The sequence below is a fragment of the Paenibacillus sp. P4_E11 genome (assembly GCF_056401635.1).
The window spans coordinates 1-51,458 of record NZ_JBFUIX010000049.1 but is presented as its reverse complement, the minus strand read 5'-3'; the positions used below and the strand labels follow the sequence as shown (position 1 = coordinate 51,458).

Genomic DNA, 51,458 nt, shown 5'->3' with positions numbered 1-51,458 from the left:
TGTTGTTTTTTGCTGCATTTCTATGGTTGTTTTTGGCACGCCTTTACCAGTATTATCAGATTGACCTGTTGTCTCCTTATTGTAGAAACCATTGCTTACATTAGAACCATAACTAATCAATCCACCTTTAAAAAGGTTGCCAGTTACTTTGCCTGTCGCATAATTATTATTAAACATTGTGTTTAGATTGAATCCGATCAAACCACCTACATACCTGTCACCAGTAACATTTCCTAGTGCGAAACTGTTTGAAACAACTTCATCACTACTATATCCAATTAATCCTCCTATCTGATATTCCCCAGTCACGTTGCCTGTAGCATAGTTTTTATCTAATGAAGTATTATTCCCAGAGTAACCGATCAGGCCGCCTATATACCCTTCCCCGGACACATTGCCGACAGCGTAATTATTATTTATTGAATTAGAAGTACCTACTCCGATCAGACCACCTACATACATTATCCCAGTTACATTACCGACAGCGTAGTTATTATCAACTGTCCCTTGATTATTAGCAATCCCAATCAAACCGCCTATAGAATTTCCAGTGCCGCTTACACTGACATTAGCGTTACTATGTATAATCTTACCAATGTAGCTTACACCAACCAATCCTCCGGTACTTGAAGAACCATAAACTACACCAGAAACGGAAACTTTGTTCACAGTACCTTGATTGTAACCGACTAGACTAGCTGTATAGGATCCTCCTGTAACATTTACATTAGTAAGACTTACGTCACTTATCGATGCTGTTGTCTCTGTATATCCAAATAATCCCTGATTTTCTGCAGCAGGTCTATTAATATACAAGTTACTAATCGTCTTTCCATTCCCATTAAAGGTTCCCTTAAAGGAATTGTTGGCGTCTCCTCCGATCGGAGTCCAACCTCCCCCTCCGTCGTTCGGTTTATAGCTGCTTAAATCGATATCATTAGTCAATTTAAAGTAGATACCAGCACCTAAATAATATCGAACAGCGTTCAATTGATCAGCGTTGGAAATTTGATATGGATCAGATTGAGAAGTTCCAGACCCACCAGCAAATAGTGGAGCAGCTGATGCCTTGTAAACTCCGAATATAGACATTTGCTGCGTAGTACTTAACAACATCATCATCGCCAACAGAACTACCGTTACTTTTCTTCCTAATTTCCTCATCTTATTCTCCTTTAATGCTCACTATTTTTTCCATTATATTACACCATTTAATATTATATTGCTTTTACTAGAGTTACGTCTACCCAATGGGTAGGTTTTTACGAATGGATATTCTTTTTTTGAATTTAGAACGTGATCCGCGGTTGCGTTCAGATAAGGATCATTTGAAATACCCGTTCCTCCAGCGAACCCTGATGTCGCATACGCTTTTCCTGCGCTTGAAATCTGATACGCATACTATATCCTCCTTGGAATACTGTTTATATCCTACTAAAAGATACTATATAGAACCCCAATGACGGCAGAATGACAAACTTAGACAAAAAGAGAGCCTCCATGTGAAGGGCTCTCCATTTTCCTGACTAGGTAGAAGACTCTTGAACGCCGGTTGAGACCTTTACTCCGGCAGTATTCTTCCAATTCCCCCCCTTATACTACTGTATAATCGAAACCCGAAGAATTATTGCTACCAGTATGGCATTACATAATAGACGCTTTTGGGAAAAAAAAAGTTGGCTCTTCGCCTTATGCTATGAAACTACAGAGATAGAGCGTTATTCATAGATTTCTAGATTCACATTAGTTTTCAAAGGTTTGCCTTTAGGCAAACTCGGAGCAACTTTAAATGTGAACAAGGGAATCGAGTCGGCGAGATGAGCGGGTTGTGGCTCCACGCAGATTGGGTTCTTTTTCTTTATTAATGGGGCTTAACTTCGATGATTAGCTTATTTACGGTAACATAAGCCATGCATATAAAGTTAGTTGTAGACCTGAATCCTCTAGCTTTTCGTTTGGTCGCTTGAATCAGACTGTACAATCCCTCTATCAATAAAACTATTAAATCAGATCCTCACGATATATTACTCCCACGCACTCCACATGACTTGAGTGTTGTTCACTGTTCTGCTAGGCTAGTATTGACTGTGATACTGGAGGAGTTCTGCAGATGAACACACATTTCTTACGAGATTTCCCATTCTTCGAGCATCTTGATGATGAACATATCRCTGAGATTTCTAAGTTATGTAGTACGCGCGTTTATAAAAAGGGTGAATCCATCTTCTTTGAAGGCGATGAAGGGGATGAACTCTTTTTGGTTATATCAGGGGTTATTCAAATCTATCAAAATAACAACTCTAGGGACGTGATCTTTTCTATTTTTAGAGAAGGCGATTTCTTTGGAGAGATGGCTTTGTTGCAAAATGAAAGAGTTCGGTCTGCTTCTGCAAGAACGATCGAGAAATCCACCTTATGCATATTAAAAAAACGCGATTTCATTCCCTTATTAAAAAGCAAGCCTGAAATCATGATCGGCATATTGGAAACAACCTTGGATCGTCTACGTGATGCCAATAAATTGATAACGGAATTGACCATACTCGATGTACGAACGCGCATTGCCCACATGTTGATACGATTATCTGAACAATATGGTCTGCCATCTTCTGAAGGTATTTTAATCAATGTGAAACTAACGCATCAGCAGATGGCAGATATGACGGGAACTGCGCGGGAGACAGTGACCAAATCATTGCTTGAATTACAACAAGAGCAATTCATTCGTATTGATCAGAAGAAAATACTCGTGTGTAACATTGATGCACTTAGAAATATGTTCGACGCAGTTTGATTATCATCTTCCCACGGCTCGAATACGCAAAGCTTGTCCACATCGTGTGCAATATCTGCTATTCGGTGGAGAATACGTGCCACACCCATTACAAACCAAATCTGCGCGACTCGATGAGCCTCCGACTCGCGTATCTTCTGGATTCAAAGCACGTAATGTGCCAAATTCAAGCTGTCGTCCACGTCGAATAAGCCCCAGTAATAAACCAATACCAATAGCCCCAATAGCTCCCATTGCAAGTAGTCTAAGACTTCCTGATGCGTACGAATAATTCCACAACGTGTGTAGGCCTATGGAGACAGCGAATAAACCGAGAAACATCCCTAATTTTGCCCATTGATTACGTTGCTGAATATGTAGTGTCGTATGTTTTGCTAAACCCATCCAAAGTCCAACCGCAGTAATCGCAGTCCACGTACCGTGTCCAAATGGAGAAAATAACGTACGTACCCACAAGACTACGAGCATTGATAATGAAGAATCAGTTTGTAAATTTGTCCAGCCATACAATATGCTCTCGATCGCTGCAAACCCCATGCCTGCCGCAGCGCCAAACACAATCGCATCCATCAGAAATCGAACCTGATGACTACGCAAAAGAATGAAGAAAACGAGTAGCTTACAGCATTCCTCTACAATCGCTACGATTATCGGGTTATAGAAAGAACCTAGAAAGGGCGGAGCAACAGATGGAACAACCATCCATAATCGTTCCAAAGCAAAAGCAGCCGGAATCGCCACAAGTCCAGTCAATACAAAGATCATCGCTAAGCGATAACCGCGAAACCCGAGGATTTGTTGATTTCGTACATAAGCCACGAACGTAACAGGTCCAAACAAGCCCCCCATAAGCAAAACAGCGATTCGTATCCCAAGATTCGAAACAAAAAAGGCTAGGATTGATAATCCAACAAATCCACAACCTAACCACAGTAAGTATGTAATCCACTTGTCTTTGGCTTGTGGCAGTTGATCTTGCTTTTCTTGTTCTGAATGTTGCAATTCTCCTGGATTATAGGGTACAACAACGGACTTCAATAACGCTGGATTCCGAATACTTAACATAGTCAATAATTGATGCTTCACAGGCGTATAGTAAGCTAATATCGATTGAAAGAACGACTGGTCCAGTATTAATAGTTCACAATCTTCAAGCACTTTTGCTTGATAAAATGCCGGCAAATCGGTCAGCAATTCCGTTTCCCCGAAAAAATCACCTTCCCGAAGGACCGCATGTTTCCCTTTACTGCGTATTTCTACACTTCCACTACTAATCATATACAGGGAGGTTATTGCTTCACCTTTACGCACGATCGTGTGTCCTTGCTTGACCGTTTCTAATTGTGTGATCTCAGCAATCCCTCTTAACTCCGAATCAGGAATCGTCGACCAAATCGTCGCTTTCCTTAATAAGCTATGGATATAGCGTAATCGCACATTAACTAGCATACTTTGATAGAACAATGGACTTTGATCAGCTAATCGTTCAAACAAGCTATAATCAAGCCGAAGTGCTACCACCTGCTCCATAGCTACAACCGAAGCCGAGCGAGGTACTCGTCGAATGAGTCCCATTTCACCAATGACTTCACCCGCTCCCAGCTCTGCTAGTGTTAGAATCTGTCCAACAAGATTCCGACTGGTTACGCTCACACGTCCTTGCACAAGAATATAGCAATCTGAAGAGAGGTCTTTCTCTACAAATAAATACGATTCTGGCTCGAAGGTGTGGACTTCAATTGTACGTGCAACCATTTCGATTTCATGGTCCGGAATCCCTTGTAACAATGGATGTTGCCGTAGCCATTTCTCAACAGCGTATAAGTCCACTCATTCCCTCTCCCTACCCTACTTATACGCCTATTTTACTATGTATCGCTGTTAGAGTGTATATCAACATAAATAGGATTGCAGGACTTGTATACACGATACAAGCCCTGCAATCCTATTCACTAACTCATGCAAACTAGATTAGCGCATATTCCCAATAATTGAACTACGAGATTCCTGCATCTTTTTAACGAAATTAGTCATGACATCAAAAGCTTCGTTACGTTTGTTCGTCATCGACTGTAACCTTAGCATGTCCATTTGTTGACTATTACCAAGCGAGTCTATGGATTGCTTTACCGTATTAATCTGCGCGTCTACTTCGCCCTTCGTCTTCGGTGTCCCCGTTATTCCAGCGGCCGAATACAATTGACTTAAATTGCTTTGTTCTTGGCTAGTGACTGCCGCATTAGCTGCCGCACCCGTACCCAACCTGCCTTGCACTTGAGATAATCCCGCCAGCACAGAATTCAAACGGGCCACCTGTTCATTTCTCGCTTGTACAGCAGCAATTTGCGTTTTCAGTTGTTCATCTAGCAGCTGCGTGCGTTGCGCTTGTACCGCCGCTAGGGCTTCTTCAATCCCCATTCCTTGTAAATCCACTGGCGAAATTCCCGCTACCGTGTTTTGTAAGTCCTTTCCCGTGATCGTTTCCTTCACAGCACTGTACACATCGTCGTTATACAACAGTGCTCCCCCTGCCAATACGCCTACAACAAAAGTGCCTAACGAGGATAAAATAATTTTTTTGTTCATGATGTACTCCTCTTTTTTAATTGTTTATTCGCTCTTCATATCTTATTACATTTTGCTATTTCATTCTGTAACCGTGGTTACAGAATGAAGATGCGTACCTCTAGGCACGCATCTAAAAAAAAGAGAGACTTTACCCGCTCCGTTGCTGTATGCGCCAATACACCTCTACTATTTGTTTTTGCTAACCAACAGTGAGCAGCACTCCACATGTGTCGTATGCGGGAACATGTAGGCTTGGGATTTGATCTGTTGTAATCCGCAGAAACCTTGATTTAACGGGCTATTTGCAATTTGAGATTCCGTTCTTAAATGCTTCATTCCGAACGCTTCTGTTAATGTTTTACATCAATTTTACATCAACATATCTCAAACCACGGAAAGGTTGAGCCCATTATTCATTTCAATGGAGTCATGCTTGTGCATTTTTGCATGGGGTATCAATTATACGGACTCGATATATGTGGGCCAACCTCCGTGTGCAATAAGTCTGATGATCTGCAACAGTTTGAACCAACAGTTAATCAGATAACCAATCATCACTATACGAGATAAAGATCCAGTTCTTCGCAAATATCGTGCGTAATTTTTGCCAAGACTTTCTTGTCCAGATTTTCAATTCCAATATAGTTAGATATAATCATTTGAATCACATCCTCCCGGCTCGAAAAAAGCAGTCCACTATACTTGTTATATAATTCGTCAATTTGCGAGTCCGAGTACACAATTCGTTTTTTAATCAAATCGAGCACATGGTCTTTATGATGATTATATAATTCCTTGATTTTGAAAACCTGCAGATTATTTTAGATGCCCATCATCCGCCGGAGACCCAGTATGAAACGGCAAAGCCGCTCCTCCTCCCCGTCTAGGGAAGAGAAGCGGCTCTGCGCTGGCAACGCCAGTGGTACAATTGAACCGGCTTACCACTTATAAGACTTGCAGCCCTTGGCCTTCAAGGCCAGCTCGGTGGTACTCGGCTTGAAGAGATCGAGGATATTCTTGCCAAGGTTCTCCTCTTTTCCTTTCACCGACGCCTTCTCCAGCGGGCTGAACAGATCTGTCTTGAACGGCCCCATCTCCAATTTACCGATCGGGTCAACGTCCAGGCAACCGCCTTCCCATTGATCCTTCAGCTTGACTCCGAGCGTCAGGGCCAGCGCTCCTTTTGTAATTTTGGCGGTTGCTTCGACCGACAAACCATCCGCGGTCAAGCCCTCGAACGGTGCGATATCCAGGCCGCCCCCTACACCAAAGCCCGCCTCCAGGCAGGAGGAAAAGCCTTCTTTGTTAATGCAGACGCGCCCGCCTCCGCCTATTCCGTCATAAGCGGTTGCCCCGATACACATCGTCCCGCACGGATCGCGGTACTGCACCGGATTATTGTTGACATAGGCATACAGATTCGCCTGACCGCTCTCGAACAGAATCGGATCGCGCGCCGTCCACCTGCCCGACAGTGTATCCAGATCCCGCGCGCCGAACCTCACCAGTCCCGTTCCCCGGTCCTCCAGTCCGCCCGCATATCCGATCGGCAGCGCGAATCCCGGATTCGAATCCGACAGCACGCCTCCGTAGCTGTCATACTTCAGCTGCTTGATTACCTTCCCCTGACCGTCCAGCACCTGCTGCGGCGTCCCTACGCCGTCCGTGATCACATAATAACGGACGTTGTTTCGCTCCAGCCCGATCAGCAGGCCGTCATGATCGTACAGGTAATTCGTCAGCTCCCCGTTTTCGTTCACCGTGCTCGTCACCAACTGCAGCGATGTCGGGTCTCCGTACAAATACTGGATAAAACGCCCGGCTCCGTCCTCGCGGTACGTTTGTCTTCCCAGCGCGTCGTACGCATACTTGTAAGTGGCTCCGGACACGGTAGCCGTCAGCAGCTCCCCTCGCACTCCATACTTGAACGTATCTGCGCCGCGCTGACGAAGATAGCCGTCTTCATCGAAGCTGTACGCCGTTCCGCCCACAGCCGTCAGTACATCATGTGGTCCGTAGCTGCTCGTCATCCGCTCCGACCCCGTTACCTCCCGGGCAATCCGGTTTTTGTTCGCATCGTATTCATACGCTTCCACCGTCACGCCTCCCGGACCGCTGCGCTGCGCATTCGTCAGCTGCCCGTCAAGATCGAAGGTATAAACGGTCGTCTCCGTTCCTTCCGGCGTCGTCACCGTCAAGCTCGCGACGCTGCCGCTCAGGTCGTATTCAGGCCGGGTGCGGTATACTTCCCGCCCGCCCAGCGTATAGACCCGCTCCTTCTGACGGCCCAGCTCGTCGTATGTCTGAGTCACCTGCAGCTTGCCGTCCTTTATCCCCGCTACGCTTCCGTTCGGGCCGCTGCGGTCGAACGTGAACGGTCCGTACTTGACTAGCCGGTTGGCGGCATCCCTGCCCAGATCGGTCGTCACGTGAGCGGTCTGCGACACGCCATAGACCATTCTTGTGACAGAAGTCTGGATTCTTGTCAGATTGGCCAATACGTCGTACGAATAATCATAACCACCTTTGGCCTTACCCGTGATCGTCTGCTTGCTCACCTGATCGCCGACATACAAGTACTCGTTGATTTGCGGCAGCGATCCGGGGGTCAGACCGACGCTTTCCAGCTTCTTCGCCCGGTCCGTATTATCGGCATATTCGAACGTGCGGCGGGTATCCGCATCGTTCATGCCGATGATCCGCTTGCCGCCTGCCGCATCGTAGACATAGTCGATCTGACGGCCGCTGCGCAGCGTCGACCGCTCCAATATGCCTCCGGCTCCATGCTCCAGACTGATCCAGTCGGGCACTTCTGCGGACGCAAATCCCGCAAACTGGCCCAGCTCATTGTAGCTTTGCCGGTAAGAATTTCCGTCCGGCATAGTCAGACCGGTCAGTTGCCCCAGCTCGTCATACGAACTGCCGTATACTTTGCCGCCTGGCGTTGTGGAGGAGATCAACCGGTCGGCTTCGTCATAAGCGAACGACCTTGCCCGGCCGGCTGCATCCGTCAAAGCCGTGAGCCGGTTCCGCTCGTCATACGTGTACTTGGCCAGCTGTTCCCCGCGCGTTGCTTGGGAGAGCCGTCCCTTCCCGTCGTACGTATATACAATTGGAGCAAGCTGCTGTCCCGGCCATTCCACCTGTACAACCCGGCCGTCTTCGTTGTAAGAGAAAACCTGCTTCAACCCGTCAGGCCCCGTCTCGGTCAATCGCCGTGTCGCCGCTTCGTACTTCACCTCGGTTACGGACGTCCCCGTTTTGTTAGTATGAGTCAACGATTTCAAGCTGCCGTCCTCATGCATCTCCACAGCGCGCGTTTCGTTGAAGGTTGCCTTCTTTCCGTCAGGCTGCGTCAGCGTCGCCTCCTTCATGACCGGCACATCCATATCCCAGCGCGGATCGCCCGTCATCGTCTTCGTCATGACACTTCCGTCCGGAAGCTCGATCCGCTCGCTGCCCGGCCGCACCGTGGCCACCAGACGCACGCCGTCCGGGTCGGTGGTCGTGCGCTGCACACCGCCTTCGATTCGTTTCGTCTCATACACGGTCGAGCGGCCCGCCGCATCGGTGAAGGTGACTGTCGTCCCATCGGCCGTATCCGTGCGGCTCAGCGTCTGCACGCCTCCGGCCCCGTTCTCGGCACGGATCAGCAATCCGTCTTCGTCGTAAGCGTAGCGGCTGGTCTGCTCCAACGGATTGACGAAGGTTTGCAGCAATCCTCCGGCATCGTACGTCATCCGGTACGTTTCACCGGCCGGACTTGTGACCGCAACCAGACGGCCCTGCTCATCCGTCGTCAGCCCCGTCCGCTGGCCGCCGGCTCCGACAATCGCCACCGGCTTGCCGGCGTCATCCCGCTCGATCAACATGTCGTTGGCGCTCCGGTCGGTAATCCGTACCAGACGGCCTTCCTCGTCATAATCCAGCTTGGTCAATACAGCCTCTGTCAAGGCGTCCGTCGTTTGAGCATGCGATCTGTCCCCAGCATTGAACCAATAGACAACCTGGCCGCCTTCGTCGGGAGTCGCAATCAGGCTCTGAGATTCGCTCACTAGAAAATAGCGGACCTGATATTGATTGTTCATGGTTACAACAATATGTCCGCCGTCAGCGGTAACGGCCGTCAGGTCAAACTTCTGCGTCGCTTGTTCCAAGACCCACGACGGACTCTCCAGCTTCTCCAGAAGTCCTTCTTGTGCAACACGGTAAACATTCCCGCCTCCGGTTCTGAAATAGACCCGGTCCCGCGCGTCCAGGAAAAACCTGCTAAATGTGCTTGACATCGTATTGGAAACGAAGAAAAACTCGGCTTCCGTCGCTTTCATACCGTGAGCGGCCGGCTTGCTCCCAGGCTCATCGAGCAGCACGCCCGCCACCCGTGACAAGGTGCCGTCGGGGCTTAGCTTGCGCACCCGTGTGAAGGTGCGGTTGTCGTACCACAGCGTACCCCCAGTCGTATCGGACATATACAGAGAGCCGTCGCTTCCCATCCGGATCTGCTCCACCGCGCCGACTCCTGCCTTGTCGCCGGGACCGCTATCCTTGCCTTTGGCCATATGATCCCCAAGCGTTTGGAGGATGCCGTCCGGACCGATTTTGTACAGGGTGCTCCGATACGGAACCAGATTGCGGTCGCCCGGACGAGACGGGTAAGACGTGAAGTAGACAGAGCCGTCCGTACTTGCAGCCAGCTCGCTGATGCCTGCCAGCGCTACGTTCTTGGCCTCCGCTCCATCCGGCAGCGGGGTTGTAGGGCCTCCTCTGCCCGTGCCTGCAATAACCTCCCAGTTGGTCTGCCCCTTCGTTTTGCGAAGCAGCTGGTATTTGCCGGAATCGTAGCTATAGATCGTCCCTTGTGCGTCAACCGCGATGACGCTCCCGTTGGATACCGGAACATCCGCCACCTTGAATACTCTTCCTCTCGGATCGAGTCCTGCAATCACTCTGCTCTGCTTGGTGAAGTTGACCGCGGAATAATAGATCCACCCGTCCATGCCGGTTGTCATCGTACCGTAGTCGATGGTATACCCTTCGAGCGAGAAGCCGCCCCCGCCCGTCTTGCCGGTGAAGTCCACTTCGCCCCGCAGTGACATTGTTTTGGTCTGCGTCGTGCCGTCTCCCAGCAGCAGTCTCCTCGTGCCGTCATCGTAGATATGATGCGGATCAAGGCTCCAACCTGCAACACCGGCGGCTGCGTATGGGTTGCGCGGGCTCTCCAGAGCTCCGTTCCATACTTGGCCCACACTGATCTCAGAGGTGTCCCTCATCGCCGAGAGTACGGAGGATGGGGCAGCCGAAATACGGCCGAAGCTGCGCTCGAATTCGCCGGCTGACGGATAGTACTGGGCCTTATACACATAATCGACGCGGACTGTGTACGAATGGGAGCCTGTCAGCTCGCGGCCGTAAGCGTCCTTGCCGTCCCACTCGAACGTATACGTCTTGTTCGGAGCTGGGGCAAAGCTCGCCCGGTGCAGCTTGCCTCCGATCTGGATGCTCACGTTCATCCTCCGCAGCGAAGCTGGCAGCGGCCTGCCGTCGCTCACTGGAATCTCCAGCGTCGACTTCGCCTTGTAGCCTTCCTCCCGCTCGCTCATGTAATTCAGCATATACGGCGTTCCTGCGATCGGGATCTGCTGCCCCAGCGTCTGGTTCTGGCAGCCGATGATCGAGCCCTTCTTCTTGCACGGATCGTCTTCCTTCTTCCGTCTCTCCCATGGCTCCCGATCCGGCGGCGACTCGGCGTCTCCCGGAGGTCCGAACGGCCAGTTGTGGTCATACGGCGTGAAGTGCGTGATCGGCACCCGCCACAGCGTCTTCCCCAGTTCATACAGCTCCGCCAGCTTCCGCTGCTCCTCCTCCGTAACGCCCAGCTTCGCCAGCTGCTCCGCGCTGTCCGCCGCTCCGTCTCCGTCCGCATCGATCCCGGCCAGGCCGTTCGTCTCCGAGACGATCCCGACCACCTTGCCGTTCGGCGACGCGATCCATCGCCCTTTCTCCCGGTCATAGTACGCATTCGGCACCGTTTCCCCGACCGGGAAGCCGATGAAGTTATCCAGGTAATGGTACACCTCCCGGTCGAAGATTACCTCCGTCGCTCCCGCCTGCACCGCTTCGTCCGCCGACAGCTCCACCGCATACGTATACGCCACATACTGCGGCAGCTCGCCCGGCATCGCCTTCGGTCCCTCCGGCCCTGCCGTATACTCCGTCGAGCGGAAGCTGATGCTCGGCAGCGGCTGCTCCGTCCCGTCCGGCAGCTTCATCGTCGCCGTCGTCCCCGCCGGGAACAACACCGTCGACTGGCGGCTTCCGTCCTCATCCGTTACCGGCGTACCCTGCGCTGCCTGGATTTCCGTGCTGTTCTCCAGCTGCACCTGCGTCACCTTGCTGTCGTACGCCGTCAGCACCACATCCTCCAGATGCTCGTAATCCCCCGGCGTCGCCTGCTTTTTCCGCTGCACGGTCATATACCCGTCCTTCTCATATTGCAGCGTCCAAATCCCGTCTCCGTTCACCGACAGGTCGAACATCCCGTCCGCCCGGCTCAGCGTCTGACCCCACTCCGGATGATCCAGCACCGTGATACGCGCGCCGCCTATCGGCGCCTGGGCAGAGTCCAGCACGCGCCCTCTCAGCACGCCTGCACGCTCCGCTTCGATCGCGCCCGGCTGCACGCCCGTCTGGATCGGATTCGCTCCCGTGTACAGGAAGTCCGTCATCGCCTGGAAGCTCGCTTGGCCCGAGGCCGGCAGCTCCGTCGCTACGCTGCCCGGATCGGGCGGCAGATTGCCTCCGCCACCGCCGGTCGGCGTCGCTTGCACCGCGCCGGACTTCGCCGACTCGTTGCCGCTCTCGTCATAGGCCGCTACGGCCAGCTCATAGGCTATGCCGCCCGTCAAACCGGTCGCCGTGTAAGAGGCGAATTTTCCGGCCTCCTGCGCCGCTCCCCACGAGCTTACCCCTGCCACCCGGACATAGACCCGGTAGCCGGCCAGATCGGCCTCTGCGTTCGCCGTCCAGTTCAGTGCGACCCGGCCGTCTCCCGCGACGGAAGCCAGCCCGGCGGGCACGGCCGGCGGCGTCGTGTCCGGCTGCTCTTCGCTCAGCGGCGTCGCACTGACGGTCGCCGACTTCGCGGAGATATTGCCGCTCGTGTCGTACGCCGCAATGGCAAACTCATACGTCCGGTCATGCCAGACGTCGAGTACCGTATACGTCGTCTCACGGCCAACGTCAACGCCTCCGCTCCAGGTCGGACTTCCCTCCACGCGGCTGTAGATCCGATAACTGTCCAGATCCTCTTCCGTGTTCGCCGTCCAGCTCAGCTGAATTTTCCGAACGCCCGGCTCTGCCTTCAGGCCGCTTGGCACGGCCGGTGTCTCCCGGTCAGGAGTCTGGCCGTTCCGCGGCGTCTCACGCCTCATCTCGGATTTGGCCGACTCGTTGCCGCTCGCATCGTAGGCGCTCACGGCAAATTCATACGTGGTTCCGTTCGTCAGTCCGGTAATCGTATACCCGCTCTCGCGTCCGGGCTTGTCGGATTCGCTCCAGGCCGCTCCTTCAGACACGCGCCAGTAGATCCGGTAGCCGGCCTGATCGTCCTCTGTGCTCGGATCCCAGGTCAGGATTACCTTCCCGTCCCCGGACTCTGTTCTCAGTCCGCCCGGTACCGCGGGCGGCATCACATCCGGCGGCGGACCGCCCGCTTTCGGCGTCGCCCGAACGATCTCCGACTTCGCGGACTCATTGCCGCTCTTGTCGTAGGCCGCTACCGCGAATTCGTAGGCCCGGCCGTTCGTCAGCTCGCTCGCCGTATGCGATACGGACAAGCCCGCATCGGCTTGGATGCTCCACTCCTGAGCGCCTTCCTCGCGCCCATAGATCCGGTAGCCGGCCAAGTCGCTCTCGGCGTTCGCCGTCCAGACCAGCGCGATCAGCCCGTCTCCGGGCTCCGCTCTCAGTCCGCCCGGCACAGCCGGCGGCGTCCGGTCCGGCGTATGCGAGCCGCCGCCCTCCGAGCCGACTCCGCCTCCGCCTCCGCCGCCGGAGCTTGGCGCCCCTCCGTCCAGGCGAAGCACGCCCAGATCCAGCTTGGCTCCGGCCTTGGGGGCCGTGTATGTCCCCGGCGCGTCCGTACGGACGCATTTGCAGCTCTCCGACTTCGCCGCCTCGCTGTCCAGCAAAGCCAGCGCCTTCTTCGCCTGCTCCGTCTGCAGCAGCTCCGGCTCAGCCTTCCCTGCCTTCGCAGCCGCCGCACGGATGCTTTCATCCGCGATATACGACAGCCGGTATGTACGCTCCGGCTCGACATACGCGGTGAAAGAACCATCGGCTTTCGTTATCGAATAATAAGTCGGATTCGTCGTAAACGCCAGAACTACTCCGCCCGCCGACTTGCCGTCGTCTCCCGTCAGCTTGCCCTCCAGCACGGCTGCCTTGCTTGCAATCATGTCATAGGTCGTCGTACCGGGGGTCCAATCCACGCTCCGGAAGCCGGCGACGCCGTCGCCTGTCGCATAGATATCGTACGCCCCGCTTTTCCACTCTCCGGACAAGGTATAGCTGCCTCGAGCATCCGTCCGCCCCGCAGCGAGCTGGGCCCGCTTACCCTTCGCGTGAACACGAACGAGCGTATTGGCCAGCGACTGCCCATCCGCCGACTTGACCGCAACTGTCAGCGAAGCCGCCTTCTCCGGACCTTTCAGCAGCTTCCATGTGCGATGGAGCGCCACCGCCGCTTCCGCGCGGGTCAGACTCTTCTCGCCGCGGAACGCTCCATCCTCATAGCCTTGAAGAATGCCAGCCTCATGAAGAGCCGAGATAGACGGAGCCGCCCAGACCGGAATCCGGCCACTGTCGGTGAATTCAGCCTCTCGGTCAGCCTTCCGGCCGGTCAGCCGTCCCAGCATGACAGCCGTTTCCTGGCGGTTCAAGAGAGCCTGCGGCCGGAATGCTCCAGCCGCATCCCCTTCCACCAGCCCCAGCTGAGCCGCCTTTTTCACTTCCTCCGCATACCATTCATCCTTGACATCCGTGAAGACCGCTTCCCGCGTTTGACCGTTTCCGACCTGCGGCAGCTTGGCCGCCAGCCGGTTCAGCATCGCAGTGAACTCCGCCCGGGTTACAGCCCGGTCCGGCTGGAAGGTTCCGTCTTCATAGCCGCTCAGGACGCCCTCGTCCGCCAGCTCCGTAACTTCGCCCAAAGCCCATGAGGGCAATCTGTCGTTCCATCCCGCAGCACCGCTGCCTTCGCTTTCCCTGTTCCCCGGCCAAGCCGCAGGGTCCGCAGCACCCGCCGAAGCTAGCGGCTGCACGGCAAGCACCGCTGCCAGCAGCAGCGGCATATTCCATTTGATCAGCTTTCTGTACATATTTTGTGCCTCCTCATCCCAACTTCTTGACATATTATAGCGGCCGCCCCGACCCGCGCGTAAGCATCTATCGGACTAGACGTGTCACTGAAATTGTCACCCGATGTTGTCACCTCCTATGACAACTTGTCATATCCGCCTGCAGCGCGCTGACATGCTCCTGAAAAACAAACAAGCCGCCGCTCCTCCCATCGTGGGAAAAGCAGCGGCTTGACGGTCATCTTATGACAGATCGAAGCATTCTTACCATTTGTAGGCTTTACAGCCCTTGACCTTTAGGGCCAGCTCGGCGGTGGCCTGCTTGAACAGCTTGGATATCGGGTCCTTGAGGTTCTCGGGCTTTCCTTTCACCGAAACTTTCTCGTAATCGGTCAGATCGGCCTTGAACGGACCGGATCCAGCTTGGCGATGAGGCCGCCGTCCGGGCAGCCGCCCTCCCACCGGTCCTTCATCTTGGCGCCTACCGTCAAGGCGGCGGGGCCGAACCCGATTTTGGCTGTTGCCTCCATCGACAAACCGTCCTCGGTCAAGCCCTCGAACGGCGCGATATCCAGATCTCCCCCTATGCCGAAGCCAAGCTCTAGGCAAGTGGAGAAGCCCTCGTCCGTGATGCAGACCCTTCCGCCTCCTCCTATGCCCTGGTACGCAGCGGCCCCGATGCACATCGTTCCGCACGGGTCGCGGTACTGCACCGGATTATTGTTAACATAGGCGTACAGATTGGCCTGGCCGCTCTCGAACAGGATCGGATCGCGCGCCGTCCATCTGCCCGACAGCGTATCCAGATCCCGTGCGCCGAACCTCACCAGTCCCGTTCCCCGGTCCTTCAGTCCGCCCGCATATCCGATCGGCAGCGCAAATCCCGGAGATTGGTTCTTCATGTTCTCACATCCCCAAGGACAACCTTTCCATCATGAGCGGCCATATCCTTGGTTTCGACAGTTCGTTAAGAAAAACGATTTCCGGTACATCTGTTTTCATAATCTCCGACATACTTCAGCAACGATTCTGATTAACCAAGGCGTTCTTGCTAAAATCATTTCAGAGCGACTTGGCCACGGGAGCATTACAACAACAATACATTTACGGACACGCTCTCCAAACTTCGGATCAGGTAGCTGCTGATAAATTCGTATTGTTTTTTTACAGCTAATGCTACACAAGGACAATAAAGAAGACGCACAGGAGTTTCCTGGCGTCTTCTGTTCATTTAAGTTGAAATCCGGTCAACTTTTACATCAGTTTTACATCAGTTTTACATCAAGCCTGTTTCCCGACCTCTGTACCACATTGAAAACCCAGTAATTTCAATGGTTTGACTACACTGTTTCATTCCTCACCAACAAAACGACGGATTCTATGTGTGTCGTATGCGGGAACATGTCCACCGGCTGCACCTCGACGGTGCGGTAGCCGCCGTCCTCGAGGACCCGCAAGTCGCGGGCCAGCGTAGCCGGGTTGCACGAGACGTACACCACGCGCTGCGGACGCATCGCGAGGATCGTCTCGAGCAACCGCGGGTCGCAGCCCTTGCGTGGCGGGTCCACGACGAGGACGTCGCACACGACGCCTTGCTCCCGCCAGGCGGGGAGCACTTCCTCCGCTTTGCCGCAGGCAAAGCTCACATTGCGAATGCCGTTTAACTCGGCATTCGTACGGGCATCGTCGATCGCCTCCGGCACGATCTCGACGCCATACACATGTCGCGCGTGCCGCGCGAGGAAGAGCGAGATCGTCCCGATGCCGCAATAGGCATCGATGACGCTCTCGCTCCCAGTCAACCCGGCATACGCGAGCGCTGTCGAATACAGCGCTTCGGTCTGGATCGGGTTGACCTGATAGAACGATCGGGCGGATATCGCGAAGCGAATATCCCCGATCGTGTCATAGAGGACCTCGCGGCCCCAGAGGACGCGAGTCGCCTCCCCGAACACCAGCGAAGTCCACTCGGTGTTCGTATTCAAGCAAAGGCTCACGAGTCCCGGCACGGACACACGAATCCGATGGACCCACTCGTCTTCCCGGGGCAGAGCGTCCCCGTTCAACACCAAGACGACCATCAATTCACCGGTAGCTGCCGCCGACTTAACCACGACATGACGCAGCAGCCCCTCATGAGTGACAGGATTATACCCAGTAACACCCAGATCACGGGCGATGGCCTTGACGCGAGCGACAGTCGTATCGCTCGCTTCATGCTGCAACAAGCACTGGTCCATCTCGACGATGTCATGGCTGCCACGTACATAGAACCCCCCGACGAGTCCGCCTTCCCGCTCACCGATCGGTACCTGAACCTTGTTACGATATCGCCAGGCATCTTGCATACCGATGGTTGGATACACAATCACACCTCGGTACTGCCCTTCTCCGGTTTCTCCGGTTCCCCTGAACTCCGCGGTTCCTTCAGTCTCACCAGCTTCCGCTCCCACCTCAGTCGCCTCAGTTCCCTCTGCTTCCACGGTCTCATCGGTCCCCCTAGCTCCCGCAGTCGCCTCAGTCCCCCCAACACCAGCTGTCCCAGAGGCAACCCCCAACTTCCCAATCCGCTCCAGCTGATCCACGACCATCTGCCGCTTCCAGTGAAGCTGAGCGTCATAGCTCAAGTGCTGGAGTTGGCAACCGCCGCACTGGTCGTAGATCGCGCACGGCGGCGAGATCCGATCCGGACTCGCCTCCAACACGTCCAACAGATCTGCCCGCCCGTACTGTTTCTTCAGCTCCCTGACCTGCACTCGGACCTGCTCACCTGGCAGCGCGCCATGAATAAAAAGGGTATAGCCGTTCACACGGCCTACCCCTTCGCCTTCATGACCGATGCCGAATACTTCGGCAACGTACTCACCATTCAGCTGCACCGGCAGCGCTTCGCGCCACGCGGCAGATCCAGCAACTGCAGCCTCAGCAACTCCTCTTCCTCCGCCAGATGCGCGTCCCTTCTCCCCGACACGCCTTGACATACGTGCTCCAGTCCGCCTTGATTGTTCACCCGGCTTGCCGCTACCCGCCGACCCTTTGCCATTCTTATGACTTCCCACTATCGCTCACTCCTATATTCATACCCACTACTTATAACTGGACAACCCGAATTCATCCACGAAGATTTGCAAATGATTCGGCAGCACCGAGAACACAGACGGCAATGTACCGCCGAACTCCCCATCCAAGTTGATCTGCACATAGTCCGCCGAGGTCACTTCCAGACGTCGTGTCTTGAAATGAATCACATGCGGGTCATTCATATGTTCGCCGCGCAGAGCGGCCGAGACGATCCGGATGAACTCCGGCAAGTTGCACTTCCGAAGAATGAAGACGTCGAGCAGTCCATCATCCAGACTAGCCTCCGGAGCCAGCTTCTCAAAGCCGCCGACCGAATTGCTGTTGCAGATGAGGAACATCATAATCTCCTCAGTCAGACTGATCTCTTCCGAACGGAAGCTCAGCTCAACCGGCCGGAATCGCGGCAGCTTCTCCAACCCTTTAATATAGTACGCAAGTTGACCGATCATCGTCTTCAGCTTACTGGGTACCTCATATGTGAGCTCCGTCATCGACCCGCCGCCTGCAATGTTGATGAAGTAACGGTGGTTCATCTTGCCTACATCAATGGTCCGTGAATGCTGCTGCAGGATAAGATCACACGCGAATTCCCAGTTCCTCGGAACGCCCAGCGCTCTCGCAAAATCATTCGTCGTCCCCAGAGGCAATATGCCCAAGGGTGGCCGGTTCGGCTTCTCGGACATCCCGTTGATCACCTCATACAGCGTCCCATCCCCGCCAGCTGCGATAATCATATCGAAGCCGCGCTCCACGGCCTCAGCTGCCGCCAGCGTAGCATCCCCTTCACCGATCGTCGCATGGGTAGACGTCTCCAGTCCGCCCCGCTCCAAGCGTTGAAGAATATCATGCAACCGCTTCTTCATTTCTTCCCTGCCCGAAGTAGGGTTATAGATTAATCTTGCCCGTTTGCTCATTCGCTCGACCACCCGTCCTACCATAATAATCCCGCGGTCACATTTGCCCTATATTCCCCCGCTCGGAACGCAAGCCATTCAACTGATCCGTAATTTGCCGTTCGATCCAAGTCGTCAGTTGAGGATGCGGCAGCATAGCCCGACCATTGTAGCGATACGCCATCCCCTCAAGCCGTTTCGGGATCACTTGCTCCGTGAAATAACCTTCACTCAAGAACAACGGCACAACCAAGATAACCGATTCTTCTCCATCCACCTGAAGTCGTTCCATCCGCTCGGCAATCTGGTCCGGCAACAGCATAGCACCTTCCACGTCCGCGAAGCTCCCGATGGACCGAAGTCCCGCCGCCGCCCTGTCCAGCCCTTGCCTCCATTTCTCATGAAAGCCTGCCTCCACGCTGCCATGGCCGATCACCAGTACTTTCTCCCGCTCCGGTTGTACGGACAGAGGCCCAATCTGATCATATAACATGCGGGCGATCAGCTCTCCATCCTCATCCAAGGGCACGCCCATATGAACCCGAGACTTCAGACGAAATGGTTTCATGTTCGTTTCCAGCATAGGCTCCGCGATCACTCCAAATGCGTACTGAATCTCGTCGATATGCGTACTGCCCGATGAGACGAACAACGGAATGACGATCAGATCGGTCACGCCCAGCGCCTCTAGCTGATCAATTCCATCCTGAATGAGTCGACCTTCTACGATTTCCAGAAACGAGGAGCAGATCGGAACATCGTTCGGCCTCGCGACCGTACGGACCGCATCATCGACCAGACCGACCCAGTGATGACTTCGCGAACCGTGACTGATCACCAATACACCGAACTTCCGCATCCGGCCAGCCCCCTCCTTATAGCTTCACACGCCATCCTGCCATACACTCATGCTATCTAAACCGCGTGGCAAAGTCAATTTCCACCGATTTCCCCACGCAAAACAAAATAGGGCAGCGGCCATATGATCAACCGCACACCCTAATTTCTCTGCCTACATAACTTAGAACATCAGGCATCCACAGCTCGCAAACCCTGTGTTATCCCTTCACGCCAACAGTCCGACCTACCGGCCCAGACGATCCAATGCCAACTTGTACCCGTCATTCCCATAGTTCAAGCAGCGTTTCACGCGGGAGATCGTCGCTGTACTAGCACCCGTCTCTGCTTCAATCTGGTTGTATGTGCTGCCCTTGCCCAGCATCCGTGCTACTTCCAGCCGCTGTGACAACGACTCAATCTCATTGACCGTACACAAGTCGTCGAAAAAAATATAGCATTCTTCCACCGTCTTCAACGTAAGAACGGCTTCGAACAATTGATCGATCGATTTATCATTCAGTTTCTTCAACTGCATTTCATCAGCCCCTACTTGTCTAGACTTCCCTTACCTGTTTCGACACCGAACGGCGAATATCCTTCCTTTACAGTGGTAAACCGTTAAAATATGTGACAACCCCAACAACCTTTTCCCGGGCAAATCTCCCGAAAACCGGGCATTCGTCCAATCCATCCATTCGCCTATGACATACAGTATATAAAAATATCTCCACAAAGTGAAGTAGGCCCTTTGAAGCGTTTTCAATATGGCTTCGTGGCCAACCAGAATAAATCCCAAAAAAAAGGGTTGTGAGTCGAGTGAACAATAGCAAACCGCCATACTTTCAGGAAGCCGGCACTACCCGCAGTTTCAGCATGTATCCCGGCCTTGGACCGGGCGGCGCTCCTTTTGGAGGACAGATGTATGAAAGCCAATTCCCAGCGGTCATCCCCCAGCAAGCACCAGTACCTATTCAGACTGGAGGCGGTGGAGGGGGCGGGCTTGGAGGACTTCTAGGTAACCTTAGCAACTTCAAGTTGACGGATATCAAATCGGTCGTGGACCGATTGGGCGGCATTGAAGGTGTCATGTCGACTGTAGGCAAAATGCAGAAGTTCATGACCACGGTGAAGCAGATGCAGCCCATGATCAAACTTCTGATAAATTCCTTCGCCAAAACTTCGAGCGACGATGACGAACCGGTCAAGCGCCGCCGCAAACGAAGAAAACGCAGACGCCGCACCACTACTTCCAAACCGCTGAACAAGACGTTGAATAAGAAGAAAAGCTCCAAACGCTAATCTTGCTCTTGCCCTAGTCCTTACTCTTGCCCTTAATCTTTACCTACTCCCCTCCCCACAAAATTAGCCAGGGAACGCAAGGTTCCCTGGCTAACAATACTCCGAAACGGAAGGAGAGGAGAATGTATGAGGCGAGCGGAGAAACGAAGTACCCGCCTTTGAAATCACGTCGCTTCCACAAAAATACCAACCCTAGCGACGTGATTTCAACAGCGGTCGGAGCCGCCACACACATTCGGAACGAACACTCAGTTTCGAAACGGTTTGCATCCCGGAACCTGCAGTTCCCGGCTAACCCTACACCCAACCTCTGAGCTTGCTCGCTTCCGCGTACTTCTGCACACCCACCATGTAGGCGGCAAGACGTGGGGTGATCTTGCGGGACTTGGCCATATCGAGCACCTTTTGAACCGCTTCAACCATCTTGGTTTCCAGCTTCGTGTTAACTTCCTCTTCGGTCCAGTAATACCCCTGATTGTTCTGTACCCATTCGAAGTAGGAGACAGTCACTCCACCTGCATTAGCCAGTACGTCAGGAACGACCATAACGCCTCTTTCATGCAGAAGTCCTGTCGCTTCCAGCGTCGTCGGGCCGTTCGCCGCTTCCACGATCATCTTCGCCTGGATCCGATCCGCATTGTCGATCGTGATCTGGTTCTCCAGCGCCGCCGGGACGAGCACGTCACATGGTAAAGTGAGGAACTGATCGTTCGTGAGACGGTTCGTGAACAAGCTCGTCACGCTGCCGAATGAATCGCGGCGATCGAGAAGGTTCTGGATATCGAGTCCGTTCTCATTATAGATACCGCCGTTCACATCGCTGATACCTACAATTGTAGCGCCCCATTGGTCGAGAATTTCCGCGAGGAAGCTGCCAACGTTGCCGAAGCCTTGAATACATATTTTAAGCCCTTTAAGCCCCAGACCTTGAGCTTTAGCTGCTTCGCGGAGTGCAATTGCAACTCCCAGCGAAGTCGCCTTCTCACGGCCCTGTGAGCCTCCTAGAACGAGAGGTTTCCCAGTGATGAAGCCAGGTGAATCATACTCGCGAATGCGGCCGTACTCATCCAACATCCAGGCCATAATCTGCGCATTGGTGTATACGTCAGGAGCTGGGATGTCTTTGTTCGGACCTACGATTTGGCTGACGGCGCGAACGTAACCACGGGCGAGACGCTCGACCTCAGACAGTGACATTTGACGTGGATCGCAGATGATGCCGCCCTTGCCTCCACCATACGGCAAGTCGAAGATGCCGCATTTCAACGTCATCCAGATGGACAAGGCTGACACTTCCTCGGCCGTCACATTCGGATGGAACCGGATGCCGCCCTTGGTCGGTCCAACTACATCGGTATGCTGCGCACGGAATCCGGTGTACACCTTGGTCTTCCCGTCGTCCATCTTCACAGGAATTCGGACGGTCAGCATACGGATCGGTTCTTTCAGCAGCTCATAGTAGCTGTCGTCGAACCCAAGCCGATCGAGCGCCTCGTGTACGACTTTTTGAGTGGAAGAAAGCACATCGTTTCCTAGAGGAGGCTGACTGGCTCCAATCACAATTCGTTTGTTTGCACCACTGCTCATCTTTTCACCTTTTTTCCAAGTAATAATTGCGGTTTTCTTGCTGCGTACAAATAAGGTTCAGCTAGAATACTAGCAGCACCTCCAGCTTACAATACCTCACATGGTATGTGAAGTCAACCGCAACAAAATCGCTAATACTCATTCTAGTATACCCTGCCTGCCAGTAATTTATGGGAGCTGCCAGCCCCTTGTCATTTCCGCGAATACAGCTCGCCAAGCGCCTCGTCAACCGTATTGAATTGGAACTTGAAACCATGATCGAGAGCGGCCCGAGGCAACACCTTCTGCCCTTCCAACAGCAGCACGGACAACTCTCCGAACATCAGCTTCAACATGAAGGATGGAACCGGCATCCAATGGGGGCGATGCAACGCCCGTCCAAGCGCACGGCCGAACTCGTCGTTTCTTACCGGATTCGGAGCGGTGGCGTTAACGGGGCCAGCAACATCCGGTTGTTCGATGCAATACCGAATCAGTCGCACCATATCTACAATGTGAATCCACGACATCCAGTGGTTGCCGCTTCCCACTCGTCCACCGGCACCCAGCTTGTAAGGAAGCGCCATGGGTGGCAGCGCTCCGCCATCTGTCCCGAGCACGAGCCCGATGCGCAGCTTCACAATTCGAGGCCCGTGGATGTGATCGTCAACGGCTTTCTCCCATTCGGCTACAACACCCGCGAGAAAATCCGTCAACCGCTGGGGGCTGCCCTCCTCGTAAGAATCGGTCTCCGAAGTTCCATAGATCGACATGCCGGAGCCATTAACCACAACTTTGGGCTTCTGGTCCAGCGCATCTACGAGCTTGCCCAGTTTCTTCGCCGTATCGAGTCGAGACTGCAGGATTCGCTGCTTCGCCGCATCCGTCCAACGCTGGTTAATCGACTCGCCAGACAAATTCACAATCGCGTCCAAGCCCTCCAAGCGTTCCTTCGCTGTCTGCATATCGCTCCATGTTACGACCGGAAGCTGGAACGGATTATGCCCGCCCGCCGATCTTGAGATCAGAATGACCTCATCTCCCTGCTCACGCAAATATTGAATCAGGTGCGTTCCGATAAAACCCGTGCCTCCGGCTACCGCGATCCTCATGCCGCCACCGCCTCCTGTCAAAAGTCCTTGCTTCTCCTCAAGTGTACCATATACTGGAGGGCAGCCCCATTTCACGTGCTGGACTTGATCATCTATACCATCCGCTTCATACGTACTTCGAACTTAGGCTTGGTTACATATTCCACGTAGGGGATGGTTCCGTCGAACTCCAAGTAAGCCTGGTAGCGGGTACGGATAGCTGGCGCTGTAATTAGATCGAGCACTTGATCTTTAGCAAGCCAGCGGCTATCGGATGTTTCCTCAGAAGTACACAATTGTCCACCAATCGGCTTGCATACATAGTCCAACATCACTTTGGTAGGAACATCGGTCACACCGTCATGCCATTTATAGATCCCTGTGTTGGAATACACACCGATCAAGTGAGAGACAATCGTCTCAATACCGCTCTCCTCACGGATTTCCCTGATTAAGGCATCGATCAGATTTTCTCCAACTTCCACTTGCCCACCTGGAAACACCCACCCTCCATGTATGGTCTTCACTACTAGGATATCTCCATGTTCATTCTCGACGATCCCGCCTACGGCTACGATATGTGTTGGCATTACCATACTTCTCCCCTCCGAACTGATTAGGATTTACTTGCACCCTTGCAAAATGTCATGCAGCCGCACCAGCTGTCTTTCCAGTGCCTCCGCATCGCTTCGCCACTCCATTCGCGGCCCCGTACCTCCATATTCGAGGCTGACAAACTGGGGCTCTGTCAGGGAAAGCGCCTCCTGAAGCAATTCGTAATCGACCTGCTGCATCTCGAAATGACGATCGCGAAGCCCTTCATCGGGGTCTTCATAAGGACCGCTGACATGAATTTCTTGTACACGATGAAGGGGGAGCTTCCGCAAATAACCGGACACGTCTTCCTTCCGATGCCAGGCTGCAACCCGCAAGTGAGCGAGGTCAAGCAGCAGATCCACCTCACAGCGGTCGCAAATATGGGTGATGACTTCAGRATCGGTTGCACATCGCAGCGTTCCTCTGAACCCGTAATACGGTACATTTTCCAGCAGTAATGGGATCTCCAGCTGTTGTTTCCACAGCCTGACACCGGAAATCATTCTATCCACAATCTGCTCATCGGATGTAGGGGGAGTGTCCCAATCGGAGGCGAGAGCTGCCAAATGCAACGCTATATGCGGGGATCGACAAGCTCGGATTGCTTCATTCAGCTCCTTCCACTGGATGTCCTCGAAGGAAGCTTTCGCGGCATGCGGTAAGCAATGCAATAAGATCGGCCGGTGAGGACGGGCAATTAGATACTCCTGTTGGAATACATCCCATCGACCTAGTTTGATCCACTCTACATCTACGCGATTTTGCTCCAATAATGATATGAGCTGTGGCGAATAGTTGCTGGCCAATTCCGGCATTCGATCCTCTCCTTTTCCTCGTAAAAAATACGAGTTCCAGCTCCAGATTATTCCCCTTGTTTCTGTTTTGTCAACGAATTTATCATTATTTTTCGGTTTTATTCATTTTAATTCTGTTTCAGGAGATTTGAAGACGGTTTTCCCGCCTTACAATTCCTCCAGCGAGCAAACCTCAAGCTGTAAGACGGTTTTTCCGTCTTACAGCTCCCCCAGCGATGGAATCTCGCTCTGTAAGACGGTTTTTCCGTCTTACAGTTCCTCCGACGGGCGATTCCCGTGCTGTAAGACGATTTTTCCGTCTTACAGCTCCCCCGGCGAGCGAATCTCGTGCTGTAAGACGGTTTTTGAGGCTGTCGATTAACTGTGGACAAGAGGAGTGGAAAGTGAAAAAGAGGACCCTGGCGAGTTTTGGCTTGAACCTCCCACCGCTCAATCCCATATACAATCAGAGAGGTTCAAACAAGATGTTTGAGCTAAAAGGGTCCTTTTTCACTTGGAACAGCCGTTTTTGCCTTCATCAACAATGAATCGACAGCCAAAAAAAGCCCACGCTGCAATCAGCATGGACTTGGGTATTCTTCCTGTTACATTCACGGGTGTTTGTAATAGTAATAAGAAATAATGACCGTACTAAGCGGGATACCGAGCAACACAACGATCGTAACTGGCATCATGAAGCTACCCGGTAAAAGCGCGCAAGCCATGAGTAGAAAGCCACCGAAGAAAAAAACTTTGCCACCGACCGCATGAGACTTCGCCCATACCGGCTCGCTGGCGAGCGTCCACGGGGTGCGAATGCCCATGGAGTAATTATGCTTGAACCGCGGCATCACATTGCCCATCACTACGTATAATGCGCCGAGCGTTACCGTCATGACCACCGGCATCGAGATATCGTACCCGAGCCCAGTTCCAATCACTACCACGTGAACCACGAGCAGAAGTGCCAGTGTAGCCAACATGATCACGTTCAGACTCCCCAGGAGTCTTGGGTAGTTTTTCTTCTTGGAATCGAACTTGGGCACCACCCTGGTCAAGAAGAACACAAGAACCATCATACCAGGCAAGAACATGGCACCTAATGCCTTCGACGAGTAACCATCCACTTCTCCGCTCGGCCCCCAGTGGATTGGCAACTGTTCCGGCAACAACGGATAAGCCAATACACTTAGCGCTATGGCCACCACCCACATCAAGATTGCAATCACATTATGTTTCATCTGTCATCTTTCCCTTCACTGTTGAATTGCAGCACCCATTTCATCAAGTCCTGGAACACCGTTGTGTTCAGCGAATACATCATGTGCTGGCCCTTCCGCTCATCCCACACAAGCTCCGCCTGCTTCAGCAAGTTCAGATGGTGCGAGATGCTAGGTTTCGTCATTTGAAAATGATCGGCGATTTCACCAGCTGTCATATCCCGTTGCTTCAGCAAGTCGAGTATTTTGCGCCTGGTTGGATCAGACAGCGCCTTGAACGTATCGTTGAGTGACATGCTGACCCCCTTCTTATGCTCATGCAACTTTTAATTGTATATTTAGAGAATTATCTAAATAACTAATTATAGTAAACCACATTATCCGGGTTCATGTCAATGCATATTCAACCAAATTAACCTGTTTCATGATGATAAAGGCTCTTCATCTGATTGATCCGTAAACCTGCCCCGGAACGATTGAAGCCCCAGAACTTGCTGTCTGCAATCGACAACTCGTTCCGAGGCTTCTTATAGGCACTTGCCCATTATTCCAATATAAGCTGTAGTAAATCCAGGAGCGCTGCGATTCCTCCGCCTACGGCGACTCCGATAATATTATACATCCGAACATACACCTCACAGTACAATCCACTTATTGTTAGGTTAGTATGCCCACAATTCTGATAAAATAACCCCGTATACGACTAGCCGACGGCCGTGGATTGGTTCGACTTGCTCTTCGCCAGCTTCAAATACCCGTACACATTTTGCAGTTCGCTGTCCTCGACGAACCGCAGGCGGATCGAACCGGACGCTTCCAGAATGTAGGGCTTGAGCGCAGCTGCACCCCCGCCGATGACATAGAAGCATTGGATATCGGGGGACTTCTTCCACCGTTTCTTGATCAGGTCCACAATTCGTTGGGCGGCCCGGTTGAAGTATTGATCGACGATCGGCTTAATATCCGCTTGCCCCTCACCAATACGCTGAATCGTGAAGTCACGCTTCTTGACACGCTGCACGAGCTTGGCCCTGCTAGGGAAGCGGTACCCGTACATGTCCTCTACATCGCGAATGATTGGGTCCAAGTATGTGGCCAGTCCCATCTGTTCCCCTGTACTGAATTGATTGTCGATGCTCATCCGCTTCAACACAGGGAAGTCGGTCGTGAGCGCACCCATCTCGCATATCCCGATACAGCCGTAGTACAGCTCTTCGTCCTTCACCTGCAGATTATCGTAAGTGGCCATGTTGTATAATGCTGCCGCACCCTCGATCGATACGATTGCCTGGCGGATTATGACCTTCACCTTGCGATTGCGCAGCTGTGGCGTGGACAGGAATGTTACCTCATGTTCGCCAACCAGTCGCTCCTCGAACGTCCGGTGGAATCTCGCATAAGTCCGAACCGGCAAACCTGTGCCGACGATGTATTCCACTTCATCCGGGGTGTTGTATCCGCTAGTTCCGAAGGACTGGGACATAAGTCCTGCATATGCAAGCGTTGTGAGCGCCACGATAAGCGACTGATCAGACATCGCCTTATTATCGGTCTCCTCCAGCTCCATGCTGTCTTCATTCTCCGTCGCAAGCAAGCCTACAAAGTACCGTTGGTTGTTCTTGGCGAGCTTCGGGCTGTGGATCATAACATCCATCGCCTTCAGGGGCGAGTCTTCCTCTTGTAGTATATGTCGCTCATACCCGGGAGCCACGATATTAGGTACGATGATCGGCTCAGTTGCGCCGTCTAGTGCGATTTTGATGCTATCGTTGCCAACATCTATGCCAGCCAGCTTGATCATGAATTAGTTCTTCCCTTCATCGAATGTGCCATGTGAATCTACATCCTCTTACTTTTCGATTTTAAATATTAAAATCCTCTTTTTTTCGCCAAATAATAACAAAAATAGTTCTAATGTCGTGGAGGTTTTTAGCCTATTAGTGCCGAATACAGAAGTCAAGCTATAACATTTTACCAGCATGGAGAGTATGCATGAAGAAAAAGCGGTTGAAATGGTTGAGGACAAGGCTCACTTTCATGGTGATTGCCGATGCGAACAGCAACGTCGTGCGGTTCCGCATGCCGGTATGGACATTTCTTGTGGTAGGCGTCGGGCTTGCGATCTTGATCTCGTTAACGCTTTCCTTGTATAAAGGGCAAGTGCGCAGTATCAATACGACAGAGCTTCTGCAGGGGAAGTTAACCGACCAGACGCAAGAGTATACGCTCACGGTATTGGAGAAGAACGATACGATTGAACATCTCCAGAAGGACTTGATCCGTCTATCGCAACAAGCCGATGAGGTCAAGGGCAAGATCGAGGAGCTGAAGAAGCTCGAGAACGAGATGAAATCACTGACTGGCGGCATTGCTCTCAAGCAGACTGCTCCTGGCCGAACGAATGGAACGTCATCTCCATTGACAGACTCTCAAGGAATCGGTGGCGATTCCAGGTCGATCACAAGTGAAGACTTTTACGAATTCGTGACCGAAACTTCACAGAGCTTTGTTAGCCTGGAGAGTGAGATGAACGGACTGTACGGCAGCTTAACGCAAACGAAACAGTTGGTGCAAAAAGCTCAGCAACAGCTCGCTGTTACGCCTACGATCTGGCCGACGAATTCCCGTACGATCTCTTCCGTCTTCGGACTGCGGATCGACCCTTTCACGAATACGCCTAGTTTCCACAATGGAATGGATATTGCCGGAAAGCTGAACGACCCGGTATACGCGACAGCAGACGGGATGGTCGTATCCGTAGGATGGGACAACACAGGGGGAAACAACATTATTGTGGAGCACACAGGCGAGTTGAAGACCCGCTACATGCACCTGAATAAGTATCTCGTAGCCAAGGGCGACAAGGTGAAGAAGGGGCAGCAGATCGGTCTTATGGGCTCGACCGGGCGCAGTACCGGTAATCATGTGCATTATGGTGTCATCAAGAACGGGGAAACGATTGACCCTCGACCTTATTTGAAAGAGACGAGAAAGGAAGAATAATAGATGTTCAAGAGCAAGTCGTCCAAGATGAATCCGAACACGACCGACACATTAATTGGCGAAGGCACCCTATTCGAAGGCAAGATCAAATCTGACGCTGGTATACGCATAGAAGGTCAGATTACAGGCAACGTCGAAAGTGCGGGAGACGTCACCGTTGGGGAGAAAGGCGTTGTGAAGTCCAACATCAGCGCCCGGAACGTCATTATCGCAGGGACCGTGAATGGCAACATTGTGACCAAGGGCAGCGTACGGATTATGCAGTCCGGCCGCGTGTACGGCAATACAACCTCACAATCGCTCGTGATTGATGAAGGCGGGGTTTTCCAGGGCAACAGCCGTATGGAAGTAAAGTCGACGGAAGAAGACAAGGCCAAGCAAGGCGACTCCCAGCAACAGCAACAACAGCAGTACCAGCAGCAACAGCAGCAGCCTGCTGCGGCTCCTGGCTTTTCCTCCGGCTACAGCAGCTCTCCTTCTCCCCTGTAAATGAATAGGCCTGCCGGTATCCCTTTGAAGGGTCCGACAGGCCTTATTACTTAACCAAACTTCCAACAGATCAGACTCATACCCGAGAGACCGAATGGATACTCCCTATATATCCGCCTTCCCTTCAACTCCGGCTCCCCGGCACCCATGCAGATCAAGAGAGGAGCGAGATGCTCTCTAGCCCCCGCCTGCATGACGTGAGGCGCTCGATGTTCGTAGTCGAACAGCCCCTCCAAGTCCCACAGCTGAATCCGTTCATCCAGCCAATTGTCGAAGAGTACCGACGCTTGATTGGAGCTGCTTCTTCCAGCATGATGTGACTGCTGCGGTTGTGGTTGTGGTTGTAGTTCTTGCGATAGCCTAGGCCTGGTAGCACCTGATCCCACGATCAGCACCCCCTGCTGTCGCAAGCCTTGCAACGCACGACCAATTCGATAATGTTCCTCGGGTACCAGTCTGGGATTGACCGACAGCGCTACAACCGGAATACGTGCAGATGGGTACAGGAGCCGAAGCAGCATCCACGCCCCGTGATCCAATCCTCTATGGTCATCGATCTCTGCCCTCATGCTGTCCGCGGCCAATCGGCTCTGTATATCTAAGCTCAGCAGGATATTGCCCTTTGCCGGGTACTGAACGTGATTCAGTTCGCTCGAAGCAGGGATTGAATCCCCAAAGTCATGTAGCGTCGCCAGGTCCGTTGCCCCCGTAATTTGCTGCACCGGATGCACCCAATGTGAGCTGACAATCACAATAGCTTGTGGCTTGGATAGACGAACCGCTAGTGCTGTGAGAAATCGGGCATACCTGCTATCGGGCTCCGAGACCAGAGCAGGGTCACCATACGCGAGAAAGACTGAGGGCATCAACATCAATAGTCGTCTGGTCTAGTCCCTGGATAAGATGCCGAGCAGCCGGAGCAAATAGAGGAACAAGTTGATGAAGTTCAAATACAGATTGAGCACGGCCATCGGAATCGCCTCGTCAGGCAAGCCATGCTTATATTGCGAAATGTCGTACAAAATGAAGCCGGAGAAGATCAACACACCGCCTGCAGCAATCATCAGCCCCAGTGTACCCCCAAACCCGCCTGTGAACAATCCTACAAGGCTGAATCCGATCAGGACAAGAATGCCAATCGTCAGAAAACCGCCCAGAAAGCTAAAGTCTGTTCGGGAATAATACGCATAGAGGGTCAGTCCCCCGAATATGATCCCGGTCAACAAGAAGGCCGACGACACGAGAGAAGAACCGCCGACTGAGGCGTAGTAAGCAATGCTCGGGAATACCGTAATCCCGCTGATGAAGCAGAATGCGAACACGAAGCCATAACCGATCGCTTTACCTCTTCGTCGAATGAAGAATGCTGCAATCAGCAGAACCAACTCCACTACGACAAGCGGTAGAAACAACGCCGGCGGGGTGTACATCCCTACCCATGAGCCTACGAACGAGATGAGTAACGAAAGCGTGAACATGCGAAGCAGTTTGTGAAATGGCGCGTTGTACGTCGTATCCATCCCCGTCATCGTCTGCTTGTCTTGTACATTCATCCAAATCCCTCCAATTCTATTACTATTGTATCATGCTGCAGACAAATCATACCTTGGAATTTGGCCAAGCAACATGTTTTGCTGAACAATAGAGCAATCTAAGATTAAATTACTCAGAGCTGAAATGGAGGTCATTCGGAATGAACATCTTCACCAACGTACTCTATGACTATGCCTTATCGATCTTCCTGATTGTGCTATTGGTTGTTGCCATTCGGTTCGTCTATAAGCGGAGAAAGAAGTATGAGAAGAACGAGTTCGAGTGAACGATTAATTTTACGATAAGAAAAAAAGCACCGCACCATTGTGAAATGGTACCGTGCTGCGTTCTGCTCGAAACGTCTATACAAGCGCCTTAACGGCGATGTCCGTACGATATTGGTGACCTGCGAAGTGGATGCGCTCCACATCGGCATAGGCACGTTCGCGCGCTTCTGCGATAGAAGCACCTCTGGCCGTCACTCCAAGCACTCGACCGCCATTGGTGACGATCTGATTGTCCTTCGAAGCGGTTCCCGCATGGAAGACGACGGACTGCTCGACTTGATCCAAGCCTTCAATCGGCACTCCCTTCGGATAGCTGCCGGGGTATCCTTCGGATGCCATGACTACACATACCGCCGAGTCCGTGCTCCATTGAATATCGACGTCTGCTAGCTTCCCTTCAACCGTAGCAAGGAAAATATCCAGTAAGTCCGATTCCAGAAGCGACAATACGACTTGAGTCTCCGGGTCACCGAAGCGAGCGTTGAACTCAATCGTCTTCGGTCCATTCGACGTCATCATCAGTCCAGCGAACAGCACACCCCGGAACGGGCGGCCTTCCTTCACCATCGCAACAGCGGTTGGCTTAATAATCGTCTCGATCGCCTCATCGATCAGAGATTGCGGGATATGCGGTACCGGGCTGTATGTTCCCATACCTCCGGTATTCGGCCCTTTGTCTCCGTCGAAGATCTGCTTATGGTCCTGCGATGGCATCATCGGCTTGACCACTTCTCCATCTACGAACGATAAGATCGACATTTCCTGCCCGCTTAGGAACTCCTCAATGACAACCTGATCGCCGGTTTTCCCGAAAATCTTGTCCACCATGATTTGCTTCAAGGCATCTTCTGCCTCTTCCATCGTATGAGCGATAATAACGCCTTTCCCTGCTGCTAACCCATCGGCCTTGATCACGATCGGTGTTGCTTGCTTACGAAGGTAAGCGAGCGCTTTGTCGTAATTGTCGAATGACTCGTAAGCTGCGGTAGGGATGTTGTAATCGCGGAACAATTGCTTCGTGAACACTTTGCTCGCCTCGATGATCGCTGCCTTCTTGTTCGGCCCGAACACCTTCAGCCCTTTGGCTTCCATGTAATCTACAATACCGTCAGACAGCGGGTCTTCCGGTCCGATTACGACGAGGTCAATGTGCTGCTCAAGTGCAAACTGGCTCAGTTCCTCGAATTGATTCACTTGAAGCGGTACGCATTCCGCCAGTGCGGCGATCCCTGCATTACCTGGGGCACAGTATATCTTGGCAATACGCGGGCTCTTCTGAAGCGCCCAGATGATCGTATGCTCTCTTCCCCCACTGCCGACTACGAGAATATTCACCGTGTCATCCTCCGTTTTCCCCTATTTTCCACTAAAATTTATTGATGATTTTCAGTTCCGTTGCACCATCTGTCAAGCGAATGGATTTGACCAACAAGGACACACGGTTCTCTTCATTCAGCTTATCCCAGTAGTAGTTGGCCGTAGCTTCGATGCTGTCCTGCAGCAGCACAAGAACGGGCTCGCCTTGGAAGGAAGGCAACGGATTGCCGTCAGCGGAATACGTATGGATCAGGTGGCCAAAGCCGGCAATCGCCTTCTCGTAAGTGAAGAAGTGGCGCTGCGTTTGCGCTGGATCGTTGTTATTTGTTTTCAGAATCGACAGCTTGTACGTGAACTGTTCGTCCTGAATGTCGGCAATCCCCGAGATACGTGGCGTGAAGTTGGGAGCATCCGGCTCGTATGTGCGGCGTGCAAGAGCTTGCTCGAACGTACCCTCTGACAGAAGAGCGTCATAGATCGTATCCGTCTGATCGCCGTTCGTCACGATATGAGCACTGCCCTTATGTTTGAGCGGGTAGTAAATGATCAGTGATGGATCGGACAGCTTGGCTGGATCTTTGGCTTCTGTACGGAGGAATCCGTTGTCCTCCCCGATGAATACCCGATTGCGGCTGTTCTCGCTGCGGCCCATGATCCAGTATACTTGCAACAGACGTGTTCCGTCAGGTGTCAATCCGATGATGATGCCGCGTCCAGGGTAGCTATTCGCTTCCAGGGCGCTAATATGGTTCTGTGCGATATCGCTCCAGTTCGTTGCCATTCGTACATTGCCCCTCTCTAGTGATGGAATAACCGGACGCCGGAATAGACCATGACCATGTTATAGTCGTTGGCGGCCTTCACAACCTCTTCGTCGCGCATGGAGCTGCCGGCTTGAATCACATACTTCGTACCGCTGCGGCTTGCCCGGTCCAGATTGTCGCGGAATGGCAGGAACGCATCGGAGCCGTAGGATACGCCAGTTAGCCCGTTCAGCCATTCGCGCTTCTCTTCCCGCGTCAATCGACGAGGTACCTCAGCGAAGCTTTCTCTCCAGCTTGCTTCTTCTACTGGGGTCAACTCGTCTTCCAACCACAAGTCGATCGCATTGTTCTTCTCTGGACGAGCTAGTCCGGCACGGAATTGCATGTTCAGCGCGCTTGGGTGTTGACGTAAGTACCAGCGGTCGGCTTTGTCGCCCGCTAGACGTGTGCAGTGGATACGCGATTGCTGACCAGCGCCAATGCCGATCGTCTGGCCATCGAGTGCGTAGCAGATGGAATTGGATTGTGTGTATTTCAATGTAATCAAGGCTACCAGCATATCGCGCTTCGCCGAATCTGGCAGGTCTTGATTGTTCGTTACAATCTTCTCGAACACGGAAGGGTCAAGCACACCGTTGTTACGCTCTTGCTGCATTGTGAGGCCGAACAGGTTGCGGCGTTCGATCGGGTCCGGAACATAGTCTGGATCGATCTCAAGGATGAGGAAGCCGCCGTTCTTCTTCGCTTTCAGAATTTCCAACGCTTCTTCCGTGTAGCCAGGGGCCACTACGAGGTCGGATACTTCGCGCTTCAGCAGCATCGCTGTGGAAGCGTCTACGATGTCGCTAAGTGCGGCGCAATCGCCGAACGACGACATGCGGTCTGCACCGCGAGCGCGAGCGTATGCAGTGGCGAGCTCGGACAGCTCGAGGCCTTCTACGAAGTAGGCTTTCTTCAGCTCTTCGCTCATTGGCGCATACACCGCTGCACCCGCTGGGCTGACGTGCTTGAACGAAGCGGCCGCCGGGAGGCCAGTCGCTTGTCTTAGCTCGCGGACGAGCTGGAAGCTGTTGAGTGCGTCGAGCAGATTGATGAAGCCAGGATCGCCGTTTACGACGCGCAGAGGCAGATCGCCATGCTCGTTGTAAATCTTCGCTTGCTTCTGATGCGGATTCATCCCGTAACGCAGGGCCAATTCTTGCTTGGATGAGGCTGTCATCTTCTTATTCACGTCCTTAATCGTTTTGAGTTTGCTAAGCTGAATAATTGTCTTGGCGTGCAATAGCGGAAAAAAGTTCCGCTATTTCTGATCCCGATCTGAGCCGAAGTAAGCTTGGCTTGCACAGTCATTGTTACTCGTACACTTTCACATGCCGGCCTTCAAGCTTGACTCGGCCTGCACGGATTGCCGCGATGACAGCAGGGTACAGCTCGTGTTCGATCCGGTGCAGCTTGTCACCAAGCGTGTCAACCGTGTCATCGTTCGAGACTTCCACGGCTCGCTGGGCGATGATCGGCCCCGTATCCATGCCTCCGTCAACGAAGTGAACAGTCACACCGGACAGCTTCACTCCGTATTCGATTGCTTGCTGAATTCCGTTCACACCAGGAAAGGCAGGCAACAGCGCAGGGTGGATATTAATGATCCGACCAAAATACGGTTCAACCAATGTTGAACTGATGATCCGCATATAGCCGGCTAACACGATCAGGTCAATCTCTCGCTCCTGCAGCCGCCGCATGATCTCCGCTTCGTAAGCTTCACGGGAATCGTATTCCTTGGGGCGGAACACGAAGCTGTTCACCCCTGCTTGCGCAGCGCGCTCAACCACCTTCGCTTGCGGCTTGTCGCACACAAGAAGCTCGATGGCTACATCGAGCTTCCCTGCTGTGACGGCATCAACCAGTGCCTGAAAGTTAGAGCCGTTACCCGACGCGAACACAGCGATGCGGAACGGCTTGGCCGACCCGTTGGCAGATGTCGCTGAATTTGAGCCAATTGCCGCCTGGATTACGCCAGACGCTTGATCCAATCCTGCTTCTACCCGAACGGAATCCGCGTTATTCTGTGTCATACCACCGCTCCGTTGAACGTTACAATCTGCTCACCAGGTGTAACGGTTCCGATCCGGTATGCTTGCTCCCCTTGCGCCTCGGCGATGCGAATCGCTTCGTCGGCTTGGTCGGCCGGTACGACGATAACCATGCCAATGCCCATGTTGAACGTGCGGAACATGTCATTATTGCTGACCGATCCAGCTTGCTGCAGCAAGTTGAAGATCGGCAATATCGGCCATGAGCCGTATTCAATGTGCGCATTCACATTAGCGGGCAGAACGCGAGGAATGTTCTCCAGGAATCCACCGCCGGTAATGTGAGCCATGCCTTTAATTTGCAACTTCTCTAGCATAGCGAGAATTTGCTTCACGTATATACGGGTTGGAGCCAAGAGCACGTCACCCAACCTGCCGTCTAGTCCTTCTACTGGTTCATGCAGACTGTATCCTTTGTCTTCAAGCAGAAGCTTACGAACAAGGGAAAACCCATTGCTATGCACACCGCTCGAAGCAAGCCCGATGACAGCATCACCTGGAGCAATTGTTGAGCCATCGATGATCTTCTTCTTATCGACGATCCCTACGGTGAATCCGGCGATGTCGTATTCGCCTGTGCCGTACATACCTGGCATTTCGGCCGTCTCGCCGCCGATCAGGGAGCAGCCTGCTTGCGAACAGCCGTCCGCGATCCCTTTAACAATCGCTTCGATCTTCTCTGGGATCACCTTATCGCAAGCGAGGTAATCCAGGAAGAACAAGGGCTCCGCGCCCGCTACGACTACATCGTTGACGCACATGGCGACGGCATCGATGCCGATCGTGTCATGCTTGTCCATCGCGAAGGCGAGCTTCAGCTTCGTCCCTACGCCGTCTGTCCCGGATACGAGCACCGGCTCGTCGTACTTGTCCTTGTTCAAGCCGAACAAGGCGCCGAAGCCGCCCAGCTCAGTCAGCACTTCCGGACGGAACGTCCGTTGCACGTGTTTCTTCATCCGGACGACCGCTTCGTTGCCTGCGGCGATGTCCACTCCCGCTTGTTTGTATGCGTCCGACATGCTTTGCCTCCGTTAGGAGCCGGATATTATGCTTTTGTTGGCAGGTTTAGATAGGTGATGGTGCGGTTGCAGCGCTCCGAAAGTTGAAAGCCTCCGCGCTCAGTTGTAGTTGGTTCCTCTGATCCAATAAACCATTTATCGGTAGGAAACCAACTACAAAGGTCGCCGCTCCACCCTTCAACTTTCTCCGCTGAAGCGAAGCAACAACACCTAACGGCAAAATGCCAAAGAAAGCATTAATCCCGGCTCGGGATTTTTATATTTTTAAATAGGTTACTTCCAGTCGGTGCCGAAGCGCACGGCTTGAGGGTCGCCGACTTCGGTCGGGAACTGATTGTCGAAGCACGCGGTGCAATGCCCGGCGTTCAGTTCATTGCCGGGGCGGCCGATGCTGTCAAGCAAGCCGCGCTTGCTCAAGAAGTGCAGCGAGTCGGCGTTGATCGCCTGACGAATCTCTTCGATCGTCTTCGACGAAGCGATAAGCTCTTTGCGATCCGGTGTGTCGATGCCGTAGAAGCAAGGGTTCTTGAACGGCGGCGAGGAGATGCGCACATGCACTTCCTTCGCTCCCACTTCGCGAAGCAGATTGACGATGCGCAAGGACGTTGTGCCGCGAACGATCGAGTCGTCGATCATGACGACGCGCTTGCCCTCGACAACCTTGCGCACAGCGCTCAACTTCATCTTCACGCCCTGCTCGCGCAACTCTTGGCTCGGCTGGATGAACGTCCGGCCCGTGTAGCGGTTCTTGATCAACCCAAGCTCGTACGGGATGCCCGTCTGCTCGGCATAACCGATCGCAGCTGAGATGCTTGAATCCGGCACACCGGTCACGACATCGGCGTCGACGAACGACTCAATCGCCAGCTGGCGGCCCATCCGCTTGCGCGCGCTGTGAATGTTAATCGCATCGATATCGCTATCCGGACGCGAGAAGTAGATATATTCCATCGAGCAGATCGCCCGTTGCTTCATCTCGGCATAGCGATCTTCCTTCAGCCCGTTCTTGTCCAACACCAGCAGCTCACCCGGCGCCACGTCGCGCACATAAGTCGCGCCGACAGCGTCGAACGCGCATGTCTCGGAGGCGAATATATAGGCGTCGCCCAAGCGTCCCATAACGAACGGACGCAAGCCATGCGGGTCCAAGGCCGCAATGAACTTATCGCGGGTAATGAACAGGAACGCGTAAGCACCGTTCAACTGCTGCAGTGCTTCCTTGACGGCGAGCTCGATATCGTCATGCTGAGAGCGTGCGATAAGATGCGCTACGACTTCGGTGTCGCTCGTCGTCTGGAAGATTGAACCTTGACGTTCCAGGTTGCGGCGAATTTCCGGCGCATTCACGATGTTCCCGTTCGTGGCGATCGCCAGATCGCCTTCACGGTACTTGAACACGAGCGGCTGTGCATTGACCAGCTTGCTCTCGCCTGCTGTCGAATAGCGCACATGCGCGATGGCGACATTCCCGGTCAACGACGACAACTTGTCGTTGTCGAACACTTCCTTGACAAGCCCCATATCCCGATGGTAATTGAACTTCTCGCCGTCTGTCGTGCAGATGCCCGCGCTCTCCTGACCGCGGTGCTGCAAAGCATGAAGCCCGTAATAGCATAGCTGCGACGCTTCATCATGTCCGTACACCCCGAAGACGCCGCATTCTTCTTTCAATTTATCGAACAAGTTTTCCTTGGTGATGCCTTCGTTATAATAGCGTCCCGTCCATAATCCGCTTGGCGTTCTCACTGCATCAAGCATGGAATCGCATCCTTCCAGACTTTCTCCAGCTCAGCGACCGGAGAACTAACGGCCGCTTTACCATTGACGGTGATGTCGAGTTGGTTGCCTATTACTTTACCCAGTTCAGACACTGGTACCCCTTGCTCACTTACAAACCGCTGTAATTCAGCAGCCTTGTCGGGCGAAGCACTTAACAAGATTCGAGATTGGCTCTCGCTGAACAACATGTGATCAGCACGCAGATCAGTCGCTACATTCACAGCAGCTCCGCGTTTGCCGCTAATGCAGCTTTCCGCCAAGGCAACAGCAAGTCCGCCATCAGACAAGTCATGCGCCGAAGCGACAAGCCCTTGCTGAATGGCCTTCAGTACTGTACTTAGCAACCGTTTCTCAACATCCAAGTCGATCACCGGAGGACGGCCCTCAGTCACGCCATGCAGCACCTTCTGGAACTCCGTACCACCCAACTCGGTCCGAGTATCGCCCAATACGAAGATCACATCGCCATCTTTCTTAAAGCCCTGTGTCGTGATATGGTCATGATCATGAATCAAACCGACCATACCAACAACCGGTGTTGGATAGATCGCACCCTTGGCATTCTCGTTGTACAAGCTGACATTACCGCCAATAACCGGCGCATCCAGTTGACGACAAGCTTCTGCCATCCCGTCGACTGCTTTTTCCAACTGCCAGAAAATCTCAGGCTTCTCCGGGTTCCCGAAGTTCAGGTTGTCTGTGATCGCCAGTGGCTCAGCACCGGAGCATACGATGTTCCGCGCAGCTTCACTGACCGCGATCTTACCGCCCACTTCAGGATCGAGGTAGACGAAACGTCCATTGCAATCCGTAGTCATCGCTAACGCCTTACGCGTTCCTGGGACACCTACTACAGCGGCGTCAGATCCTGGTTGAACGTAAGTTTCCGTGCGAACCATATAATCGTACTGATTGTACACCCATTCCTTGCTCGCTACCGTAGGCGAAGCCAGAATCTGCTTCAAGGCATCGTCCAGGTCAATCACTTCCGCATAACGCGTCGTGTCGATGGATGCACTTGCTTCATAGTATGCAGGAACTTTGGAAGGCTTGTTGTATACCGGACACTCGTCTACAAGCGCTTTAACCGGCATATCAGCCACCATCGCTCCGCCGTGGAACAATTTCAATCGGCCGTCATCCGTTACTTTCCCAACCTTCGCACAGATCAAGCCCCAACGTTCAAAAATCTCCTTAGCCTGAGCCTCATGCTCCGGCAATACAACGAACAACATACGTTCTTGGGACTCGGACAACATCATCTCGTAAGGTGTCATGCCTGTCTCACGCTGCGGCACCTCATCGAGATATAGCTCCATACCGTTACCGGCTTTGCTCGCCATCTCAGCACTAGAGCAAGTGAGTCCTGCCGCTCCCATATCTTGAATTCCGACGACGATGCCGGAGTTAATCAACTCGAGACACGATTCCAATACGAGCTTCTCCATGAAGGGGTCGCCCACTTGTACCGCAGGACGCTTAGCTTCAGATTCAGCCGTCAGCTCCTCGGAAGCAAATGTAGCTCCGTGAATACCGTCGCGCCCCGTTGCCGGACCTACGTAGAACACAGGGTTGCCGATCCCTTGCGCAACACCTTTTTGGATTTTGTCGTGATCGATCAAGCCCACACACATCGCATTGACGAGCGGGTTACCTTCATAGCTCTCATCGAACGTAACTTCTCCGCCGACGGTCGGAATTCCGATACAGTTGCCATAACCGGCAATACCGGATACGACATGCTCGAACAAATACTTCACACGATCGTTCTTCAGCGAACCGAAGCGAAGCGAGTTGAGCGAGGCTACCGGACGCGCACCCATGGAGAAAATATCCCGAATAATGCCGCCAACCCCGGTAGCTGCGCCTTGGAACGGCTCGATAGCGGATGGGTGATTGTGGCTCTCGATCTTGAACACAACCGCTTGATTATCGCCAATATCTACGATACCCGCGCCTTCGCCCGGTCCCATCAGAACGCGAGGTCCAGTCGTCGGGAAGCGACGAAGCAGCGGCTTCGAATTTTTATAAGAACAATGCTCGGACCACATGACGCTGAATACGCCAATCTCTACGTAGTTCGGATTCCGGCCTAGAAACCCGCAAATCAGCTCGTATTCGGCATCCGACACGCCCATTTGCTTATAGATTTTTTGCTCCGCGATTTGCTGCGCTGTAGGCTCCTTAACCGATAACTGCTGTGCCATGTTTCTCCCTCCATGCGTTCAAGATCGATGTAAACATCCGCTTCCCGTCTTCCGAGCCGAGCAGTTGGTGAACCGCGCGCTCCGGATGCGGCATCATGCCCAATACGTTCCCCTGTTTGTTGCAAATACCTGCTATATCGTCAACCGAGCCGTTCGGGTTGTCCACCGCATAACGGAACACGATCTGATTGTTCGCCTTCAGCTCTGCCAACGTGTCCGCATCGCAGTAATAGTTGCCTTCACCATGCGCAATCGGAATGTCGATCTGTTCGCCTGCTGCATATTGCGTCGTGAACGGAGTGTTCGTGTTCTCCACGCGCAATACCGAAGAGTGACAGCGGAATTTGAGCGTCTGATTGCGCAGCATAGCGCCTGGCAGCAACCCCGACTCCAACAGAATTTGGAACCCATTGCAGATTCCCAGTACATACTTGCCTTGCTCAGCTGCTTTCACCACTTCATTCATAACCGGAGCAAACCTCGAGATCGCCCCACACCGCAAATAATCCCCGTAAGAAAAACCGCCCGGCACGATAATCGCATCATATTTGGACAAATCCGTCGCGGTATGCCAGACGTAATCAACCGATTGGCCGATCGTCGATTCTACCGCTTTGAAACAATCGATATCGCAGTTCGAACCCGGAAACACGAGCACTGCAAAGTTCATTTTGATGATCCTCCCTTGATCTGACCCTCGTCTCTGGGGTCCCCGAAAAGTAATAGGAATTAAGCTTCGTCAGGTTCGCTTCACTTTTTGGGGCTTTTAGGAAAGTTCGAACCGGTAATCTTCTATAACGGTGTTCGCCAACAGCTTCTCGCACATTGCTTTCACACGCTCTTCCGCAACAGAACGGTCATTCGTATCCAGTGCCAACTCCATATATTTCCCAATGCGGACCTTGCCCACTTCCGAGAATCCCATCGAATGCAGAGCGCCTTGTACAGCATTACCTTGCGGGTCCAACACGTTTTCTTTGATCGTTACAAATACGGTTGCTTTAATCATGGAATATTAGTCCTCCCAGTTATGTTATCGAATCAATCGGTTCAAAATATCGCGGTATCGCCGTGAAGTCTCTTCTACAACTTCAGTCGGCAGCGGATCTGGCTCGCTGTTCTTATCCCAACCCGATTGTGACAAATACGTCCGCACCGGTTCCTTGTCCATTCCATCAATCTCAATGTCGTACGCGTACTTCTCTTTGGCCCAAAAGCGTGAGGAATCCGGTGTGAACACCTCATCGATCAGAATGACCTTACCGTCAACAATACCGAATTCGAACTTCGTGTCGGCCAATATGATGCCGCGTTGTTCGCAGTACTGATGTGCGTACTCATATAGCCGCAAGCTCTTCTCCCGCAATTCAGCAGCAAGCTCCGCTCCTACGAGTTCCTCCATCCGTTCGAATGGAATGTCCTCGTCATGACCTACATCGTTCTTGGCCGCGGGAGTGAAAATAGGCTGCTCGAACCGTTCGTTCTTGCGAAGACCCTTGGGTAATGGTATCCCGTTAATTTGGCCTGTTTGCTGGTATTGTCTCCAGCCACCGCCAGTAATATAGCCGCGCACAACGCATTCGATGTCAATTCGCTCTGCCTTCTTCGTCACCATGAAGCGGTTCTTCAACACTTCCGCGCTGCCTTCAACCAACACACCAGCGAGCTTCTCTACATCCGTATGGATGACGTGGTTCGGTTGAATGGCCGCCGTCTCCTCGAACCAGAACTTGCTGATCTGGTTCAGCACATTGCCCTTATCCGGCACCGCAGGGGATAGTACATAATCGAAGGCCGAGATCCGATCGGTAACCACGATCAGGTAGTGCTCGCCCAAGTCGTAAATCTCCCGTACCTTGCCCTTGTACTTGATCGGAACGTTAACCAAATCCGTTGCCGTGGAAATCGCTTGTATCTCGCTCACGCTCAGGCCTCCCCAATTTTTCCCAAGAAAGTGAAGAATAGCTTCGAAGCTTATTCCGATTACTTTCTCGGGGCCCATTTATTGTTAAATCAGTTCAAGTTTCTTGAATATCGTATCCACGTGCTTCAAATGCCAGCTAGGATCGAAGCAATCTGCGATCTCTTCCAGAGTCAATTGCTCTCGAATACCTGCATCAGCTTCCACAATATCGCGGAATGAACGCTGTTGTTCCCAGGCCATCATCGCCTTAGGCTGTACCGTGTCATACGCTTGCTCGCGGCTAATACCTTTGTCAATCAACTTCGTCATCACGCGGCCCGAGAAAGGAACGTCGTATGTGCTTCTCATGTTCCGCAGCATGTTGTCCGGGAACACGGTCAAGTTCTTGATAATGTTACCCAGGCGGTTCAGCATGTAATTGATCAGGATCGTGGAATCCGGAATAATGATCCGCTCTACCGAAGAGTGCGAGATATCGCGTTCATGCCACAGTGTAACGTTCTCGTAAGCCGAAACCATATGACCACGGATGACACGGGACAATCCGGAAATGCTCTCACAGCCGATAGGGTTGCGCTTGTGCGGCATGGCGCTTGAGCCCTTTTGTCCTTTGGCGAACGGCTCCTCCACTTCGCGGAACTCGCTCTTCTGCAAGGCGCGAATCTCGGTCGCGAACTTATCCAGCGATGTGCCGATCAAGGCGATCGTTGCGATATATTCAGCGTGACGGTCACGCTGCAGCGTTTGGGTCGAGATCGGAGCGGCCTTAGTGCCAAGCTTCCCGCACACATATTGCTCAAGGAATGGATCGGCATTGGCATACGTGCCTACGGCTCCGGAGATTTTACCGAACTGAACGCCTTCAGCAGCATGGCGGAACCGCTCCAAGTTGCGCTTCATTTCTTCGTACCACAGCGCCATCTTTAAACCAAAGGTAGTCGGCTCAGCATGTACACCGTGTGTTCTGCCCATCATCGGCGTGCTTTTATATTGAATCGCTTTGTTGCGAAGGATGTCGATAAAGTTCAGGAGGTCTTTCTCAATGATCTGGTTCGCTTGCAGCATCAGGTACCCTAGCGCGGTGTCGACGACATCGGTCGAAGTGAGACCGTAATGGACCCACTTACGCTCCGGGCCGAGCGTTTCTGATACCGCACGAGTAAATGCGATCACATCGTGGCGCGTTTCTTCTTCGATCTCAAGAATGCGGGGAATGTCGAACCCAGCCTTCTCGCGAAGTGCTTGTACGTCTTCCTTAGGGATAACTCCTAACTCCGACCATGCTTCACAAGATAATATTTCCACTTCCAGCCATGCCTTGAACTTGTTCTCTTCTGTCCATATCGCCGCCATCTCTGGCCGACTGTACCGCTGCAGCATGAGTGTTTCCTCCGTTTAGGTTAATGTGCGGATCCAATCTATCCCTATTTCTTTAATGCGATCTATTCATTAACGGGCTTGATGTTCAATGCCCTTAGCTTTTCCATATTGGTGATTCATTTACCCATTGGATCGCTCGTTCTACATCAGGTGTGAGCAGATTGATGTGCCCCATCTTGCGCTTCACCTTCGCCTCGTGCTTCCCGTACAAGTGCAGCTTAGCGGTTACGCCTTCCGGAAGACCTTGTTGCTCAGGCAGCCAGTCCATCAAGGGCGCAATGTGCTCGCCGAGTAGATTCACCATAACTACTGGAGTTAACAGTTCAACCGGGCCGAGCGGCAAATTACAAATCGCTCTCACGTGCTGCTCGAACTGCGAAGTGGTGCAAGCCTCCATCGTATAGTGACCCGAATTGTGCGGTCGCGGAGCTAGCTCGTTCACGAACAGTTCGCCGTCTTCAGTCAGGAACATCTCCACCGCGAGCAATCCTACCATCTCAAGCGACTCGGCAATCTGGATCGCCATCCGTTCAGCACGCTTCAGCACTTCCGGGTCTGTTGCTCGCACCGGAACGATGGATAAGTGCAGGATGTTGTGTACATGAATGTTCTCTGCTGGCGGGAACGCCTTCGTCTCCCCTTGCGGGCTGCGAGCGACTATCACGGATATTTCTTTCTCGAAGCGGATGAACTGCTCCAATACGAGTTCCGTCTTAGCTTGGCTCAACGAATTATACGCTTCTACTACTTCGTCGGATGTGCGAATGACCCATTGGCCTTTCCCGTCGTATCCTCCGGTAGCTGTCTTCAATACACATGGCGTCCCGAGCGCGGCTACCGCCTCACGCAGCTCATCTGCGCTGCGGATCTCGCGATACGGTGCCACCTTCACGCCCGCAGCCTCGATAGCACGCTTCTCACGAAGCCGGTGCTGCGTCGTGTGCAGCAGCTTGCTGCCCTGCGGCACGTGTGACTCGCTCATCAGCATCTGCGCCACGCCGGCATCCACATTCTCGAACTCGTACGTAATGACGTCCGACTTCTCCGCCAACTTCCGAGCTGCCTCCGCATCGTCGTAGGCCGCCACAATCTGCTCGGCCACCTGTCCGCACGGCGCGTCCGGCGTCGGATCCAACGTGACGAAACGGTATCCCATGTTTCGTCCCGCCAAAGCGAGCATGCGGCCTAATTGCCCGCCGCCCAGCACGCCGATCGTGCTGCCCGGCAAGAGCTGGCGGCCGCCGCTGTTACTTACTCCCGACTGCCGTCCGCTCATAGCTGATCACTGCTTTCCAACACCTTGAGACGGGTGTTGTCCCTGCGCTCGACCAGCTTCCGCTGCACGTCGGGGCTGCTAACCCCCAAGATCTGCGCGGCGAGGAGGCCGGCGTTCGTCGCTCCGGCGTTGCCGATCGCTACCGTAGCCACCGGCACGCCGCCTGGCATCTGCACGATCGACAGCAGCGAATCGAGGCCGTTCAAGCTCGATGACTTCACAGGTACGCCTATGACGGGAAGTACCGTCTTGGAAGCGACCATACCTGGAAGGTGCGCCGCGCCTCCAGCTCCAGCGATGATAACGCGAATGCCTCGCTCGATCGCCGTCTCTGCATATTCGAACATGAGGTCCGGCGTCCGATGCGCCGAAACGACTTTCTTCTCGTACGAGATACCGAGCTCATCCAATATGTCGCATGCATGCTTCATCGTTTCCCAATCTGAAGTGCTTCCCATAATGACTCCGACAAGTGCCGCCATGTGCATTTCCCCTCTTCTTTGCTTCTGAAATTGAAAAAAGTCCAGCGACAGACATTTCGTCATATCATGGACTGATGCCACCGAAGTGTCCCTCGATGGACGTAAGCTAAATTCCGACATCTTCCGCACTGGTACAGCGAAGTAATTCAGTCACCAAGCTCGGAAGAAGGCGAAAAAAAGGAAGGCCGATTCGACATAGCGCCGAATCGAACTCATTCCCTTTGAATATCAGCTCACTCGTAGTCCAAAAATTTAAGGTTCTTGGGTAGATACTTTCGGGCCATATCCCCGAGGATATACGAGAAATTTCATTAAACGTTGAATTGCTTTCTACACTCCTAGTTTATCAAGGTTAACATGGTCATGTCAACTTTAAAGGCGAACATTTTTGTGACACTTATCGTTTAAAGTTCGTTTTTCCCAATCAGGTGGAAACTATATTTTTGAGACGAATCCATTCCAAACCAATTAAGAAAAACCGTCCGGAAGCATACCGGACTGTCCTTGGCGTTACGTTCAGTTTGGCGCGTGGGGAGGTAGGCAGAGGGATTACGACCGCTGTTGTACTTGAATGCCTTGATCTTAGATGTAGGTGTGAGCATTCAAGTACAAAGGCGAACGCTGTCGCTTCTCCACTCCATCTGCCTGCCCTCTCTTGTACTTCTTTCCTTCAAGGCGTTACGTCTTCCGTACACTTCGCGTCCGCTTCCTACCAACTTCGTGCCCTTAGCTATCCTTGAACGCTGCTCTCAAGAGTCCTTACGGACACAGAAGCCGTTATTCGTCCGTTTCTGCCCCTCTCAAGGGTAGTTGCGGACACAGGATCCGTTATTCCCTTACAACTAGCTATTTTTGTTACTTTCCAGGACAAATAGCGGCATCTGTGTCCGTTAGGTCATCATATACCTACTCATCTCTCCATATAAAGAATCTCAGGTCCGCAACGAATGTTATACATTCATATTTATTCAGCTTACGAGTAGGGGAACCTCCGGTTCCACTCCGAAATCTAAAAATATCTGATCTGTAAACGAAGAGGGCACCACTAAACGCTTCAGTACGGTAAAGAACTTATTCTTTCTGATATCTCAAAAAAGCCTCTTCCCGAAAACTCGATTCGGAAAGAGGCTTCTTACAATTATTTATTCACATATCCCGCCGCTTGCAGCAGACCCTTGACTACAACGGCCGCTTGTGCACGGGTCGCGGTCTTAGCCGGAGCGAGCTCGGTATCGGCAGTTCCTTGCATAATACCGGCCTGGACCAGTTGGGCGAACGCCGATTTGGCCCAATCGCTGACGGAACCGGCATCGCCGTACGCAGCAAGCGCTCCTGCGGATCCGTTCGAACTAGCTTCCTTACCGGCAAACGCAAGGGCTCTGGATGCCATTACGGCCATTTGTTCTCTTGTCAATACAGCATTCGGACGAAACGTTTGATCCTCAAACCCGCTGACTAGCCCTGCTTTTACCGCAGCTCCTACTGCGCCTGCAAACCAGTCATTTGCGGATACGTCCGTGAAAGATGAGGCTTTGCGATCTTCAGTCAAGCCGAAAGCCCGTACCAACAACGATGCGATCTGTACTCTTGTAATCGAATCGTCAGGCATGAAAGACGAATCTGTCATTCCTTGCACGATCATTTTAGAAGCTAACCACTCTACATCCTGTTTGGACCAATGCTTAGCTAAATCCTCGAATGATTTCTGATGAGTGACTACGGCGTACATGCTGTTTCCGTTTCGAACCATCGATGCCTGGGTTTGGCCGTTTACTGTCGAGAATATCGTTGGAACAGGGTAAAATGTCTTCGTTTCCGAATCATATCGCACACCCGCCAGCTGACTAACGTCAAATATTCCTGGCAGCGTGATCGTTCTGGTCACAAACGTGTTTCCAAAATCGTTAACCAGTACGCTCTTGCCGCCTGCTTCGACGCGGATGGAGAATTCGTATGGATCACCAACCAGCGTCATTCCGGACGAAGTCGCTTGATTCGCAATGGGAGCCGCTGGGGATCCGATTACTTGCTCCATCGTCACGATAACCTTTACCTGTTCTATCGGGACTCCAAGGGTTTGCACGATGCTTTGCAAATTCAGCACGCTCAAGGGAAGCTCATACCCGACATGACTCCCTTGTATGGACAGCACGGCATTCGGGGTTTTAGTCGCTGCACCTGATAGGATGCCCGCCGGGAATTCCACTTGAGCAGTCGCCGCTTTCGTTCCGCTAATGTCGATGGCAACGATTTGATTCGCTTCAGCCTTATTCTTCAACAGGTCCAATGCCTGCCCCAGCTTATCGCCGGTCAGCACTACTTTGGCAACCAATTGGCCATTAGACTCGGTAGCTTCGGTCACGGTAACCGCACCGCCGCCCAGTTGAACCCCTTGGTCCGTTTCTTTGATGCTCGGATCTCCGGATGGTGCAGTGCCCGGGCTCACACCGCCCCCATTTCCATTTCCATTGCTATTGCCATTTTCATTTTCAGTACCATTACCATTGCCAGAACCAGAGCAGCTGCTCATATCAGCGAACGGCGCTCCCGCGCCTTTGCTTCCAGGCGTACCGTCAGGTGTAACTACCCCGATGTTCAATTTGTCGAAATACACCCGGCTCTTGGTAACCATAAAGTTATCCGAATCGATATACCCTACGGACACTCTGGCACTGTACAAGCCTTTGGTGGTCGGAAGCTTAATTTCATCCCCATCTGCAGTCACGGACAGCTTGAGCGTATATTGATGTCCGGCCGTCAGCTTGGCGCCTGCTTGCACGATAAAGTAGTCGGATTTCTTCTCAGCCTTGTTCAAATATACGGACTGACTAACGGTATCGTCCCACAGTGTAAAATCAGAAGCGTACACCGCCTTAAGTACACTGGACGAACCGCCCCCATACGGCAAATCTACGGAAATCGTATCCGAATCGTTATCCGCCGCCACGAAGTCCACAAGCTTGTCTCCAGCCATTATATAAGCGGCTTCCGGATGCACCGTGAAAAACTGATGGCCGGTTGTTCGGTAAGGACCCAGCCGCCATGAATCGGAGGATGCGTAAAACTTGTAGTTGTTGAATCCGCCGTATTGGACAACCTCTACCGATTGCCCGCAAGCGTTCATAATGATTTTGCTCGGCGCGTTATTCACCCCGACGTTAAGCTCATATCTGGCCAACTTGAGCGGAGCGTTATTGTCGTCGTATGTAATATATTGGCTCGCCATTTCTTTCAATGGAATGCTCGTCAGCTCGTATACGGCATTTTGAACGCTGACTTGCACTTTATTAGGATCTTGCACGTAGACCGAACCGCTCAATTTCCCCGTTGAGCTGTCGTACGTGAACTGCACGGTTGATGCGGCATACGATATAATCGGCAGCAGCATCGAGGTTAACAACGAAATCGTAATCATGTAGCATAGGCGTTTCAGGCTTCGAACTTTGTTCATGTTTCCTCTCCTGTTCATGTTGAATTGCGCTAATGGGACAGCGCTTTATCTAGATCAACCCTGAGGGATTGATATAAATCTTCCTTGGGTACGCGTCGAATCGCTTCGTTCAGCTGCGCATTCGCCAGAACCAGCCAGGCTTGGTCACCCGTTTCGTTGCTTTGCCTGACATACGCTTTGGCCGATTCATAGAGGATCGTATGGGACCACGGCATCAGGGAAGCCCCTTTCTCAAAGCCCGCTTGCGCTTGCTCCCACTTCTTCTGGTTGACTAGCTGAATCGCTTGTTCTTTTACCATGTACCCGACGCCTACCCACATAACGAAAGCCATGCAGCAGATTGCCGTACTTGACACGAAGATCGTTCTCAGCGGGGGCTTATTGCCAGCGGAACGAGCCCTCGGCTCTTTGCTTCTATGAAAGGGGACCGACAGCACAACGACCAGCAAGCCAAAGAGAAGCGGGAACTCCAAATCAATATCAAACCCCGCATGCACCAGCATACAACCCGCCAACAGCATGGCCGCTTTCGTCCAAAACGCGTTGCCGGCCAATACGTCAAAACGCCTTATATGTCGAAATCCTGCTATATAAAAAGCTACAAGTGCAACCAGAAAAACAACCAACCCGATAACCCCTATGTCCAGAGCAAGCTGAATGTAATGATTGTGCACGTAACGGACATAATACATTTGAGATCTGTAGGCGGCTTGGATGATGCTCCATCCACCCCCTCCGGTCCCGCCCAACCAATAGTCCCGAATGACAGACAAGCTGTCTTGCCAATAGACCAGTCGAATTCGAAATTCCGACGTCTCCGGCTGGATGCTCTTCACCCGCTGCCACAAAAACAAGGCATCCGTTCTTACCAGAGCAGCCAATAGGTAGCCTGCGGCATGAGCGGCCCCGGCTAACACCACCGCCGTACGGCATCTAGCTTCCCGGAATACGACTAGCGTGAGCAACAGAGCCCCGGCCCACAACACCCAGACGGAACGGGACATCGTAAGCAGCAAGCCTGCCGCATTCAGAGCCATTAGCACGAAGTAGAACTTATGACGTTGTTTGAGATAGAGGAGAATGGCAAGCAAAATAGCCGCAAGCAAGTAGATCGCCATAGCGTTGGCATATTCGAATGTCGACTCCAGACGTCCATTCCGATCCATATGAAACGCAATTCCGATGATCGATACGATGCTCCCGCTCCATACCCAGGCTTTGTATAGGCTTGTCCGCTGTTCGGGCGTAATCGTTGCAGCTAGCAGGGCGATCGGAACCAGACTTGTCACCTTGATCGCTTCAAGCAGTGCTTTCTCGTGGTCGACCGCATAGGCTATGGAGCCCCAGTAAAGCGCAACCAACAGCAATATAGGTCCGTGGTAGTAGGGGTGAAACGAAACGGATTTCAGTACATAACCGGCAATAAGGGCTACACCGATTGAAATAACCGTCATCATCAAATAACCCGTCTCGTAAAAATATCCTTGAAACCCAGCTCCCATCCACAAAAACAGGCAAACCATCCAAATATTCACACCGAATTTCATATGAAATCCCCTAAAATGACAAAAAGAAACCAAGCTCATTTAGAGCAACCCGGCTATCTTGCCGCCTGTTGAGGCGGGGTAGACCCGTGGCTTTGCGTCTCCGACTTTCGTACGGATTTGCCTTTTTTCTTATTCGCCTGGCTTCTTTGCATGTCGATTGATGTCGAATTAAGCACTGTATTATAATATACAGGTTTCGCTCCATATTTACAATAATATCTGGAATTTTTTTTCATACTCCCAGCACCTGCAAAACAAGAGAACCCCTACATATTGTAGGGGTTCTCTTGTTTATCTGCTCCTGCTTGGCAACGTCCTACTCTCCCAGGACCCTGCGGTCCAAGTACCATCGGCGCTGGAGGGCTTAACGGTCGTGTTCGGGATGGGAACGCGTGGTTCCCCTCCGCCATCGTCACCAAACGAAGTGCGTAATAAGGGTATAGATCAGGTTTCTACACAGCCATGTGTAGATCACACTCTTCAGGACGGACTAGCCATCCTGTTAAATGCTTATTCCCTGAAAACTAGATGCGAAAGCGGTAACGAGCCGCAACTTGTATAACTGGTCACTCCGGGTAAGAGTGAATAGGATAAGCCCTCGACCGATTAGTATTCGTCAGCTCCACACATTACTGCGCGTCCACCCCGAACCTATCAACCTCGTCGTCTACAAGGGGTCTTACTAATTGGGAAATCTCATCTTGAGGGGGGCTTCACGCTTAGATGCTTTCAGCGCTTATCCCGTCCGTACTTAGCTACCCAGCGGTGCCTCTGGCGAGACAACTGGTACACCAGCGGTACGTCCATC

Annotated in this window: 40 protein-coding genes, 2 rRNA genes and 2 riboswitches; of the genes, 6 read left to right on the top strand and 36 right to left on the bottom strand. The window is 52.7% G+C overall.

Features of this window, described 5'->3' with window-relative positions:
• Together AC1DWB_RS18890 and AC1DWB_RS18885 are read right to left on the bottom strand one after the other, a co-directional pair.
• Positions 1-1,164 (bottom strand): GLUG motif-containing protein (locus AC1DWB_RS18890; protein WP_477542636.1); only part of this gene is annotated, 1,164 nt, incomplete at its 3' end.
• Positions 1,165-1,861: 697 nt separating this feature from the next.
• Positions 1,862-1,981 carry a hypothetical protein gene (locus tag AC1DWB_RS18885; RefSeq protein ID WP_477542635.1) on the bottom strand — a complete coding sequence of 40 codons (120 nt, stop codon included), beginning with the start codon at positions 1,979-1,981 and terminating at the stop codon, positions 1,862-1,864.
• A 129-nt stretch (positions 1,982-2,110) separates the two neighbouring features.
• Here AC1DWB_RS18885 and AC1DWB_RS18880 point away from each other — a divergent pair, with 129 nt between their 5' ends.
• Positions 2,111-2,794: a Crp/Fnr family transcriptional regulator gene (locus AC1DWB_RS18880; protein ID WP_477542634.1), complete on the top strand. Its 684-nt coding sequence runs from the start codon at positions 2,111-2,113 to the stop codon at positions 2,792-2,794.
• 3 nt (positions 2,795-2,797) lie between these two features.
• Here AC1DWB_RS18880 and AC1DWB_RS18875 read toward each other — a convergent pair whose 3' ends face one another.
• From AC1DWB_RS18875 to AC1DWB_RS18860, 4 genes are all read right to left on the bottom strand, one after another.
• Positions 2,798-4,624 carry a cyclic nucleotide-binding domain-containing protein gene (locus AC1DWB_RS18875; protein WP_477542633.1) on the bottom strand — a complete coding sequence of 609 codons (1,827 nt, stop codon included), beginning with the start codon at positions 4,622-4,624 and terminating at the stop codon, positions 2,798-2,800.
• Between the two features lie 141 nt (positions 4,625-4,765).
• Complete coding sequence (locus tag AC1DWB_RS18870) at positions 4,766-5,380, bottom strand: hypothetical protein (protein ID WP_477542632.1); 615 nt, start codon at positions 5,378-5,380, stop codon at positions 4,766-4,768.
• 920 nt (positions 5,381-6,300) lie between these two features.
• On the bottom strand, positions 6,301-14,739 hold the full coding sequence (locus AC1DWB_RS18865) for an S-layer homology domain-containing protein (protein WP_477542631.1): 8,439 nt from the start codon (positions 14,737-14,739) through the stop codon (positions 6,301-6,303).
• Between the two features lie 371 nt (positions 14,740-15,110).
• Entirely contained in the window at positions 15,111-15,620 is a 510-nt protein-coding gene (locus AC1DWB_RS18860; RefSeq protein ID WP_477542630.1) for an RHS repeat domain-containing protein, read from the bottom strand.
• Between AC1DWB_RS18860 and AC1DWB_RS18855 the strand changes: the two genes are divergently transcribed.
• Positions 15,619-15,864, top strand: coding sequence for a tyrosine-type recombinase/integrase (locus AC1DWB_RS18855; protein WP_477542629.1), 246 nt, complete (start codon positions 15,619-15,621; stop codon positions 15,862-15,864). The two genes, AC1DWB_RS18860 and AC1DWB_RS18855, sit on opposite strands and share 2 nt — an antisense overlap.
• A gap of 194 nt (positions 15,865-16,058) precedes the next feature.
• On the opposite strand, the gene rlmD is transcribed toward AC1DWB_RS18855, so the two are convergent.
• From rlmD to AC1DWB_RS18835, 4 genes are all read right to left on the bottom strand, one after another.
• On the bottom strand, positions 16,059-17,699 hold the full coding sequence (gene rlmD, locus AC1DWB_RS18850; RefSeq protein WP_477542639.1) for a 23S rRNA (uracil(1939)-C(5))-methyltransferase RlmD: 1,641 nt from the start codon (positions 17,697-17,699) through the stop codon (positions 16,059-16,061).
• Positions 17,700-17,804: 105 nt separating this feature from the next.
• Positions 17,805-18,713, bottom strand: coding sequence for a diacylglycerol kinase (locus AC1DWB_RS18845; protein ID WP_477542628.1), 909 nt, complete (start codon positions 18,711-18,713; stop codon positions 17,805-17,807).
• Between the two features lie 37 nt (positions 18,714-18,750).
• Positions 18,751-19,551, bottom strand: coding sequence for a sirohydrochlorin chelatase (locus AC1DWB_RS18840; RefSeq protein WP_477542627.1), 801 nt, complete (start codon positions 19,549-19,551; stop codon positions 18,751-18,753).
• A 225-nt stretch (positions 19,552-19,776) separates the two neighbouring features.
• Positions 19,777-20,067, bottom strand: coding sequence for a YerC/YecD family TrpR-related protein (locus tag AC1DWB_RS18835; RefSeq protein WP_477542626.1), 291 nt, complete (start codon positions 20,065-20,067; stop codon positions 19,777-19,779).
• Between the two features lie 281 nt (positions 20,068-20,348).
• On the opposite strand from AC1DWB_RS18835, the gene AC1DWB_RS18830 reads away from it, so the two are divergent.
• Positions 20,349-20,831, top strand: a complete 483-nt coding sequence (locus AC1DWB_RS18830; RefSeq protein ID WP_477542625.1) for a hypothetical protein — start codon at positions 20,349-20,351, stop codon at positions 20,829-20,831.
• A 297-nt stretch (positions 20,832-21,128) separates the two neighbouring features.
• Here the strand turns inward: AC1DWB_RS18830 and AC1DWB_RS18825 are convergent, their stop codons facing one another.
• The 7 genes from AC1DWB_RS18825 to AC1DWB_RS18795 all read right to left on the bottom strand — a co-directional run bounded on the left by AC1DWB_RS18825 (position 21,129) and on the right by AC1DWB_RS18795 (position 27,900).
• Entirely contained in the window at positions 21,129-22,418 is a 1,290-nt protein-coding gene (locus tag AC1DWB_RS18825; protein ID WP_477542624.1) for a Glu/Leu/Phe/Val family dehydrogenase, read from the bottom strand.
• Positions 22,419-22,609: 191 nt separating this feature from the next.
• Positions 22,610-23,509, bottom strand: coding sequence for a TIGR01777 family oxidoreductase (locus tag AC1DWB_RS18820; RefSeq protein WP_477542623.1), 900 nt, complete (start codon positions 23,507-23,509; stop codon positions 22,610-22,612).
• A 92-nt stretch (positions 23,510-23,601) separates the two neighbouring features.
• Entirely contained in the window at positions 23,602-24,084 is a 483-nt protein-coding gene (locus tag AC1DWB_RS18815; protein ID WP_477542622.1) for an NUDIX hydrolase, read from the bottom strand.
• Between the two features lie 27 nt (positions 24,085-24,111).
• Positions 24,112-24,900, bottom strand: a complete 789-nt coding sequence (locus tag AC1DWB_RS18810) for a multinuclear nonheme iron-dependent oxidase (protein WP_477542621.1) — start codon at positions 24,898-24,900, stop codon at positions 24,112-24,114.
• Positions 24,901-25,490: 590 nt separating this feature from the next.
• Positions 25,491-26,120, bottom strand: coding sequence for an SdpI family protein (locus tag AC1DWB_RS18805; protein WP_477542620.1), 630 nt, complete (start codon positions 26,118-26,120; stop codon positions 25,491-25,493).
• A complete protein-coding gene (locus AC1DWB_RS18800; protein WP_477542619.1) occupies positions 26,117-26,395 on the bottom strand; it encodes an autorepressor SdpR family transcription factor in 279 nt (92 codons plus the stop codon). The genes AC1DWB_RS18805 and AC1DWB_RS18800 overlap by 4 nt, the downstream gene beginning before the upstream one ends.
• A gap of 407 nt (positions 26,396-26,802) precedes the next feature.
• Complete coding sequence (locus AC1DWB_RS18795; protein ID WP_477542618.1) at positions 26,803-27,900, bottom strand: ParM/StbA family protein; 1,098 nt, start codon at positions 27,898-27,900, stop codon at positions 26,803-26,805.
• A 191-nt stretch (positions 27,901-28,091) separates the two neighbouring features.
• On the opposite strand from AC1DWB_RS18795, the gene AC1DWB_RS18790 reads away from it, so the two are divergent.
• Both AC1DWB_RS18790 and AC1DWB_RS18785 read left to right on the top strand, forming a co-directional pair.
• The gene (locus tag AC1DWB_RS18790; protein ID WP_477542617.1) at positions 28,092-29,102 is read left to right on the top strand and encodes a M23 family metallopeptidase; all 1,011 of its coding nucleotides are present in this window, start codon (positions 28,092-28,094) and stop codon (positions 29,100-29,102) included.
• 3 nt (positions 29,103-29,105) lie between these two features.
• Complete coding sequence (locus AC1DWB_RS18785; RefSeq protein WP_477542616.1) at positions 29,106-29,591, top strand: bactofilin family protein; 486 nt, start codon at positions 29,106-29,108, stop codon at positions 29,589-29,591.
• Positions 29,592-29,641: 50 nt separating this feature from the next.
• Here the strand turns inward: AC1DWB_RS18785 and AC1DWB_RS18780 are convergent, their stop codons facing one another.
• The gene (locus AC1DWB_RS18780) at positions 29,642-30,463 is read right to left on the bottom strand and encodes a dioxygenase family protein (protein ID WP_477542615.1); all 822 of its coding nucleotides are present in this window, start codon (positions 30,461-30,463) and stop codon (positions 29,642-29,644) included.
• A gap of 15 nt (positions 30,464-30,478) precedes the next feature.
• Entirely contained in the window at positions 30,479-31,144 is a 666-nt protein-coding gene (locus AC1DWB_RS18775; RefSeq protein WP_477542614.1) for a Bax inhibitor-1/YccA family protein, read from the bottom strand.
• Positions 31,145-31,284: 140 nt separating this feature from the next.
• Here AC1DWB_RS18775 and AC1DWB_RS18770 point away from each other — a divergent pair, with 140 nt between their 5' ends.
• Positions 31,285-31,410 (top strand): hypothetical protein, encoded by a 126-nt coding sequence (locus AC1DWB_RS18770; protein WP_477542613.1) that lies wholly within the window; start codon positions 31,285-31,287, stop codon positions 31,408-31,410.
• Positions 31,411-31,486: 76 nt separating this feature from the next.
• Here AC1DWB_RS18770 and purD read toward each other — a convergent pair whose 3' ends face one another.
• From purD to AC1DWB_RS18685, 17 genes are all read right to left on the bottom strand, one after another.
• Entirely contained in the window at positions 31,487-32,746 is a 1,260-nt protein-coding gene (gene purD / locus AC1DWB_RS18765) for a phosphoribosylamine--glycine ligase (protein ID WP_477542612.1), read from the bottom strand.
• A 31-nt stretch (positions 32,747-32,777) separates the two neighbouring features.
• Positions 32,778-33,509, bottom strand: coding sequence for an IMP cyclohydrolase (locus AC1DWB_RS18760; RefSeq protein WP_477542611.1), 732 nt, complete (start codon positions 33,507-33,509; stop codon positions 32,778-32,780).
• 17 nt (positions 33,510-33,526) lie between these two features.
• The gene (locus AC1DWB_RS18755; protein WP_477542638.1) at positions 33,527-34,723 is read right to left on the bottom strand and encodes a phosphoribosylaminoimidazolecarboxamide formyltransferase; all 1,197 of its coding nucleotides are present in this window, start codon (positions 34,721-34,723) and stop codon (positions 33,527-33,529) included.
• A gap of 121 nt (positions 34,724-34,844) precedes the next feature.
• On the bottom strand, positions 34,845-35,567 hold the full coding sequence (purN, locus tag AC1DWB_RS18750) for a phosphoribosylglycinamide formyltransferase (protein WP_477542610.1): 723 nt from the start codon (positions 35,565-35,567) through the stop codon (positions 34,845-34,847).
• Positions 35,564-36,604, bottom strand: a complete 1,041-nt coding sequence (gene purM / locus AC1DWB_RS18745; protein WP_477542609.1) for a phosphoribosylformylglycinamidine cyclo-ligase — start codon at positions 36,602-36,604, stop codon at positions 35,564-35,566. Before purM ends, purN begins: the two co-directional genes overlap by 4 nt.
• 273 nt (positions 36,605-36,877) lie before the next feature.
• Positions 36,878-38,362 (bottom strand): amidophosphoribosyltransferase, encoded by a 1,485-nt coding sequence (purF, locus tag AC1DWB_RS18740; protein ID WP_477542608.1) that lies wholly within the window; start codon positions 38,360-38,362, stop codon positions 36,878-36,880.
• Positions 38,347-40,590 carry a phosphoribosylformylglycinamidine synthase subunit PurL gene (gene purL, locus AC1DWB_RS18735; protein ID WP_477542607.1) on the bottom strand — a complete coding sequence of 748 codons (2,244 nt, stop codon included), beginning with the start codon at positions 40,588-40,590 and terminating at the stop codon, positions 38,347-38,349. The genes purF and purL overlap by 16 nt, the downstream gene beginning before the upstream one ends.
• Positions 40,568-41,260 (bottom strand): phosphoribosylformylglycinamidine synthase subunit PurQ, encoded by a 693-nt coding sequence (purQ, locus tag AC1DWB_RS18730; protein WP_477542606.1) that lies wholly within the window; start codon positions 41,258-41,260, stop codon positions 40,568-40,570. The genes purL and purQ overlap by 23 nt, the downstream gene beginning before the upstream one ends.
• 96 nt (positions 41,261-41,356) lie before the next feature.
• On the bottom strand, positions 41,357-41,599 hold the full coding sequence (gene purS / locus AC1DWB_RS18725) for a phosphoribosylformylglycinamidine synthase subunit PurS (RefSeq protein WP_477542605.1): 243 nt from the start codon (positions 41,597-41,599) through the stop codon (positions 41,357-41,359).
• Between the two features lie 24 nt (positions 41,600-41,623).
• On the bottom strand, positions 41,624-42,514 hold the full coding sequence (locus AC1DWB_RS18720) for a phosphoribosylaminoimidazolesuccinocarboxamide synthase (RefSeq protein WP_477542604.1): 891 nt from the start codon (positions 42,512-42,514) through the stop codon (positions 41,624-41,626).
• Between the two features lie 84 nt (positions 42,515-42,598).
• Positions 42,599-43,894: an adenylosuccinate lyase gene (gene purB, locus AC1DWB_RS18715; RefSeq protein WP_477542603.1), complete on the bottom strand. Its 1,296-nt coding sequence runs from the start codon at positions 43,892-43,894 to the stop codon at positions 42,599-42,601.
• 94 nt (positions 43,895-43,988) lie between these two features.
• Positions 43,989-45,170, bottom strand: coding sequence for a 5-(carboxyamino)imidazole ribonucleotide synthase (gene purK, locus AC1DWB_RS18710; protein WP_477542602.1), 1,182 nt, complete (start codon positions 45,168-45,170; stop codon positions 43,989-43,991).
• A complete protein-coding gene (gene purE / locus AC1DWB_RS18705) occupies positions 45,167-45,652 on the bottom strand; it encodes a 5-(carboxyamino)imidazole ribonucleotide mutase (protein ID WP_477542637.1) in 486 nt (161 codons plus the stop codon). Before purE ends, purK begins: the two co-directional genes overlap by 4 nt.
• Positions 45,653-45,872: 220 nt before the next feature.
• A riboswitch (purine riboswitch) is annotated at positions 45,873-45,974 on the bottom strand.
• Positions 45,975-46,790: 816 nt separating this feature from the next.
• Positions 46,791-49,103, bottom strand: coding sequence for an S-layer homology domain-containing protein (locus tag AC1DWB_RS18700; protein ID WP_477542601.1), 2,313 nt, complete (start codon positions 49,101-49,103; stop codon positions 46,791-46,793).
• A 29-nt stretch (positions 49,104-49,132) separates the two neighbouring features.
• Positions 49,133-50,650, bottom strand: coding sequence for an O-antigen ligase family protein (locus AC1DWB_RS18695; protein WP_477542600.1), 1,518 nt, complete (start codon positions 50,648-50,650; stop codon positions 49,133-49,135).
• A 40-nt stretch (positions 50,651-50,690) separates the two neighbouring features.
• A riboswitch (cyclic di-GMP riboswitch) is annotated at positions 50,691-50,782 on the bottom strand.
• A gap of 171 nt (positions 50,783-50,953) precedes the next feature.
• Positions 50,954-51,070, bottom strand: a 5S ribosomal RNA gene (gene rrf / locus AC1DWB_RS18690).
• Positions 51,071-51,236: 166 nt separating this feature from the next.
• Positions 51,237-51,458 (bottom strand): 23S ribosomal RNA (locus AC1DWB_RS18685); the annotation flags it as partial.

Excerpts from the sequence above, each read along its gene's own strand:
- AC1DWB_RS18870 (WP_477542632.1), bottom strand. The coding sequence starts at position 5,380 with ATGAACAAAAAAATTATTTTATCCTCGTTAGGCACTTTTGTTGTAGGC.
- AC1DWB_RS18865 (WP_477542631.1), bottom strand. The coding sequence starts at position 14,739 with ATGTACAGAAAGCTGATCAAATGGAATATGCCGCTGCTGCTGGCAGCG.
- AC1DWB_RS18855 (WP_477542629.1), top strand. The coding sequence starts at position 15,619 with ATGTTCTCACATCCCCAAGGACAACCTTTCCATCATGAGCGGCCATAT.
- AC1DWB_RS18860 (WP_477542630.1), bottom strand. The coding sequence starts at position 15,620 with ATGAAGAACCAATCTCCGGGATTTGCGCTGCCGATCGGATATGCGGGC.
- rlmD (WP_477542639.1), bottom strand. The coding sequence starts at position 17,699 with ATGTCAAGGCGTGTCGGGGAGAAGGGACGCGCATCTGGCGGAGGAAGA.
- AC1DWB_RS18845 (WP_477542628.1), bottom strand. The coding sequence starts at position 18,713 with ATGAGCAAACGGGCAAGATTAATCTATAACCCTACTTCGGGCAGGGAA.
- AC1DWB_RS18840 (WP_477542627.1), bottom strand. The coding sequence starts at position 19,551 with ATGCGGAAGTTCGGTGTATTGGTGATCAGTCACGGTTCGCGAAGTCAT.
- AC1DWB_RS18835 (WP_477542626.1), bottom strand. The coding sequence starts at position 20,067 with ATGCAGTTGAAGAAACTGAATGATAAATCGATCGATCAATTGTTCGAA.
- AC1DWB_RS18825 (WP_477542624.1), bottom strand. The coding sequence starts at position 22,418 with ATGAGCAGTGGTGCAAACAAACGAATTGTGATTGGAGCCAGTCAGCCT.
- AC1DWB_RS18820 (WP_477542623.1), bottom strand. The coding sequence starts at position 23,509 with ATGAGGATCGCGGTAGCCGGAGGCACGGGTTTTATCGGAACGCACCTG.
- AC1DWB_RS18815 (WP_477542622.1), bottom strand. The coding sequence starts at position 24,084 with ATGGTAATGCCAACACATATCGTAGCCGTAGGCGGGATCGTCGAGAAT.
- AC1DWB_RS18805 (WP_477542620.1), bottom strand. The coding sequence starts at position 26,120 with ATGAAACATAATGTGATTGCAATCTTGATGTGGGTGGTGGCCATAGCG.
- AC1DWB_RS18800 (WP_477542619.1), bottom strand. The coding sequence starts at position 26,395 with ATGTCACTCAACGATACGTTCAAGGCGCTGTCTGATCCAACCAGGCGC.
- AC1DWB_RS18795 (WP_477542618.1), bottom strand. The coding sequence starts at position 27,900 with ATGATCAAGCTGGCTGGCATAGATGTTGGCAACGATAGCATCAAAATC.
- AC1DWB_RS18790 (WP_477542617.1), top strand. The coding sequence starts at position 28,092 with ATGAAGAAAAAGCGGTTGAAATGGTTGAGGACAAGGCTCACTTTCATG.
- AC1DWB_RS18785 (WP_477542616.1), top strand. The coding sequence starts at position 29,106 with ATGTTCAAGAGCAAGTCGTCCAAGATGAATCCGAACACGACCGACACA.
- AC1DWB_RS18780 (WP_477542615.1), bottom strand. The coding sequence starts at position 30,463 with ATGTTGATGCCCTCAGTCTTTCTCGCGTATGGTGACCCTGCTCTGGTC.
- AC1DWB_RS18775 (WP_477542614.1), bottom strand. The coding sequence starts at position 31,144 with ATGAATGTACAAGACAAGCAGACGATGACGGGGATGGATACGACGTAC.
- AC1DWB_RS18770 (WP_477542613.1), top strand. The coding sequence starts at position 31,285 with ATGAACATCTTCACCAACGTACTCTATGACTATGCCTTATCGATCTTC.
- AC1DWB_RS18760 (WP_477542611.1), bottom strand. The coding sequence starts at position 33,509 with ATGGCAACGAACTGGAGCGATATCGCACAGAACCATATTAGCGCCCTG.
- purN (WP_477542610.1), bottom strand. The coding sequence starts at position 35,567 with ATGACACAGAATAACGCGGATTCCGTTCGGGTAGAAGCAGGATTGGAT.
- purM (WP_477542609.1), bottom strand. The coding sequence starts at position 36,604 with ATGTCGGACGCATACAAACAAGCGGGAGTGGACATCGCCGCAGGCAAC.
- purF (WP_477542608.1), bottom strand. The coding sequence starts at position 38,362 with ATGCTTGATGCAGTGAGAACGCCAAGCGGATTATGGACGGGACGCTAT.
- purL (WP_477542607.1), bottom strand. The coding sequence starts at position 40,590 with ATGGCACAGCAGTTATCGGTTAAGGAGCCTACAGCGCAGCAAATCGCG.
- purQ (WP_477542606.1), bottom strand. The coding sequence starts at position 41,260 with ATGAACTTTGCAGTGCTCGTGTTTCCGGGTTCGAACTGCGATATCGAT.
- purS (WP_477542605.1), bottom strand. The coding sequence starts at position 41,599 with ATGATTAAAGCAACCGTATTTGTAACGATCAAAGAAAACGTGTTGGAC.
- purB (WP_477542603.1), bottom strand. The coding sequence starts at position 43,894 with ATGCTGCAGCGGTACAGTCGGCCAGAGATGGCGGCGATATGGACAGAA.
- purK (WP_477542602.1), bottom strand. The coding sequence starts at position 45,170 with ATGAGCGGACGGCAGTCGGGAGTAAGTAACAGCGGCGGCCGCCAGCTC.
- purE (WP_477542637.1), bottom strand. The coding sequence starts at position 45,652 with ATGGCGGCACTTGTCGGAGTCATTATGGGAAGCACTTCAGATTGGGAA.
- AC1DWB_RS18700 (WP_477542601.1), bottom strand. The coding sequence starts at position 49,103 with ATGAACAAAGTTCGAAGCCTGAAACGCCTATGCTACATGATTACGATT.
- AC1DWB_RS18695 (WP_477542600.1), bottom strand. The coding sequence starts at position 50,650 with ATGAAATTCGGTGTGAATATTTGGATGGTTTGCCTGTTTTTGTGGATG.